This is a genomic window from Phenylobacterium sp. LjRoot97 (assembly GCF_964254345.1).
In the GTDB taxonomy this organism is placed as follows: domain Bacteria; phylum Pseudomonadota; class Alphaproteobacteria; order Caulobacterales; family Caulobacteraceae; genus Phenylobacterium.
Genome location: NZ_CAXUTH020000001.1, coordinates 3,600,750 through 3,653,613, shown reverse-complemented (window position 1 = coordinate 3,653,613; position 52,864 = coordinate 3,600,750). Strand labels below are relative to the sequence as shown.

Genomic DNA, 52,864 nt, shown 5'->3' with positions numbered 1-52,864 from the left:
GGTGATGGTCGAGATGATGGTGGTCTCCTGGCCGCCGTGCTGGGTGGCGGTCGAGGTGAAGACGCCGCCGACCTTGCCGACCAGGGCGCCCTTGGCCCAGAGGCCGCCGGTCTGATCCCAGAACGCGGCCATCTGCGAGGCCATGCGGCCGTAGCGGGTGCCGACGCCGACGATGATCGCGTCGTAATTGGCCAGGTCGTCGACCGTGGCGACCGGCGCTTCCTGGTCGAGCTTGTAGCCCGAGGCCTTGGCCAGCTCGTCCGAGACGGTTTCGGGCACGCGCTTGATGTCGACGGTCGCGCCGGCCTCACGGGCGCCTTCGGCGACGGCCTTGGCCATGGTTTCGATGTGGCCGTAGGTCGAGTGGTAGAGCACGAGGACTTTGGTCATCGGGGTTCCTGGCTTTTGGTATGAGAAAAGGGGCGGCCCGGACGGGGGAGCGTCCGGGCCGGAGTTTGCGTCAGGCGGCGTCGACGAGGACGAGTTCGGAGTCCTCAAGCGCCGTGACGCGGATGGTCGCTTCGTCGCGAATGGCCAGGCCGTCGCGGGCGTTGGCCTTCACGCCGTTGACCTCGATCGAGCCGGTGGCGGGCACGAGGTAGGCGTAGCGGCCTTCGCCGAGCTGGTACTCGGTGGTCTCGCCGGCCTTCAGCGTCGCGCCGGCGACCCGGCCGTCAGCGCGGATCGGCAGAGCGCCTTCGTCGCCGTCGATGCCGCTGGCCAGGGTCACGAACTTTCCCGAGCGGTCGCCCTTGGGGAAGGGCTTGGCGCCCCAGGAGGGCTCGCCGCCGGCCTTGGTCGGCAGGATCCAGATCTGGAACAGCGTCGTGTCTTCGTTCTCGACGTTGTATTCGGCGTGACGGATGCCCGAGCCGGCGCTCATCACCTGCACGTCGCCTGCCTCGGTCCGGCCCTGGTTGCCCAGGCTGTCCTGGTGGGTGATCGCCCCAGTGCGAACGTAGGTGATGATCTCCATGTTCGCGTGCGGATGCGGCGGGAAGCCGGAGTTCGGCGCGATCTTGTCGTCGTTCCAGACGCGCAGGGCGCCCCAGCTCATCCGCTTCGGATCGTGATACTCGGCGAACGAGAAGTGATGCTTGGCGTCGAGCCAGCCGTGGTTGGCGCCGCCGAGGGTGTTGAAGGGTCGAATGTCGATCATCTTCGGTACTCCGGGGGACGGGTCTGCTTGGGCCGTCCGTTCGAGAAAAAGGTAGCGATCCCCAGGATTTTATAAATAGAAACGATGGAAACAGATTGTTTCCAAAAGTGGCATGCCAAAGCTCCCTGACTTCGAAGCCTGGGCGATCTTCGCCCGCGTCGCCGAGATCGGTTCGTTCGCCCGCGCGGCCGACGAGCTCGAGCTCTCCAAGGCCACGGTCTCCAAGGCCGTCTCCCGGCTGGAAGCGCGCCTGGGCGCCAGCCTGTTCCATCGCACCTCGCGGCGGCTGTCGCTGACCGAGAGCGGCCGCAACGCCCTGGAGCGCGCCAACCGCATCCTGGCCGAGGGCGAGGCGGTCGAGGCCGAGACCGCGGCGCAGTCGGTGATCCCGCGCGGCGTGGTGCGGCTGGCCGCGCCGGTGTCGTTCGGCCTGCTGCACATGGCCGACATCCTGCCCGACTTCCTGGCCCGCTATCCGGAGGTGACGCTCGACGTGAACCTGGCCGACCACAAGGTCGACCTGGTGGCCGAGGGCTATGACCTGGCCGTGCGCATCGCCCAGCTGCAGGACTCCTCGCTGCTGGCCCGCAAGCTCTGCGACATGCGGGTGATGCTGGTCGGGGCGCCGCATTACTTCGAGGCGTTCGGCAAGCCGGAGCATCCGCGCGACCTGACCCAGCATCGCTGCTTCACCTATGCGAACGTCGAGACGCCGGACCTGTGGCGGTTCACCAACGCGGCCGGCGAGGAGCAGAGCGTGACGGTGTCGGGCCCGATGCGGGTCAACAGTTCCGAGAGCCTGAGCCCATCGCTGCGGGCGGGGCTGGGGGTGGCGCTGCAGCCGGAGTTCATCTGCTGGCGCGACCTGCAGGACGGGACCCTGGAGACCGCGATGTGCGACTGGCGCCCGCCCAATCCGGCGCTGCATATCGTCAGCCCGCCGGGCCGGCTGCGGCCGGTGCGGGTCAAGGTGCTGATGGACTTCCTGGCCGAGCGGCTGGCGGCGGCCCCCTGGCAGACGGGGCTCTAGGCGCCGGGCGGGAAGGCCTGCGGCTCGCGGTTGAAGCGGCCGAAGGTCGAGAGGCAGCCCTGCCAGATCCCGAGGTGCTGCTTCATCTCGGCGGCGTTGGTGCGGGCGCTGAGCATGGCCCCGTACATGACGTTGGCGCGGCCGTCGTCGGTCAGGTAGCCGCGGCAGGCGACCTGGCTGCGGTTGAAGACGTTGATCTGCGCCAGGGTGGCGCCGCGCCGGTCGAAGGCGGTGGAGAAGGCGACCATCCCGCAGGCCTTGCCGTTCGCATCGCAGTCGACGAACTGCGCCCCGAACTTGCCGCCGGGGGTGGCGACGTCGAGCACGACCACGCCGTTGCCGGCGCCCAGCACGTTGGCCTTGGCGTCCATCGAGGCCAGCAGCCCGACCAGGGCGGCCGGGTCGCGCGCATCGAAGGCGCTGCTCGCCGCGGGCTTGGCCGCGGGCTTGGCGGCCGGCTTGGCCGGTTCGGCGGCGAACGCCGGCGCGGCCATGGCGAGGGCGAGAAAGACGGCGAAGGCGCGCATGCGGGCTTAGCTCCAGCGTGGACGACGAGGGCTAGCGTCTTCCGGCCGTGGGTGACAAGCCGGGGCCTGGGGATTTAAGTGCGACCCATGCGCCGCGTCCTGCCCATCGCCGCCGCCCTGCTGCTGGCCCCGCTTCCGAGCCTGGCGCAGGAGCGTTCGCCCGAGATGCGCCAGACCCTGGCCGAGCTGAGCCGGGTGCTGGGCGAGAGCCACGCGCTGCGCCAGGCCTGCGAAGGCGGCGATGACCAGTACTGGCGCTCGCGGATGAACCGGCTGGTGGAGACCGAGGGCGGCGATCCGGAGGCTGAGAGCCGGCTGAAGGACAATTTCAACGCCGGGTTCGCCGAAGGCCGGCGGCTCTATCGCGGCTGCGACGACAGCACGAGGCGGGCCCAGGAGCTGATGGCGGCGCGCGGGCGCGAGCTGGCGACGACGCTGTCGCATGCGCAGTACCGCAGCGGGGTCGTGCAGCCGACGCCGGAAGAGAGCGTGACGGCGGAGCCTGCGCCGCGTTAGTGTGACCGCCGTTTCTCGGGGAGGTTGTCATGGAATTGACTGCGGTCGTCGTCCTGCTGGTGCTGGCGCTGGTGATCCTGTTCGGGGCCATCAAGATCGTCCCGCAGGGCCGTGAATTCACGGTGGAGCGGTTTGGCCGCTACACGCGCACCCTGGCGCCGGGCATCAGCTTCCTGACCCCGTTCGTCGAGGGGATCGGCCGCAAGGTGAACATGATGGAGCAGGTCCTGGACGTGCCCCAGCAGGAGGTGATCACCAAGGACAACGCCGTGGTGAAGGTCGATGGGATCGTCTTCATCCAGGTGATGGACGCTGCGGCCGCGGCCTATCGGGTCGACAATCTCAACTACGCCATCGCCCAGCTGGCGATGACCAACCTGCGCACCGTGGTCGGCTCCATGGAGCTGGACGAGGTGCTGTCGCAGCGCGACCAGATCAACACCCGCCTGCTGCACGTGATCGACGCCGCCACCGGTCCCTGGGGCGTGAAGGTGGCGCGGATCGAGATCAAGGACCTGATGCCGGGCCCTGACATCACCAACGCCATGGCCCGCCAGATGAAGGCCGAGCGCGAACGCCGCGCGGTGATCACCGAAGCCGACGGCGAGAAGTCGGCTGCGATCGCGAGAGCCGAGGGCGCCAAGCAGGCCGCGATCCTGGAGGCCGAGGGCCGCCGTGAGGCCGCCTATCGCGACGCCGAGGCGCGCGAACGCGAGGCCGAGGCCGAGGCCAAGGCGACGGCGATGGTGTCGGAGGCGATCGCCCGCGGCGACGTCAACGCGATCAACTACTTCGTCGCCCAGAAGTACGTCGAGGCGTTCGCCAAGCTGGCCGAAAGCCCGCAACAGAAGACGGTGATCGTGCCGGCCGAGATGGGCGCCCTGGTCGGCTCGCTGGCCGGGGTCGGCGAGCTGGTGAAGACCATCCGCACCGACGATCCGCCGCGCCGCCCGGCCGCTGCGCCGGCGTCGGCCCCGCCGCGCGCCACGCGCGGCGCGGTCCCGCCGACGGGAGCCTGAACCTATGGGCTCGCTGGCCGAGTTCTACGGCGCGTACGGCTTCTGGCTGTGGGCCGCGGTCGGGGCCGCGGTGCTTGCGATCGAGATCGCCTTCGGCTCCGGCTGGCTGTTGTGGCCGGCCGCCTGCGCGGCGGTGGTCGCGGTGGTCAGCCTGTTCACCCGCAACCCGGTGGTGGAGATCGGCCTGTTCGCGGTGCTGACCATCGTCACCAGCCTGGCCGCGCGGCGGTTCTGGCCGCGCGACCGCACCCCGACCAGGGACATCAACGACAATGTGGCGCGGCTGGTCGGGCACCAGGGCCGGGTCTCGGCGGCCTTCGTGAACGGGGCCGGGCGGGTGCTGATCGACGGCAAGGAATGGGCGGCCGAATCCGAGGACGGCGCGCAGCTGGACCTGGAAGCGATCGTCGAGGTGACCGGCCTCAGCGGCGGCTCGCGGCTCCGGGTGCGGGTCCCGCGCTGACCTCCTCGAGGAAGCGGCGCAGGTTGCGCAGGAAGGGCAGCGCCTGACGGAACTCGCCGTCGGTGAAGCCCTCGCGCAGCAGCTCCATCTTCCACTTCATCTGCTTGAGCACGGCGGCGTGCTGCTCAAGCCCGCCGCGGGTCAGGCGCACGCGCTTCTTGCGCCCGTCGGCGACGTCGCCGAGCACGCTGACCAGGCCCAGCTCGCCCATCTTCTGCAGGATGTTGGTCACCGCGGCCTTGGACAGCAGCATGTCGCGGGCCAGTTCGGCCGGGGTCTGGCCGTCGCCGTTGCGCACAAAGTGCTGCAGCAGTTCGAAATGCGCGTAGGTCATGCCGGCCGGCAGGTGCTGCTGCACCGACTGGCGGATCAGATGCTCGATGACGCCGATCTCGCTGAACACGGCGACGTCCGGACGATCCTGCAGGGTCGGGGCCATGCTTCGGCCTCCTGTTGTTCAAGCCCGAACATGGTTGTCGTTCGGACTTGAACGGTCAAGCCTTGCGAGCTTGCTCCAGACCCTTGCGGGCGAGCGCGTCGGCCCGCTCGTTGAGCTCGTGGCCGGCGTGGCCCTTGACCCAGTTCCAGCTGACGTCCTGGCGCCCGCGCGCCGTATCGAGCCGCCGCCAGAGGTCGTCGTTCTTGACCGGCTTGCCGTCGGCCGTCTTCCAGCCGCGCTTCTTCCAGCCGAAGATCCACTCCGAGATGCCCTTCATGACGTAGGTGCTGTCGGTGTGAAGCTCGACCTTGCAGGGCTTCTTGAGGGCCTCAAGCGCCTGGATGGCGGCCATCAGCTCCATGCGGTTGTTCGTGGTCCCCGGCTCGCCGCCGCAGATCTCCTTGACGTGCGCGCCGGAAATCATCACCGCGCCCCAGCCGCCAGGGCCGGGATTTCCCGAGCAGGCGCCGTCCGTGTAGATCACGACCTGAGGCGTCACGAGGCCTCGCCGAGCAGGACGAGGTCGGGAGCCGAGCGGTGGACCGCCAGCTTGCGCTCGTACTCCAGCGGGTCTTTCGGGCGCACCAGCGCGCCGGCCGGGGTGGCGCGCCAGTCGTGCAGCCGGGTCAGGAAGAAGCGCATGGCCGCGCCGTGCGCCAGCACCGGCAGGGCGGCGCGCTCGGCGGCGCTCAGCGGGCGGTGGGCCTCATAGCCGGCCAGCATGGCGCGGGCGCTGGTGATGTTGAAGCTGCCGTCGGCCTCGAAGCACCAGGCGTTCAGCGCCACGGCGATGTCGTAGGCCAGGAAGTCGTTGCAGGCGAAGTAGAAGTCGATGGTCCCGGCGAACTTGCCGCCCGGATGGAAGAAGACGTTGTCCGGGAAGTAGTCGGCGTGGATCACGCCGCCGGGCAGATCCTGGGGCCAGGCCGCGGCGATGCGCGCCAGGTCGCCGTCGATGACGTCGGCCAGGCCCGGCTTCAGGGCGTCGGCCTGGGCCTTGAGCCCCTCGAACATCGGCGCCCAGGCCGGTTGGCCGAGATCATTGGCGCGGGTCATGGCGAAGCCGTCGGCGGCCAGGTGCAGGCGAGCCAGGCCTTCGCCGGCCTCGCGGCAGTGGGCGGCGCTCGGGCGGCGGACCGACAGGCCCGGCAGGAACGAGAAGATCGCGCAGGGCTTGCCGCGCACGTGCTTCAGCGCCTCGCCGGCCTTGTCGATCATCGGCGTCGCCGAGGGGTAGCCGTGCTGCGCCAGCCAGCGGGTCAGGCCGAGGAAGAACGGCAGCTCGTCCTCGCGCACCCGCTTTTCGTAGACGGTGAGGATGAACTTGCCGGCCTCGGTCTCGAGCAGGAAGTTCGAGTTCTCGACGCCTTCGGCGATGCCCTTGAACGACACGGGGGCGCCGAGGTCGAAGTCGGAGAGGAGGGCGTTCAGCTCCTCGTCGGTGATGTCGGTGTAAACGGCCATGCTGGCGCGGAAGTGCGGGAGCGCGGGCCGCGCGTCAAGCGTCCGCTGTCAGCTTGCGCGGCAGCTTGAAGCTGACCGTCTCGCGCACGGTGTCGACTTCCTCGACCGTGACGTCGAAGGCTTCGCCCAGGCGATCGATCAGGCCCTGGACCAGCAGCTCCGGCGCCGAGGCACCGGCGGTGACGCCGACCGTCGACACGCCGTCGAGCCAGGCCAGGTCCAGGCCGCGGGCGTCGTCGATGAGATAGGCGCCCTTGGCCCCCGAGCGCTTGCCGACCTCGACCAGCCGCACGGAATTGGAGGAGTTGGCCGAGCCGAGCACCAGCAGCACCTCGGCGCGGGCCGAGATCGCCTTCACCGCCTCCTGGCGGTTGGTGGTGGCGTAGCAGATGTCTTCCTTGTGCGGGGCGGCGATGTCCGGGAACCGCTCGCGCAGGGCCGCGACGATCTCGGCGGTGTCGTCGACCGACAGGGTGGTCTGGGTGGCGAAGGCGACATTGGCCGGGTCGATCGGATTGAAGGCGCGGGCGTCCTCGACCGTCTCGATCAACTGCACCACGCCCTCGGGCAGTTGGCCCATGGTGCCGACCACCTCCGGATGGCCGGCGTGGCCGATCAGCACGATCTCCTTGCCGGCGTCGTAGTGGCGCTGGGCCTCGACGTGGACCTTGGAGACCAGCGGGCAGGTGGCGTCGAGATAGAGCATCTGGCGGCCCTTGGCCTCAGCCGGCACCGACTTGGGCACTCCGTGGGCGGAGAACACCACTGGGCGGTCGGTCGGGCACTCCGAGAGCTCCTCGACGAACACCGCGCCGAGATTCTTGAGCCGCTCGACCACGTGGCGGTTGTGGACGATCTCGTGGCGCACATAGACCGGAGCCCCATACTTCTCGATGGCGCGCTCGACGATCTGGATGGCGCGATCGACGCCGGCGCAGAAGCCGCGCGGCGTGGCCAGCAGGACCGTCAGCGGGGGGCGAGGGCGGGGCTCTTGCAACATGGCCGCAAGTTAGGCGTTCAGGGCCGTGTCCGCCAGCCGCGTTGCGGCCTCAATCGATAGCCATTACTAGGGACGATGTACGCACCGCCCCCAGAGGCGGCGCGCCCCTCTGGCTTTTGGACGACCTTGATGCGCCGCTCCCTGATGCTGCTTGCCGCCGGCCTGATTCTGGCCGGGACCACGGTTCCCGAGCTGGCGCTCGCCCAACGCCGCGGCAACGATGAACAGCGCCAGCAGGAAGAGGCCTCCAAGAAGCGCAAGCGCGATTCGGAATGGAGCGACGTCCAGGCCCCGCTGCCGCAACTGCGCAACGCCGGCCCGTGCCCCTATGTGAAGGTGCTCTACGACGCGGCCCGCTATGTCGAGTTCAAGGACGCCCGCGAGGCGTCCTCGGCGGTCGGCTTCTCGGGCGAGATCCAGGGCATCTCGGCCGGCTGCCAGTACAAGGACGAAGAGCCGATCCGCGTGACGATGGAAATCCTCTTCGAGCTGGGCAAGGGCCCGCAGGCCGAAGGGGCGTCGAAGAATTACCGCTACTGGGTGGCGGTGACCCAGCGCGGCCAGTCGGTGATCGCCAAGGAATACTTCGACCTGCCGATCAATTTCCCGGCCGGCCAGGATCGCGTCTACGCCACCGAAACCATCAACCAGATCACCATTCCGCGCGCCACCATGACCACCAGCGGCGCGAACTTCGAAGTGCTGGTCGGTTTCGACGTCACGCCGCAGATGGCGGCCTTCAACCGCGAGGGTAAGCGTTTCCGGCTGAACGCCGGCGCCGCCGTCGCCGGGAACACCAACGAAAACAAATGAGCGACCTGAAAAGGGGCCTGAGCGAAGCGGTCGCCGCCGCCTTCGCCGCGGCGGGACTGCCGGCCGAACTCGGCCGGGTGACTCCGTCTGACCGGCCCGACCTGGCGGACTTCCAATGCAATGGGGCGCTGCCCGCGGCCAAGGTCGCCAAGCGCGACCCGCGTGAGATCGCCGCCGAGGTGGTGGCCAATCTGGCCGGCGATCCGCGCCTGGCCTCGGTCGAGGCCGCGGGCCTCGGCTTCATCAACATGCGCGTCAGCGACAGCGCCCTGTCGGCGCGCGCCGCCGAGATCGCCGCCGACCCGCGCCTGGGCGCGCAGGCGGTGGAGACCGTGCGCAAGGTGATGATCGACTACGGCGGCCCGAACGTGGCCAAGCCGATGCACGTCGGCCACCTGCGCTCGTCGATCATCGGCGAATCGCTGAAGCGCATCTACCGGTTCCGCGGCGACACGGTGCTGGGCGACGCCCACTTCGGCGACTGGGGCTACCAGATGGGCCTGCTGATCGGCGCGGTCACCGACGAGGACGCGCAGATCGCCAAGGTGGTCGAAGATCTCAACGCCAAGGGCGCGGCCAGCGACGCCGACGAGGCCGCCGCCTTCGCCCTGTTCGACGAGAAGGTCAGCTTGGCCGACCTCGACCGGCTCTATCCGCTGGCCGCCGCGCGTGGGAAGACCGAGCCGGACTACCGCGACCGGGCCCGCAAGCTGACCGCCGAACTGCAGGCGCGCCGCGCCGGCTACTTCCTGCTGTGGCGGCACTTCGCGAAGGTGACCAAGGTCGCCCTGGAGCGCGACTTCCACGCCCTGGGCGTCGACTTCGACCTCTGGAAGGGCGAGAGCGACGTCGACGAGCTGATCAAGCCGATGGTCGAGGACCTGGAGGCCAAGGGTCTGCTGGTCGAGGACCAAGGCGCGCGCATCGTGCATGTCGCCGGCCCGAACGAGACCAAGAAGAAGAAGCTTCCGGACGGCTCGGTGGTCGTGGTCCCGAGCCCCGATCCGCTGCTGGTGGTCTCCTCGGAAGGCTCGGCCATGTACGGCACGACCGACCTGGCGACGATTCTCGACCGCAAGCAGACCTTCGGCCCCGACCACGTGCTCTACGCCGTGGACCAGCGCCAGGCCGACCACTTCGAGATCGTGTTCCGTGCCGCCTACCTGGCCGGATACGCCGAGAAGGGCAGCCTGGAGCACGTCGGCTTCGGCACCATGAACGGGACCGACGGCAAGCCGTTCAAGACCCGCGAAGGCGGCGTTCTGAAGCTGAACGACATGATCGTCATGACCCGCGACAAGGCGCGCGAGCGCCTGCACGAGGCGGGCCTGGGCGCCGAGCTCGATCCCGACACCTTCGAGGACACCGCCCACAAGGTGGCCGTCGCGGCCCTGAAGTTCGCCGATCTGCAGAACTTCCGCGGCACGTCCTACGTGTTCGACCTGGACCGCTTCTCGAGCTTCGAAGGCAAGACCGGGCCGTACCTGCTGTACCAGGCGGTGCGGGTGAAGTCGGTGCTGCGCAAGGCGCAGGCCGAGGGCGCCGAGCCGGGGCCGATCGTGGTCGCCGAGCCGGCCGAACGCGACCTGGTGCTGCTGCTCGACGCCTACGACCAGGCGCTGATCGACGCCTACGACAAGAAGGCCCCGAACTTCGTCGCCGAGCACGCCTACAAGCTGGCCCAGGCGTTCTCGAAGTTCTACGCCGCCTGCCCGATCCTCAGCGCCGAACCGGCGGTGAAGGCTTCGCGCCTGGCGCTGGCGCAGACCACCCTGCGCCAGCTCGAGCAGGCGCTGGACCTGCTGGGCATCGCCGCGACCGACCGGATGTAGGACGCCTCGCCTGGGGCGCTCAGCCGTCCCAGGCCTGCACCGTCACCTGGTTGCGGATCCGGCCGTGGTCGAGGTCGAGCATCGCCGTGCAGAACACCTTGGTCCCGTCCGGATAGGCGCAGGATTCGCTGAACGCCATGTGCGTGTCGTCGGCGACGGCCGATTCCAGCCTATGGGTCATCGCCCGGCCGCAGACGTCCTCGTAGTAGCGGGCGATCTGGTCCTTGCCGCGCAGCTCCAGCGGCGCGCTAGGCGTGTGGTCGCGGTCGATGATCTGGATGACCGCATCGTCGACATAGAAGCCGATCAGGGCCGAGGCGTCCCGGCCTTCGAGCGCGTGTTTCAGAGTCTTGGGGGTGATCGAGGGCATGGCGCCGCCTCCGCCAGACGGGTCCCGCGGCCAAGGCGGTCGCTGCTATGCCTGGCGGCGGAAACCTACCACGCGGGGGCCTGTCCCGCGACGCCCGCGCGCAGATCGTCACAAGCGCTCGCCTCGCCGCGCGTGGCGCATTGACTCCCATTCGGCGATCGAAGAGTTATGCGGCGACTCTCGCGGGAGAGATCGGGCCTTTCGGGGTCCGGAGCCGAAGGCGCAACCGCCCCGGAAACGCTCAGGCAAAAGGACCGCGCGAGCTGATGAACGCTGGAAAGTAGCGCCGGGAAACCGACGCTCGCCGAAGGAGCAAGGGACCGCCTGGTCCTGAAATCTCTCAGGCTCAGGGACAGCGGGGGCGCGAACGTCGCGAGGGCTTGGCCCTGACGCGCGCTCGCGATGTCATCAGCCGGAGTCCGCCGTGTCCGAGAACTTGAAGACCACCCCGCTCAACGCCGCGCACATCGCCGCGGGCGCCCGCATGGTGCCGTTCGCCGGCTATTCCATGCCGGTGCAGTACAAGGACGGGGTGCTGAAGGAGCACCTCTGGACCCGCGCGAACGCCGGCCTGTTCGACGTCTCGCACATGGGTCAGGCGCGACTGCGCGGGGTCTCGCCGCTGTCGGCCTTCGAGGAGGTCACGCCCGGCGACTTCATCGGCCTGAAGCCGGGCAAGCAGCGCTACTCGGTGCTGCTGAACAAGAAGGGCGGCATCATCGACGACCTGATGGCCGCGCGTCCCGATGACGACGGCCTGTTCGTCATCGTCAACGGCGCCTGCAAGGACAACGACTTCAAGGTCATCGACGACGAGCTGGCCGGCCAGGTGCGCATCGAGCGCCTGGAGGACCGCGCGCTGCTGGCGCTGCAGGGTCCGAAGGCGGCCGCGGTGCTGGCCGCGCACGCGCCGGACGCGGCGGGCATGGTGTTCATGGACGCCCGGGCGATGACCGCCTTCGGGACCGACGCCATCGTCTCGCGCTCGGGCTACACCGGCGAGGACGGCTACGAGATCTCGATCCCGGCCTCGGAGGCCGAGCGGGTCTGGAACACCCTGCTGGCCGACGAGCGCGTGAAGCCGATCGGCCTGGGCGCGCGCGACAGCCTGCGCCTGGAAGCCGGCCTGCCGCTCTATGGCCACGACGTCGACGAAAGCGTCAGCCCGGTCGAGGCCGACCTGGCGTTCTCGGTCTCCAAGAAGCGCCGCGACGCCCGCGACTTTCCGGGCGCGGCGCGCATCGCCAAGGAACTGGTCGAAGGCGTCAGCCGCAAGCGCGTGGGTTTCGTCGTGCTGGAAGGCGCGCCGGCCCGCGAGGGCGCGGAGATCGCCGACGAGGCCGGAAATGTGATCGGCGTCGTCACGTCGGGCGGGTTCTCGCCGAGCCTGGGCAAGCCGATCGGCATGGGCTTCGTGCCGCCGACCCACGCCGACGTCGGTTCGAAGCTGAAAGTCATCGTTCGGGGCAAGGCTCAGGCCGCAGAGGTCGTCGCCATGCCCTTCGTTCCCCATCGCTACGTTCGCAAGCTCTGAGAGAGGGCCTTCCCAATGCGTTTCACCAAGGATCACGAGTGGGTCGTCGTCGAGGGCGACGTGGCCACCATCGGCATCACCGCCTACGCCGCTGAGCAGCTGGGCGACGTCGTCTTCGTCGAAGTTCCGGAAGCGGGCAAGACCGTGAAGGCTGGCGACAACCTGGCCGTGGTCGAGAGCGTCAAGGCCGCCTCGGACGTCTACGCTCCGGTCTCGGGCGAGGTCGTCGAGGGCAACGCCGCGCTGGGCGACGCGCCGGAAACGGTCAACGACCAGCCGGAAGGCCTGGGCTGGTTCGCCAAGGTCAAGCTGGCGAACCCGGCCGAGGTCGAGGCGCTGATGGACCGCGACGCCTACGAAGCCTTCCTGGGCACGCTGTAATCAACACCGCCGACCCCGGCGAAGTCCGGGGTCCAAGCCGACGCGCCGCTCGCAGGAGCGGGGAGTGACGACACCATGAGATACCTGCCCCTTTCCCCGGCCGACCGCGCGCAGATGCTGGCGACCATCGGCGCCGGGTCGATCGATGACCTGTTCGTCGACGTGCCGCAGGCGGCCCGCAAGGCCGAGCTGTTCGACCTGCCGCTGCACGCGGGCGAGCTGGAGGTCGAGCGCGAGCTGGCCGGCCTGGCGGCGATGAACCGTCCGGCCGGGGCAGGGCCGTTCTTCTGCGGGGCGGGGGCGTACAAGCACCATGTCCCGGCGACCGTGGATCACATCATCCAGCGCTCGGAATTCCTGACCAGCTACACGCCCTACCAGCCGGAAATCGCGCAGGGCACGCTGCAGGTGCTGTTCGAGTTCCAGACCCAGGTCGCGGCCCTGACCGGGCTCGAGGTGGCCAACGCCTCGATGTACGACGGCTCCACGGCCTGCGCCGAGGCGGTGATGATGGCCCAGCGCGTCACCCGCCGGAAAAAGGCGGTGCTGTCGGGCGGCCTGCACCCGCACTATGCGGCGACGACCCAGACCATCGCCCATGCCGAGGGCATGGACATCGTGCGCAAGGCCGCGGCGATCGACGCCGAGGCCGCGGTGCTGGACGCCATCGATGCCGACACCGCCGCGGTGGTCGTGCAAACCCCGAACGTCTTCGGCGTCGTCACCGACGTGACCAAGATCGCGCAGGCGGCGCATGCGGCCGGCGCGCTGCTGATCGTGGTGACGACGGAAGCGGTCTCCTACGGCCTGCTGAAGTCGCCGGGCGAGATGGGCGCCGACATCGCCGTGGCCGAGGGCCAGTCGATCGGCAACGGCCTGAACTTCGGCGGTCCCTATGTCGGCCTCTTCGCGTGTCGCGAAAAGCTGGTCCGCCAGATGCCGGGCCGGCTGTGCGGCGAGACGCTCGACGCCGAGGGGCGCCGCGGCTTCGTGCTGACGCTCTCGACCCGTGAGCAGCACATCCGCCGCGAGAAGGCGACGTCGAACATCTGCACCAACTCGGGGCTCTGCGCCCTGGCCTTCACCATCCACCTGTCGCTGTTGGGCGAAACGGGCCTGCGCCAGCTGGCCGCCCTGAACCACGCCAAGGCGCGCGAGCTGCGTGACGCCCTGGCCGCCGTGCCGGGCGTGACGGTGCTGACCCCGCGGTTCTTCAACGAGTTCGCCATCCGCCTGAACGGCGACGCGGCCGCCGCCGTCGACGCCCTGCTGGCCGACGGCGTCGTCGCCGGCGTGCCGTTCTCGCGGCTCGACCCGGGCGCCGGCATGGACGACGTCCTGCTGGTCGCCGCGACCGAGACCACCACCACCCAGGACATCCAGACCTTCGCCCAGGCGCTCGCCGCGAGGACCGCGTAATGACCATGCAGAACGTTGGACGTCCGACCCGTCCGGAAGGCGCCGCCGAATCGACCGGCCACACCTCGCTGACCGGCGGCCGCGGCCTGCTGCAGGACGAGGCGCTGATCTTCGAACTGGGCGGCTGGGATAAGACCGGCGTCGACCTGGCGCCGGCCGCGCAGGACGCGTCGGACCTGGGCGACCTGGTGCGGGCCGCGCCGATCGGCCTGCCGGGCTTGTCGGAACCCGAGGCGATGCGCCACTACGTGCGCCTCAGCCAAAAGAACCACGCCATCGACTTGGCGCTCTATCCGCTCGGCTCGTGCACGATGAAGCACAACCCGCGCCTGAACGAGAAGATGGCCCGGCTGGCCGGCTTCGCCGACCTGCATCCGCTGGCCCCGCAGGCCACCGTGCAGGGCGCGCTGGCGCTGATGGATCGCCTGGCCCACTGGCTGAAGACCCTGACCGGGATGCCGGCGGTGGCGCTGTCGCCGAAGGCCGGCGCCCACGGCGAGCTCTGCGGCCTGCTGGCCATCAAGGCTGCGCATGAGGCGAACGGGCAGGGGCATCGCCGCACCGTGCTGGTGCCCACCTCGGCCCACGGCACCAACCCGGCCACGGCCGCCTTCGTCGGCTATTCGGTCGTCGAGATCGCCCAGACCGACGACGGCCGCGTCGACACCGCCGACCTCGCGGCCAAGCTGTCGCCCGACGTGGCGGCGATCATGGTCACCAATCCCAACACCTGCGGCCTGTTCGAGCGCGACATCCTGGAGATCTCGCGCCTGACCCACGAGGCCGGGGCCTACTTCTACTGCGACGGCGCCAACTTCAACGCCATCGTCGGCCGGGTGCGCCCGGGCGACCTGGGCGTCGACGCCATGCACATCAACCTGCACAAGACCTTTTCGACGCCGCACGGCGGCGGCGGGCCGGGCGCCGGTCCGGTGGTGCTGTCGGCGGCGCTGGCCGCCCACGCGCCGGCCCCCTGGGTGGTGTCGGGCGAGGACGGCTTCAGGCTGGTCGAGGAGACCATCGAGGAGGCCGCCCAGGGCTTTGGCCGCATGAGCGCCTTCCACGGCCAGATGGGCATGTTCGTCCGCGCCTACGCCTACATGGTCAGCCATGGGACCGACGGCCTGCGGCAGGTGGCCGAGGACGCGGTTCTGAACGCCAACTACATCAAGGCGAGGCTGTCGCCGGTGATGAGCCCGGCCTTCCCAGAGGGGCCGTGCATGCACGAGGCGCTGTTCGACGACGCCTGGCTGGACGGCACCGGGGTGACCACGCTCGACTTCGCCAAGGCGATGATCGACGAGGGCTTCCACCCGATGACCATGTACTTCCCGCTGGTCGTCCACGGGGCGATGCTGATCGAGCCGACCGAAACCGAGCCGAAGCACGAGCTGGACCGGTTCTGCGAGGCGCTGATCGCCCTGGCGCACGCGGCCAAGGCCGGCGACGCCGAGCGCTTCAAGGGCGCGCCCTACCTGGCCCCGCTGCGCCGCCTGGACGAGACCCTGGCCGCCCGCAAGCCGCGTCTGACGTGGCGGTCGGAGGCTCAAGGTGTGTCCCCGGCGCCGCTCGCGGCTGAATAGCCACAAGTGGACGAAATTTAACCGCAGGGTCGCCTTTACGAGTCCTAGATACGTTCTCATATCGGCAGGACGCCCGACCGCTGGTCCTCCCCAGTTCGGCGCGCGGGCTCAATCCAGGTTTTGAACGTGTCACTCGCCATGCCCAGCGTGCGCGGCAATCGCGCCACCGACGACGTCACCCGCGATCTCGCGGGTCGAGTCGTGCGCTTTGGCCTGGTCGTCGTCGGCGGGCTGATCGTGGTCGCCGGCATCCTGATCGCGCCCTTGCCGGGCCCGGGCGGGATCCCGGTGATCGTCGTCGGGCTGATGGTGATCCTGCGGAATTCGTTCAAGGCGCGGCGGCAGTTCGTCCGCCTGCATCACGCGCACCCGCGGGTGATCTCACCCATCCGGCGGCTGCTGCGGCGGGACCCGCAAATCCTGAAGATGTCCTGGCATCAGGCTTTGAAGATCGAGCGTCTTCTGGCGCCGAAGGGCCTTCGCTTCATGGTTCGCAGCCGGCGCCTTTTCAGACGCCGGCGCTAAACCGTTAGTTCCTACTGGAGCTTGGAGCCCAGCTGGCTGATCGCACGGTCGACCAGCGGATCAGTCTTCGCGCCCGAGAGGCGCTTGGTCAGCACCACCTCGGCGGCCTGAGCCGCCAGGTCGGCGGCGGCGGCCTTCACCTCGGCCGCGGCTTGCGCCTCGGCGTTGGCGATCTTGCGCTCGGCGAGTTGCTGACGGCGAGCCAGGCTCTCCTCCAGCTTCGCCTTGGCTTCGGCCTCGTAGCGACGGGCCTCTTCCTGGGCGGCGGCCAGCATGTCCTTGGCTTGCGCCTCGGCTTCGGCGCGCTCGGCCTTCAGTTGGGTCAGCAGGCGCTGGGCTTCCTCGCGGATGCGGGCCGCTTCGTCCAGGTCGCCCTGGATCTTGGCGGTCTTGGCGTCCAGCGCAGCGTTGATGGCCTTCGGGGCCTTGGCCACGAAGATCACGATGCCGAAGAAGATCAGCAGACCGACGCCGACCCAGAACTCCGCGTTGGCGGGATTAAGGAAAGCAGGCATCAGGCGGCTCCTTGAACGCGGGCGGCGAGCGCCGCGTCGATCTCGGCCGCAGTCACCTTCTGACCGGTCAGCTTCTCGACCATGGCCTGGGCCGTCTCGCCAGCGATGCCGCGGACGTTGGACATGGCTTGGTCGCGCAGGCCGCGGATGCGGGCCTCGGCCTCATCCATCTGAGCCTGAAGACGTTCGTCTTCGGCCTTCTGGCTGGTGGCCAGTTCGGCGGCGGCCTTGGCCTTGGCTTCGACGGCGAGGCTGCGCGCGCGAGCACGGGCTTCGTCGATCTCGGCCTGGGCGGCCTTGGCTTGCGCCTCGGCTTCAGCCTGAACGCTGCGGGCTTGGGTCACCGCGTCGGCGATGGTCGCCGCGCGGGTGTCCTGGATCGAGCGGAGCCGCGGAATGAAGACCTTGGCCAGCAGGATGTAGAGGACAGCGAAGATGAGGAAGAGCCAGACGATCTGGCCGCCCCAATGTTCGAATTCGAACTGGGGCAGGCCACCTCCGCTCTCGCCGCCGCCGTGGGCGGCGACTTCCGTCGTGCCGGCCGGAGCGTGAGCCCCGTGATCGGCGGCGACGGCCTCGTGGGATGTGGTCTCGGCGGCCATAAGGCTTAGGCGTCCTTATAAACGCAGGTCAGGGCGCGACGATGACGACGCGCCCCTCGGGACCTGCGGATCTGGCTTTAGGAGAACAGGATGAGCAGGCCGAGCACGAAGGCCAGAATGCCCAGAGCTTCGGTCAGAGCCGCGCCGAGGATGAGGTTGGTGAACTGACCGCCGGCGGCCGACGGGTTGCGCGTGGCGCCCGCCAGGAAGTGGCCGAAGATGGTGCCCACGCCGATGCCGGCGCCGATCATGCCCAGGGTAGCGAGGCCAGCGCCGATGAACTTAGCGGCTTCAGCGTCCATAGTTTTCAGTCCCGTTTGAAAGTTGAAGAGGGTTGTTGAGTGCGACGGCCGATCAGTGGTGATGGCCGAGGTTGACCACGTCGTTGAGATAGACGCAGGCCAGAACCGCGAAGACGAACGCCTGCAGGAAGGCGACCAGGAACTCGAGGGCCGTCAGAGCGACGACGCCGCCCAGCGAGAGAGCCGCCGCCACATAGGCGAGGGAGGCGACGCCGCCGGTGGCGGCCAGAGCGCCCAGCGAGATGATGAAGCCGGCGAAGACCTTCATGGCCACGTGGCCGCCCAGCATGTTGCCGAACAGACGAAGGGCGAGGGTCACCGGACGCAGCAGGAAGGACAGGATCTCGATCGGGGTGACCAGGATCAGCATGTACCAGGGGATGCCCGACGGGACGAACAGCTTGTACATGTTCGCGCCGTTGCGCAGCACGCCGTAGATGATGACGATCAGCATGGTCATCACCGCCAGCGAGGCGGTCACCGCCAGCTGCGAGGTGGCCGTGAAGACCAGGAACATGCCCAGCATGTTCATCATCAGGATGAACATGAACAGGGTCAGGATGTAGGGGAAGAACTTGCGCCCTTCGTGGCCGATGATCCCGGTGACGAGATCGTCGATGTAGCTGAACATCCCCTCGCCGATGACCTGCAACCGGCCCGGCACGACGGCGGCCTTGGCGGTGGTCACGGCGAAGAACAGGATCACCAGGGTGGCGGCCGCCAGCATGGCGACAGTCGAATTGGTGATCGACATATCGATCGCGCCGACGCCCGGCAGAGTGAACGAAGGCAGATCCACGACCTTGTGGATCTCGAACTGATGCATCGGGTCGGCCATGCCGCCTCGAACTCCCTCAATCGTCCTCGTCGTCGGGGGGGAGGTCCTTAACGGGTCCCCACTCCCTCGCCGCTTCGGCGCTCATGCGCTGGGCCGAACGAACGGCCATCCAAATAGAAACCCCGAAGCCCACCAGGACTCCGATGATCATCCCCCAAGGCGCCGTCTTCAGAACGACGTCCGCCCCAGCTCCGAAGCCCAGTCCGACAAAGACACCGCCTATCAGCACGCCCATGAGGCGATAGCCGTAGCCGGCGGCCTTGGAACCGTAGTCGCGCACGACCGGGGTAGTGCGCTGTTCCAGCGCCGCAGCCCTTTCGTCGAGGCGCTTAATGGCCTCGTCGCGCGAATTGTCCGGATGCGGCATGCGTCGGGCGGCCTTTTGGAACCACGACGTCGCCCGCCGCGGCCGGGGCTTCAAGTCGCGCGGAACCTATAGGCGCGGGTGCGGTGCGTCAAGGCTGGGGTTGTGTGATTTAGCGCGTTGTAATTGCTTGGGAAAATGGCGTCGCGACAACTCGTCCACCGCCCGCGGCGCTCGTCTGCCGGGAACTGAGGTTGGCTACGGCGCAGATTCCCTTGAGGAACCTGGGCTTACTGCGCCGCCATGGCCTCGGCCTGGCGCAGATCGACGGAGACCAGCTGCGAGACGCCGCGCTCGGCCATGGTCACCCCGAACAGCCGGTCCATCCGCGCCATGGTCACCGGGTTGTGGGTGATGGTGATGAATCGGGTCTCGGTGCGGCGGCGCATTTCGTCGAGCAGGTTGCAGTAGCGATCGACATTGGCGTCGTCGAGCGGGGCGTCGACCTCGTCGAGCACGCAGATCGGGGCCGGCTGGGCCAGGAACACCCCGAAGATCAGCGCGCAGGCGGTCAGCGCCTGCTCGCCGCCGCTCATCAGGCTCATGGTCGAGAGCCGCTTGCCAGGCGGGCAGGCGTAGATTTCGAGGCCGGCCTCCAGCGGATCGTCGGACTCGACCAGCCGCAGCTCGGCCTGGCCGCCCTGGAACAGCGCCTGGAAGAGCGTCTTGAAGTGCTCGTTGATGACCTCGAACGCGGCCAGCAGCCGCTCGCGGCCCTCGCCGTTCAGTTCATCGATGCCCTGGCGCAGCTTGGCGATGGCGCCGGTCAGGTCGGTGCGCTCGCTCATCATGGTCTCGAGGCGGGCGGCGTGCTCGCCGGCCTCTTCCTCGGCGCGCAGGTTCACCGCCCCGATCGAGTCGCGCTGGCGCTCCAAGGCGTAGAGGTGAGCCTCCATGCCGCCGGCGTCGGTGGGAATGGCGACGGCTTCCTCGGCGAGTTGGCGGCCGAGCTGCTCGGGCTCGACCCGCGCCGTCTCGCGGATCTGGGTGGTGATCTCGGTCAGGCGCTCGATCGCCGCTTCCAGCTTGGCGGCGAGCGAGGCGCGCAGCTCGCGGGCCTCGCCGGCGGCGGCTTCGGCCGCGCGCAGGGCGCGGTCGGCCTCGGTGCGGGCGGCTTCGGCCTGGGCCAAGGCGTCGGAAGACTGAGCGCGGCGGGCCTCGGCGGCGGCCAGTTCGTCCAGCAGCTTGCCGAGCCGCTCCTGGTGCGAGGCGGGCGCCTCCAGCGCTGTGTCGAGATTGGCCTGCACCTTGGCGCGGCCCTCGGCCAGGTCGTCCAGCCGGCGGGCGGCGGTCTTGCCGCGGCGGGTCCAGTCGTCGCTGTCGCGCTTGAGGTTCTCGTGGCGGCGGGCGCGGCCGTCGCGCTCGCGCACTTCCAGCTCGAGGGCCGAGCGCGCGGCCGAGGCGGCCTCGCGGGCCGGCCCGGCCGCGGCGCGGGCGGCGGCCAGGCGCTCGACCAGATCGCCGGCCTCGCCTTGGCTTGAGGTTTCGGCGATCGCCGTGGCCAGGATCTGCTCGGCGTCGGCGAGCTCGGCCTCGAAGCGGCCGATCATGTCGTCGAGCGACTGGGCCTGGGCCTCGCGGCGCGTGGCCTCGCGGTCGAGTTTCTCCAGGACGCCCCGGGCGATCGTGACCTTCTGCTCGGCGGCGGGCGGTTCGCGGCGGGCGTTGCGGACGGCGTCCTCGGCGGCGCGGACCCGGGCCGAGGCGGCGGCCAGGGTCTCCTTGGCGGCGGCGGCGCGCGGCGAGACCGCTTCGATCTCGGTCTCGACCTCGGCCAGCCGGGTCTTCTGCTCCATGCGGATGGCGGCGGGCTTGGGCGCGTCGGCGCGGGCGACGAAGCCGTCCCAGCGCCAGAGGTCGCCTTCCTTGGAGACCAGGCGCGCGCCGGTCGGCAGCGAGCCCTGCAGGCGGTCGCCGTCCTCCCGCGCGACCACCGCGATGTGGGCCAGGCGCGCGGCCAGGGCCTCGGGGGCCTTCACCTTGCCGGCCAGCGGCTCGACGCCGGGCGGCCAGGCGGCGGGCGCAGCCTCGCCGCCGCCCCAGTAGGCCGGGGCCTTGGGATCGAGGGCGGCGTCCAGGTCGTCGCCGAGCGCGGCGGCGACCGCGCGCTCGTAGCCGCGCGCGGGCACGACGGAGTCGAGCGCCGGGGCGAAGCCGGCGCGGCGCTGCTGGGCGACGATCTGGGCCAGGGCGCGGGCTTCGGCGGTCAGCCGGCCGAGGTGTTCATCCTGTTTGCGAGCGGCCTCGCGGGCCTCAGATTCGGCGGCGGCGGCCTTGCCGCGTTCGTCCTCGGCGGTCTCCAGCGCGGCGCGGACGGCGGTCAGGGCGGCCTGGGCGCGTTCCAGCTCGACGCGGGCCTCTTCGATCTGCGGGGTGACGGCGGGCCCCAGTTGGGCGCGTTCGCCCTTGGCCTGGTCGAGGGCGCGGCGGGTGCGCGAGACGCGGTTCTGGGCCTCGTCGACGCGGGCGGCGCCGGCGCGGCGGCGGGCCTCATCGGCGGCGGCCTGGGCGGCCAGCTCCTCGACCGCCTTGTCGGCCGCGATCCGGGCCTCGTCGGCGGCGCGGGCGGCGGCTTCCAGCTCCGGCACGCGTTCGGGAGCGGCGGCGATGGCGGCCTCGAGCGCCTCCAGGTCCTCGACCATGCGCGCCAGGGCGGCCTGGGCGTCGTGGGAGATCTGGGTCTCGCGGGCGCGGTCGCCGTCGATGCGGGTCAGGTCGCCGGTCAGGCGCTCGACCTCGGCGGCGAGGGCCTCGCCCTCGCGCTCCAGCCGGTCCTTGTCGATGGCGAGGCGGTGCAGGATCGCCGCGGCGATGGTCTCGGCCTCGCGCAGCGGCTTGATCGCCTCCTCGGCCTGGGCGGCGCGGGTGGTCGCGGTCGCAGCCTCGCGGGTGTTGGTTTCGACGGCGGCGGCGGCGGCGGCGGCCTCCTCGCGCAGTCGCACGGCGGCGTCGCGGGCTTCGGACCAGCGCGAGAACAGCACCGCGCCCTGCAGAGCGCGGATCTCGGCCGACAGTTTCTTGTAGCGCTCGGCCTGGCGGGCTTCGCGGCGCAGCCGGTTGAGCGCGGTCTCCAGTTCGCGAGAGACGTCGTCGAGGCGGGCGAGATTGGTCTCGGCTGCCCGGAGTCGGAGCTCGGCCTCATGCCGGCGCGAATGCAGGCCCGAGACGCCGGCCGCCTCTTCGAGGATGAGGCGGCGGTTCTGGGGCTTGGCGGCGATCAGCTCGGAGATCTGGCCCTGGCGCACCAGGGCCGGTGAGTTCGAGCCGGTCGAGGCGTCGGCGAACAGCAGCTGGACGTCGCGGGCGCGGACTTCGCGGCCGTTGATTTTGTAGGTCGAGCCGGCGCCCTTATCGATCCGCCGCACGACCTCAAGCACCGGGGCGTCGTTGAAGGCCGGCGGGGCGCGGCGGTCGGCGTTGTCGATGGTCAGGACGACTTCGGCGTGGTTGCGCGAGGCGCGGGCGCCGGAGCCGGCGAAGATCACGTCGTCCATGCCGCCGGCGCGCATCGCCTTGGCGGAATTGGCCCCCATCACCCAGCGCAGGGCTTCCAGCAGGTTCGACTTGCCGCAGCCGTTCGGTCCGACGATGCCCGTGACTCCGGGCTCGATCCGAAACTCAGTCGGATCGACGAAGGACTTGAAGCCGGAGAGTCGGAGCCGCTGGAAGTGCACGGGCCGGGGGCGCCTCCTACCGCTTGGAGGCCGCGGCGACCGCGGCGTCGAGTTCGGTGGCGGTGATCTCGCCTTCCTTCACCTTCTTGCCGTTGAAGACGAAGGTGGGGGTGCCGGTGATGGCGCCGTCCTTGGCGTTCTTGGCCACGCGGGCGTTGAGCGACTCGAGGTTGGCGGTGTCGGAGAGGCAAGCCTCGAACTGAGCTTCGCTGAGGCCGCCGGCCTTGGCGGCGGCGACCAGCACCGCGCGGGCGTCGCCGGTCTTGACCATCTCGTCGTGGCCGCGGAACACCGCGTCGACCACGGTGAAGTAGTTGTCCTTGCCGGCGCAGCGGGCGGTCATGTAGCCGGCGGCGGCCACCTGCGCCGGCGGCGTCAGGATCTCGCGCAGGGTGTAGTGGACCTTGCCGGTGTCGATGTACTTCTTCTTGAAGGCCGGAAAGACCTCATTGTTGAAGACCGCGCAGTGGCTGCAGCTGAGCGAGGCGTACTCGACCAGCTTCACCTTGGCCTTGGGATCGCCCAGCGTCATGTCGTCGGGCAGGGCCGCCGGAGCGGCCAGGGCCGAACCGGCGCACAGCGCAAGCGCCCCGAAGGCGGCGACGGCGATGCGGCGGTTCGGCTGGCGCATGGCTTACTTCGAGGCCTCGGCGACGGCCGCGTCGAGCTCGGCCATGGTCATCTCGCCTTCCTTGACCTTCTTGCCGTTGACGATGAACGACGGCGTGGCCTGGATCTTGTCGACCTTGATGGCCTTTTCGACGCGCTCGTTCAGGGCCTTCAGCGCTGCTTCGTCGGTGATGCAGGCGTTGAACTTCTCTTCGGTCATGCCGGCCGACTGGGCGGTGCGCAGCAGGATCCCGCGCATGTCGCCAGTCGTGAACATCTCCTGCTGGGCATGGAAGATGGCGTCGGTGACCTGGAAGTACTTGTCCTTGCCCGCGCAGCGCGCGGTCAGGAAGCCGGCGGCGGCGACCTCGTTCGGCGGCGTCAGGAATTCCTTGAAGGTGTAATGCACCTTGCCGGTGTCGATGTACTTCTTCTTGAACTCGGGGAAGACCTCGTTGTTGAACTTGCCGCAGTGGCTGCAGGTCAGCGAGGCGTACTCGACGATCTTCACCTTGGCGTTCGGATCGCCCAGGGTCATGTCGGCGGTGTCGACGGACCCGGCGCCGCCGCTCTTGGAGCAGCCGGCCAGCGCGAGCGCGCCCAGGGCCGCAACGACGAGAAGACGACGGTTGAAGTTCGGCATTTGCACCTCTGCGGAAGTCCGAATGAAAGATTAAAGCGCGATTCCCGGCCCGTGGAACGTGGGCGCCGGGGCAAAGTCAACCGGGCTCAGCCGGCTCCTCGCCGCATAACGCCCCGACCCAACCTCAGCAATGCGGCTTTCAGGGGGCCGTCGGGCGCATTCTCCAGCGACTTGGCGAGCTCGGCCTCGCGGGCGGCGTCGAGGGGCGCGGCGCGTTTGCGGGCGCCCTTGGGTTCGATCGAGGCGGCGTTGCGCAGCGGGCCCTGGACGATCCGCAGCTTGTTCACCGCGCCTTCGCCGAGGAACAGGTTCACCCGCGAGACGATCTCGTGCGCCTGATGCTGGATCAGCGCGGCCGAGGCGCCGGCGACGCGGATCTCCAGCGCGCCCGGTCCGCCGCCGCGCGGCTTGGTCAGCTTCACCGGCTCGGTGCGCTTGGCCAGTTCGACGCCGACGATCTCGCGCCAGCGCGCCTGCAGCGCGCCGGGCCCCTGGCCGTACTTGGCGTCCAGTTCCTTGAGCAGCTTGGAGAGACCGCGTCCGGCGACCGGCGGCGGCCGGCGCTGGGGCCGCGTGCGTTTGCGCGCCAGGATCTCGGCGGCTTCGGCGGGAGTGGGCAGGGGGCGGGGCATCGGCCGGCACTCTACAACAAGGCTCCCGTCCGAGGCGAGGATCGGGTAGCTGAGACCTTGTGACGCCCGAGACGCTCCGCGACCGCCTGCTGGACTGGTACGACGCCAACGCCCGCGACCTGCCCTGGCGGGTCGGGCCGGCCGATCATGGCCTGGGCGTGCGCGCCGATCCCTATCGCGTGTGGCTGTCGGAGGTGATGCTCCAGCAGACGACGGTGCCGCACGCGACGCCGTACTTCCTCAAGTTCACACACCGCTGGCCGAGCGTCAGCGACCTGGCGGCGGAGGACGACGGCGAGGTGATGGCCGCCTGGGCGGGGCTTGGCTACTACGCCCGGGCCCGCAACCTGCTGGCTTGCGCCCGCGCCGTGGCCGGCGACCATGGCGGGGTGTTTCCCGACACCGAAGAAGGATTGCGGGGCCTGCCTGGCCTGGGGCCGTACACGGCCGCGGCGGTCGGGGCGATCGCCTTCGACCTGCCGACAAACGTCGTCGACGGCAATGTCGAGCGGGTGATGTCGCGGCTGTTCGCGGTGGAGACGCCGCTGCCGGATGGCAAGGCCGAACTCAAGTCGCTGGCCGCCGCGCTGGTCCGCGACCATCGGCCGGGCGACTGGGCCCAGGCGCTGATGGACCTGGGCGCGACGGTCTGCCGTCCCAAGGGGCCGCTCTGCGACCGCTGCCCGGTCGCCGAATTCTGCGCCGGCCTGGCTGGCGGCGAGCCGGAAACCTATCCGCGCAAGACGCCCAAGGCGGCGCGGCCGCATCGCAACGGCGTCGCCTACATCCTCACCCGGGGGAACGAGGTGGGGCTGGTGCGCCGGCCGCCCAAGGGGCTGCTGGGCGGCATGCTGGCCCTGCCGACCAGCGATTGGCGGTCGGTCGGCTGGAGCGACACGGAGGCGGCGGCGGCCGCGCCGGTCGGCGCGGACTGGCGGGCGGTCGGCGAGGTCGAGCACGTGTTCACGCACTTCAGCCTGACCCTGCGGTTGCTGCGGGCCGAGGGCGACGCCGACGGGCTGATCTGGACGCCGCGCTCGGGGCTGGACGCCCTGCCGAGCGTGTTCCTCAAGGCCGCGCGGACGGGGCTGAGCAACCTGCTCTAGGCCAGGGCGGCGAGGATGAACTCGGCCTTGCCGGCGGTGTAGGCGGCGCGGTCGCTCGGATGTTCGGCGACCAGCCGGGTCTTCAGGTGTTCATAGGCCCGGCGCAGGTCCTCGTCGGCGCGGAGCAGGTCGCGGAACCGCAGCGTGGCGGTCCACTCTGGGCCCTCGTAGACGACGAAGTGGGCCAGATGGGTGCGCGCGACGCCCTTGCCGAAGATGCGGTGGCCCGGCACGCCGCCGTCGCCGGCGTCGTCATAGCCCAGCGCGATCATCGCCGACGCGTGGCGATCGGCCACGGCCAGATCGGCGACGCCGATCAGCAGGTCGATGATCGGCTTGGCGGCGAGCCCGGGCACCGAGGTGCTGCCATAGTGCTCGAGGGCCAGGACGTCAGGGCCGACCGCGGCGCGGATATGGGCGGCCTCCTCCTCGAAGGCCTGTGCCCATTGCGGATGCGGAGCCGCCAGCCGGTTGACGGTCCGATCAAGCCCGAGACCGTAGGTCATCAGGCCTGCGGCATGGCCGAGCGGATCTTGGCGCGCAGCACGTCGATGGGGGCCAGGCCCTTGTCGGACTTGAAGTGCCAGTAGGTCCAGCCGTTGCAGGCCGGGGCCGACTGGACCATGGCGCCGACCTTGTGGATCGAGCCGGAGAGGTCGCCGACCACCAGGCTGCCGTCGGCGCGGACGCGGGCCATGCGTTCGCCCTTCGGGCAGTAGAGCGCGTCGCCGGGGCTGAGCAGGCCAGCTTCCAGCACCTGGCCGAACGGCACGCGCGGCTCGGACTTCTTGGAGCCGGTGACTTCCAGGTCGCCAGGGGCGATGGGGACGATCTTGCTGATCCGGTCCTTGGCCAGTGCGACGTACTTCTCGTCCTGCTCCAGGCCGATGTAGCGGCGGCCCAGGCGCTTGGCGGCCGCGCCGGTGGTGCCGGTGCCGAAGAACGGGTCGAGGATGATGTCGCCGGGCTTGGTCGAGGCCAGGATCACCCGGTGCAGCAGGGCCTCCGGCTTCTGGGTCGGGTGGGCCTTGGCGCCGTTCTCGTCCTTCAGGCGCTCCTCGCCGGTGCATAGCGGGAAGGTCCAGTCCGAGCGCATCTGGACGTCGTCGTTGGCCATCTTCATGGCGTCGTAGTTGAAGGTGTAGCGGCGCGAGCCGCGGCCCTTGGCGGCCCAGATCAGGGTCTCGTGGGCGTTGGTGAACCGGGTGCCCTTGAAGTTCGGCATCGGGTTGGTCTTGCGCCAGACGATGTCGTTCAGCAGCCAGAAGCCGAGGTCCTGCAGGGTCGCGCCGACCCGGAAGATGTTGTGATAGCTGCCGATTACCCAGAGGGCGCCGTCGTCCTTGAGCACGCGGCGGCACTCGGTCAGCCACTCGCGGGTGAACTTGTCGTAGGCCGCGAAGCTCTCGAACTGGTCCCAGTGGTCGTCGACGGCGTCGACCTTGGAGTTGTCGGGACGCAGCAGGTCGCCGCCGAGTTGGAGGTTGTAGGGCGGGTCGGCGAAGACCAGGTCGACCGACTTCTCGGGCAGCTTCTTCAGCTCCTCGATGCAGTCGCCTTGAATAATCGTGTCGGCCTGAACGCCCATAAGGTCACCTCGATGTCCGGAGTCAGAATCCTGAGTCCTCGTGGTGAACGGGCCTTTACCGAACGTGGTTAACGGCCGTTGATCTTGGTTAACCGCTCCAGCGCGCCGAGGCGCCGTGGGCGTGAACAACCGCCAAAGTCCGCTCCTCGCCACCGGGCCACATCGTAAGCCGGACTTCCATGATCGCCATGTTTTCCGGCGGCGGCTCCATGCGCAGCCAGGCGAGTGGGGCGTCTGCGGTGGCCGCGTTCCCAAGCGATTCAATGGCTTGGCGCAGGGCTGCCTGACTTTCCGGGGGCATGTATTGCCAGAACACCGAGTGGTAGATCACCGTCGCCGCGCCTGGCGTGGGCGACGCCGAGCGCGCGGTCCAGTCGACGGCGTCGGCCGTCTCGACGGTGACGTCGTTTGCGAGGGCGACGTCGATCGCCGCGCGAATTCGCTCCAGCCGGTCGAACTGATCGGGCCAGACATAGGCCTGCAGGCGTCGGCGCTGGACCGGATCGTCAAGGTCTACCGGGCGGCGGTCGCAGGCCTGGCGATGAACGACGCGGACCTCGGCGTCCAGCGGCGGCAAGTCGCCGGACCAGTCGGACGGCAGCAGCACCGGGCTGTCCGGGCCCCAGGCGGAGCCTGAAAGATCATAGCGGTAGCGGTCCCAGGAGAGGTTGAGGCCGGCGCTGGCGGCGATCTCGAAGCAGCGCAGCGGCAGGCCGGTCTCCTTGGCCACGGTGAGGAAGCCGCCCAGCAGGCAGGCCGAACGACGCACCTCGTTGGTCTGCGGCTCGTGGTCCATGAAGGCCGCCAGGCGCCCGGCGTGCTCGGTCATGGCGCGGCGCGCCTGCGGCCAGGCCGCAGCTGCGTCGAAAGACTTGCCCGGCTGGGGATAGACAGCGGCGAGGGCGGGATCCTCGCCGCTCAGCACCAGGTCGTGCAGGCCGCCGAGAAGCCGCAGCGGGACGGCCGCGGCCATCAGGGCGCGGAGGTCCTGGCCGGTCCAGGGGGCGAGCAGGGCGGCGGTCGGGCCGCCGGCGTCCAGGTCCTCGGCGGCCAGTTCCAGCAGCTGGGCGTTGAAGGGCGAGCCGAGCGCCTGGCAGGCCTTGGCCTGGAGGCGAAGGGGGGCGGAAGGGGCGCTGTCCATGACCCCGCGATCGACCGGCGGGGGCGGGGCGTCAATCTTGATTCAATGGATCAATCGACGACGTCGACGAGTTCGCCGCGCTCGATCAGGGCCAAGCGGATCGGCTCCCAGCCGCGGCGGTGGATCGGGCAGGGGCCGAGGGTCCGCAGCGCCTCGACATGGACCTGGGCGTGATAGCCCTTGTGGCCGGCGAAGCCGTAGCCGGGATAGAGGCCGTCCATCTCGACCATGAGCCGGTCGCGGGCGGTCTTGGCCAGGATCGAGGCCGCTGCGATCGAGGCGCTGATCGAGTCGCCCTTGACCACGGTCTTGATTTCACAAGGCAATTTGAACTTGTAGTTGCCATCGACAAGCGCGAAGGCGGGCGTGACGGCCAGCGCCTCGACCGCTCGGCGCATGGCCAGCCCTGTGGCGTGGAGGATGTTCAGCTCGGCGATCTCTTCGACGCTGGCGAAGCCGACGCCCCACGCGATCGCCGCCGATTTGATCTCGAGCTCGAGGGCGTCGCGGGCCTTGGCGCTGAGCTTCTTCGAGTCGTTGAGGCCGTCTGGCACGCGCTGCGGATCGAGGATCACGGCGCCGGCGCTGACCGGTCCGGCCCAGGGGCCGCGGCCGGCCTCGTCCACCCCGCAGACGGGGCCGGTCGGACAGGCCAGTTCGAGCATCATGTCGGGCATACTAACGCACCAGCCGTTTGACTTGTTCGTGGCGGTGGCAGCAGGTCAGGTGGTCGTTGACGACGCCCGTGGCCTGCATGAAGGCGTAGACGATCACGGGGCCGACGAACTTGAAACCCTTGGCTTTCAAGGCCTTGGACATCTCCTCGGCGACGCGGGTCTGGGCCGGCACCTGGCCGATCTCGCTCCACTGGTTCTGGACCACGCGGCCGTTGGTGAAGCTCCAGATGAACTGGCTGAAGTCCTCGCCCTTCTCGCGCATGTCGAGATAGATCCGCGCGCTCTGAATGGCGGCGTCGATCTTGGCGTTCGAGCGGACGATGCCGGCGTTGGCCATCAGGGCGGCGCGCTCGGCCTCGCCGAAGCGGGCGACGAGGTCGGGATCGAAGCCGGCGAAGGCCTCGCGGAAGGCGTCGCGCTTTCGCAGGATCGTGATCCAGGCGAGCCCGGCCTGGAAGCCGTCGAGGACGAGCTTCTCCCAGAGGGCGCGCGCGTCGTACTCGGGCACGCCCCACTCGGTGTCGTGGTAGGCCTCGTAGAGCGGGTCGCCGGCCATGCCGCGCCAGCCGCATCGAATCAGATCGCCGGTCATGGGGCGCAGTCTTGGCTTTCGGCAGAGGGGGCTTCAAGCGCTGCCGATAGCGGTCCCATCGGCAGGTTTTCCAGGGCCAGCTTGCAGCAAACCGCCGATAGCGACGCCAGAGCGCGGTTTGTCGCGGAACGTTTCAGTGTCTATCGGCGTCTATCGGCGCGCGGCAGGTTTTTGTCGGTCCTGACGAATGATCGCAACAACAGCGACGGAAACTCCCTCATCTCCCGTTCAGGAGAGTGGAGGCAGTTAGCCGCAGAGCTTCGCCCCCGTCCTCCCCAATGACCTGGAATGCACCTCGTGAGTTCATCGCTTATTCCCCGCCGGATCTCCGCCCGCCTGCTCTGCGGGGTCGCCGCGGCCTCGCTCTGCGCCGGAGGGGCGCTGGCCCAGACCGACGAGCATGACCAGGAGACCGAGGTCGAGGAGCTGGTGGTCGTCGCCGGCCAGCGCACCCTGCCGGGCGCGGTGATCGGCGACATCACTCCGGAGCTGTCGATCTCGCCGCGCGAGATCCGGGCCTATGGCGCGGCCAGCGTCACCGAACTGCTCGACGCGCTGTCGCCGCAGCTGACCAGCGGCCAGGGCTCGGGCGGGCGGCCCGTCGTGCTCATCAACGGCGGCCGGATCACCGGCTTCGCGGAAATCCGCGACCTGCCGACCGAAGCCATCGCGCGGGTCGACATCCTGCCGGAAGAGGTCTCGCTGAAGTACGGCTACCCGGCCGACCAGAAGGTCGTGAACTTCGTGCTGCGCCAGCGCTTCAAGGCGACCCTGGCCGAGGCCTCGGGGTCGAGCCCGACGCAGGACGGCGGCGGCCAGAGCGTCATGGGCCACGGCTCGGTGCTGAACATCCTGCGCGGCCAGCGGCTGATGCTCGATGCGCGGCTCACCGACACCAAGCCGATCTACGAAGGCGACCGCGACATCGTCGGCGGCGAGGGCGACCTGCGCACGCTGAGCTCGGACACCACCGCCCTGTCGCTGAACGGCGTCTATGCGCGGCCGCTCGGCGAGGGCGTCAACGGCACCATCAACGCCGGGCTCGATTTCACCGATAGCCAGGGCAAGCTCGGCCTGTCGCCGTTCTCAGACGACGCGCTGCTGCGCCGCTCGGAAACCATCTCGGGACGGATCGCCGCCGCGGCGGCCGGCGCCTATGCCGGCTGGCAGTGGTCGTACACCGGCGGACTGACCCAGGACGTCGCCAAGTCCTCGACCGACCGCGACTTCAGCGGCGTGCCCTACACCGACCGCACCAAGAGCACGACGACCACGGCGCAGTCCGACATCGTCCTGAACCGCGCGCTGTGGGAGCTGCCCGCCGGCCAGGTCAGCACCACCCTGACGGCGCGGGTCTCAGCCACCCAGTTCGAGAGCGAGGCCGACCGCCTGGGCGTGGCCACCTCCAACACGCTGGATCGCAACATCGGCCAGCTGCAGGCCAACTTCGACGTGCCGCTGCTGCGCTCGGGCGAGGGGCTGGGCGAGCATCTGGGCAAGCTGTCGGCCAATGTGAACGTCGGCTACCAGAACCTGTCCGACTTCGGCGACCTGCAGACGATCGGCGGCGGCCTCAACTGGACGCCGATCAAGCCACTGCGGGTGCTGGCCTCGTTCGCGCGCACCGACCAGGCGCCGACCATGAACCAGCTGGGCGACCCGCTGACGTCGACCCCCGGGGTGCGGGTGTTCGACTTCCGCACCGGCCAGAGCGTGGAGGTGACCCGGGTGAGCGGCGGACTCGAGACCCTCGACTCCAGCCAGCGCGACACCCTCAAGCTCGGCGTCACCTACAAGCCCTGGGACAAGGTGAACCTGAACTTCCAGGCCAACTACGTCTCGACCCGCACCGATGACGCGGTCGCCGCGTTCCCGTCGGCCTCGACCCAGATCGAGGACGCCTTCCCCGACCGCTTCGTGCGCAACGCGGCCGGCGAGCTGACCCTGATCGACGCGCGGCCGGTGAACTTCGCCAAGCAGTCGCGCGACGAGCTGCGCTACGGCTTCACCTATTCGCGCCCGGTCGGCCCGCAGCCGACGCCGGAGCAGCAGGCGGCGATGCGCCAGCGGTTCCAGGCCGCGCAGGCCGAGCGGCAGCGCGCCGAAGGCCAGCAGGGCCAGGCTCAACAAGGACAGCAGGGTCAACAAGGCCAGCAGGGCGAGCAGGGCCAACAAGGGCGACAAACCCAGGGCCAGCAGCGCCAGGGCGAAGGCCCGCCGGACGGTCCGCCGCCCGGCGAGGGCCCGCCGCCCGGCGCCATGGGCGGCGGCGGCGATGGTCCCCGGATGGGCGGCGGCGGCTTCGGGGGGCCCGGCGGCGGCGGCGGCGGCCGCATCGGCGGCTTCGGGCCGGGCGGCCCGCGCAACGGCGTGTTCCAGGTCGGGCTCTATCACACCGTGGCGTTCAAGGACGAAGTCGAGATCCGGCCGGGCGTGCCGACCCTCGACCTGCTGGACGGCGGGGCGCTGGGCTCGGGCGGCGGCTCGCCGCGCCACCAGGTCGACCTGCAGGCGAACTACACTCGCGGCGGCCTGGGCGTGGCGGCGAACGCCAAGTGGCAGAGCGCGACCAAGGTCACCGGCCTGACCGCGGCCGAGGACCTGGAGTTCTCGGACCTGACGACCGTGAACCTGCGGCTGTTCGCCGACCTCGGCATGCAGCCGATCGCGCGCGAGCATCGCTGGCTGCGCGGCATGCGCGCCACGCTGTCGGTCGACAATCTGTTCGACGAGCGCCAGGACGTGAAGACCCCGCAGGGGATCACGCCGATCAGCTACCAGCCGGACCTGCTGGACCCGGTCGGCCGCTCGGTGAAGTTCACCGTGCGCAAGCTGTTCTTCTAAGGCCGAGCGCCCTGTTCCTCCCCCATTCTGATGGGGGAGGGGGACCGGCGAAGCCGGTGGAGGGGGCAAGACTTGGCGCTGTGCTTGCGGCTCGCCCCCTCCACCCCCCTTCGGGCGGTCCCCCTCCCCCGCTGCGCAGGGGAGGAAAGGTAGCGGGCCAGATACGGCGCGATTGGATCGCTTGCTACGCAGGGGCGCGAAAGTCGGTCATGGTGCGGCCCTGCAAGGGAGGCTGCGCATGGCGAGGCTCGTCTTTGGAATGAACCAGTCGCTGGACGGCTATGTCGACTACGACAAGTTCGCGCCCGATCCCGTGCTGTTCGAGCATTTCGTCGAGCAGGCGCGTGAGCAGACCGGGGCGATCTATGGCCGCGGGCTCTATGAGATCATGCGCTACTGGGACGACGACGACGCGGGCTGGAGCGAGGCCGAGCGCGCGTTCGCGGAAGGCTGGCGGGCGCAGCACAAGTGGGTGGTGTCGCGCTCGCTGACGAGCGTCGGGCCCAACGCCACCCTGGTCGGCGAGGATTTCGAGTCGGTGCTGCGCAAGGTGAAGGCCGAGCAGCCCGGCGAGATCGAGGTCGGCGGGCCGGTGCTGGCCAGGAGCCTGGGCGAACTGGGGCTGATCGACGCCTACCGGATCTATCTGCATCCCGTCGTGCTGGGCGGCGGCGATCCCTTTTTCGTCGGGCCGCGGCCGCGGCTGCGCCTGGTCGCCCATGAGCGGATCGGTCCGGACGCGATCCGGCTGACCTACGAGCCGGCCTGAACGGCCCAATCTGCAAAAGGACTTTCGCCGATGACGTTTTTCCTCCCCCATTGATGGGGGAGGGGGACCGGCGCAGCCGGTGGTGGGGGCCGGACTGGGCGCAGAGCTCGCGGCCGCCCCCTCCATCACCCTACGGGCGGTCCCCCTCCCCCGCTACGCAGGGGAGGAAATCATGTCCTTCGAGGGGTTCAAGCTCGAGCGGATGAGCACCGGCGAGGCGGTGCTGCGGTTTCGGCAGGGCGGCTCGGGGCCGCCGCTGCTGTTGCTGCACGGCTATCCGCAGACGCACATGATGTGGGGCCAGATCGCCGGCGAGCTGGCCAAGGACTTCACGGTGGTGGCGCCGGACCTGCGCGGCTACGGCGGCTCATCCAAGCCGCCGACGACGCCCGACCACGAGCCCTATTCGAAACGGGCGATGGCGCGGGACATGGTGGCGCTGATGAAGGTGCTGGGGTTCGATCGGTTCGACGTCGCCGGCCACGACCGCGGCGGACGCACCGCCTACCGCATGGCGCTGGATACGCCGCAGGCGGTCGGCAAGCTCAGCATCCTCGACATCATCCCGACCGCCGACGTCTGGCGGATGGCCGACAAGCGGTTCGCGCTGGGCTACTGGCACTGGAGCTTCCTGGCCCAGGCGCATCCGTTCCCGGAGCACTTCATCGCCGCCGACCCGGTGCATTTCGCGTTCCGCATCGCCCAGGGCGCGACCTATTTCGAGCCGGCCGCCTATGCCGACTATGTCAGCGCCCTGGCCGACCCGGCTGTGATCCACGCCATGTGCGAGGACTACCGGGCCGGCGCGACCTATGACGTCGCCGCCGACGAGGCCGACCGCGGCGTGAAGAAGATCGCCGCCCCGACCCAGGTGCTGTGGGGCGCCAAGGGGGCGGTCGGACACTGGTACGACGTGCTGGAGGTCTGGCGGCCCTGGTGCGAGGACCTGCGCGGTCAGGCGATCGAGGGGGCGGGGCACTTCCTCGCCGAGGAGAAGGCGGCGGAGACGCTGGCGGCGTTGCGGGGGTTTTTCAAGGGGTGAGGACGTTCCTGGCCGTACATCGCGACGGGCTTGTGCTGGGCCTGCTCCTGGCGGGCGTGACGCTGGCGGTCGCCGCCTTCGTGGCGCCGACGGTCACGCTCGGGCCGGGGCGCACGGTCGAGGGCGCGGTCGTCGGGCTGCTGTCGGTCGAGCGCGAGGGCGGGACCCAGCCGGGACTGCTGGTGCAGGCCGGCGAGCGGCGGGTCCGCCTAGCCATGAGCCGCGGGCACGGCTGCGTGGTCGGCGACCGCATCGCGCTGGTCGAGCATGCGACGCTGCTGGGGCGGCGGTATGCGGCGGGGACGGGCGGGTGTTCGACTCCAACCTTGTCCGAAGCCAAGCGGCCCGCTGGGGCAAGCTAGGGTCCTCCACATGCAAGGGCGTCGGGAAGCCGGCGCCCTTTGCATGCGGCAGACGGAGACGTCAGGCGGCCTGCGCCGCCGGCCTGCGCCGCCGAACGGCGCCGCCGATGACGCCGAAGCCGACGATCATCATCGCCCAGGTCGCCGGCTCGGGGACGGCGCTCGTCGGGGAGAAGGTGGCCAAGGTGTAGCCCTCCTGCGACCAGGCGAATCCGTTCGGGACCCCATAGCCGTCGGCAGGCAGCCATCCCCCGGCGATTTCAACGTAGAAGCCCCTTTCATCGAAGGCATGGGGAACCAGCACGCCAGCAAAGCTCTCGTACGGGAAAAACGCCTGGAACTCGGAGCTGGCGAGGATGGCGGCAAGCGCCTCGACGGCTTGCGCGCGCGTGTTGAAGGTCAGGGTTCCGTCGAAGGCGTCGCCGGTGAACGTGACGTCGTACTTCGCGCCGCCAATCGAAAGGTTGTGCAGGGTGACGCCGTCCAGAAGCGTAGCTGCGTGCGCCGAGGTCGAGGCGACCGCCACCATCATTGCGGCGAACGCGCCCGCGACCTTCGACTTCAATCCAAGCATAGTTTCCCCCTGGTGGCCGTGATCGGCGCGTGCGGCCGTGTCCATGTCCACGTCAGTGGACCAGCATTGGCCGGGGCCGAACCGCGAAAAGGCTGGGGGCGTCTCAGTGGGACGGCCAATTCCCGCGATCTGTCTCATTCCGCGGAAAATAGTTGGCCGGGGCCGGAAAGCTGGGCCATTCGATTCCGATGGACAGAGTCATGAATGCGTCCGGAGGCGAGCTCGTGCTCGGCCAGCCCATCCCGCGCGTTCGCCACGCGCTCCTGCCGGGCGAGACGCGGCTGGATTTTGCGCACCGCCTTGCGCCGTCCGTGGCGTTCGCCTTTTCCGTCGACCCCGCCCGGATGGCGGACCAGCCGGACTTCGACTTCTCCGCCGACGCCCTCGTGCTGCCGGAAGCGGTCGTCACGCGTGCGAAGCTGCGTGGTCAGATGGTGCTGACGCGAGACGACGCGCTCGTCACCGCCACCGGCGCGGACCAGCTGTTCGTCTATGTGATCGAGGACGGCGCGCTCGACGTGCAGCCGACGCGGTCCGGCCGGCGGCTGCGCGCCGGAGACATCCTCGTCCTCGACCTGGCGCATGCGGCCAAGGTGATGGAGACCGACTTTGCGGGGATCATGATGGTCATGGCGCGCGGGGCGCTGCCCGAGCCCTTGCGCCACCTCGATCTGCACTGCGCGGAAATCCGCGGCGACCACCCGCTGGCCCGCGTGATCTCCAGCACGCTGGCCTGCCTCTGCGAGGACGCGCCGGAAATGACCCAGGCGCAGGGCTCGCTGGTGTTGCGTGCGGCGATAGAGATGCTGGGCATGGCGCTGACCGACGTCAGGCGCGCCCGGCTCGCGCCACGGGCGCTGAAGGCGCTGGCCGAGGCGCTGGTCGACGACCACCTGAGCGAACCGGCCTTGTCGCCGGCCTGGATCGCGGCGCGGCTCGACGTTTCGCGCGCCACCCTCTACCGCGCCTTCGCCCCGTACGGCGGCGTCACCCGCTTCATCAACGAGCGGCGGCTGCAGAACGCCTGGATTCTGCTGACGTCGGACGACCATCTCGCGCTCGGCGAGATCGCCGCGCGCTGCGGCTATGCCGGCCGGACGCGGCTGTTCCAGGCCTTCAACGAGCGCTTCGCCATGCCGCCTGACGCCGTGCTCTCGGCCAGCGAGGACGACCGCGCCAGGCTCCGGGAGCACGCCGCGCGCGCGATGATGGATGTGTGGGACCAGCGCACCGGCAGGACGATCGTTGGCTGAGCCGGGGAACTAGTCGGCCTCAAGCCAGTCCGGCTTTTCGGCGCGGGCGGGTTGGCCGTCGGCGGTGAGGGCGCCTTCGAGGCGGTCGAGGCGGACGAGGGCGATGGCCCGGGTTCCGTGGCCGGAGAGCACCTCGCCGGCGCGGCGCTCGCCGTCCAGCAGCAGTTCGGATCCGGCGGCGGGCGGGGCGGCGTCGAAGGCGAGGGGCAGCATGCGGTTCTTGATCTGGCCGCGGCGCTTCATGCGCGAGGTGGTCTCCTGGCCGATGAAGCAGCCCTTGTGGAAGTCGATGCCGTGCAGCAGGTCGAAATTGGCCTCGATCGGATAGGTCTTTTCGACGCCCCAGTCGGCCGGGCCGGGCACGCCGAGCGCCAGGCGATGCGCGTCGTAGGCGATTTCGTCGGCGTTCGGCGTCGCCTCGACGCCGTAGCCGCGCCAGCCGAGGGCGGGCAGCCGCGGGTCGCGCGACCAGCCGGGGCCGGGGTCGGCGCCCCAGGCGGCGAGCACCGGGGTCTCGTCGGCGGCGATCTGAACCTTGGCGCGCAGCCGGTACATGGTCAGGCGCAGGATCAGCGCCTCGCGGCTGGTCCGCTCGACGTCGATGAAGGCGCCGTCATCCCGCCCGACCACGAACAAATCGAACAAAAGCCGGCCCTGGGGGTTCAGGAGAGCGCCGAACCGCGCTTCGCCCGGGGCGAGCGTCTCGACGTCCTGGGTGATGAGGCCTTGCAGGAAACTGCGCCAATCCTCGCCCGAGACGGCGATCAGGGCACGGCTGGACAGGGCTGCGATCGGGGGCTGCGTCGACATGAGAGAGGAGTTAGGGCCTGCGCGGGTGGAGCGCCAGCGTCAGGAGCCCTATAGAAGGACGATGGCGCACGGGTCCTTCCCGATTCTGTTCATCACCGCGACCCGGATCGGCGACGCGGTGCTGTCGTCCGGCCTGATCAAACGCCTGCTGGACGAGGTTCCGAACGCGCGCTTCACGATCGTCGCCGGCAAGGCGGCCGCGCCGCTGTTCGCCGAAATCCCCAGTCTCGACCGGCTCATCGTGCTGGAGAAGGCCAAGAACGGCGGCCACTGGTTCAAGCTGTGGCGCGAGGTGCGCCATCGCAAGTGGGGGCTGATCGTCGACCTGCGCGGTTCGGCGATCTCGCAGTTCCTGCGCCGCGAGCGGCGGGCGGTCTACAAGCGCGGAACCGGCGGCGGGACGCACAAGGTGATCGAGGCCGCGCGGCTGCTGAAGATCGAGGACGAGCCGCCCTCGCCCTACCTGTTCACCTCGGCGGCGACCGAGGCCTATGCCGACGAACTGACCGCCGGACACCTGCCGATCCTGGCCATGGCCCCGGCCGCCAACTGGGTCGGCAAGACCTGGCCGGCCGAACGCTTCGCGCAGGTGGCGATCCAACTGCTGGGCGGGCCGCTGGCCGGCGGGCGGCTGATGCTGCTGGGCGGGCCCGGCGACCAGCAGGCGGTCAGCGCGCTGCGCAACGTCGTGCCGCGCGAGCGGACCATCGACCTGGCCGGCAAGGTCGAGCTGCTGGCCAGCTACGCCTGCCTGAAGCGCGCGCGGCTGTTCATCGGCAACGACAGCGGCCTGATGCACATGGCCGCCGCGGCCGGGACCCCGACCATCGGCCTGTTCGGGCCCTCGGACGACAAGCTCTATGGGCCGTGGGGCGAAAACACCCGGATCGTGCGCGGCATTCGCAGCCTCGACCAGATCCGCGAGGTTGACCCGGCGCTCTCGCAGGCGCTCTGTCACATGATGGACCTGCCGGTGGATTGGGTGACCAACGCCGCTAAGGACCTGCTCGCCCAAACCAGTTCCAAAGCCAGTTAAGCCCAGAGACGAAACATGCCCGAGACCTTCGACCTCATCGTGAGGGGCGGCGAGGTGGTGAACCATGCCGGCCGCGGCCTGGCCGATGTCGGCGTGCGCGCGGGCAAGATCGTCGAGATCGGCGACCTGTCCCAAGCCAGCGCGGGCGAAGTGTTCGACGCCAAGGGGCAGACGGTGCTGCCGGGGGTGATCGACACCCAGGTGCACTTCCGCGAGCCGGGCCTGGAGTGGAAGGAAGACCTGGAGACCGGATCGCGCGCCGCGGCCATGGGCGGCGTCGTCGCCGTGTTCGAGATGCCGAACACCGAGCCGACCACCACCGATCCCGACGCCCTGGCCGACAAGCTGCACCGCGCCGCCGGCCGCATGCACACCGACCACGCCTTCTATGTCGGCGGCACCCACGAGAACGCGCAGTTCCTCGGCGAGCTGGAGCGTCTGCCCGGCTGCTGCGGGATCAAGGTGTTCATGGGCGCCTCGACCGGCAGCCTGCTGGTGCAGGACGACGAGGGCATCGAGCAGGTGCTGCGCCATGTGAACCGCCGCGCCGCGTTCCACTCGGAGGACGAATACCGGTTGGCCGAGCGCCGGCCGCTGGCCCGCACCGGCGACTGGACCAGCCACGAGGAGGTGCGCGACGCCGCCTCGGCGCTGGAATCGACCCACCGGCTGGTGCGGATCGCCAAGGCGCTGGGCAAGCGCATCCACGTGCTGCACGTGACCACCCGCGAGGAGATCGAGTTCCTGGCGCTGCACAAGGACGTGGCCAGCGTCGAGGTGACGCCGCAGCACCTGACCCTGACCGCGCCGGAAGCCTATGAGCGGCTGAAGGGCTACGCCCAGATGAACCCGCCGATCCGCAACGCCTATCACCAGGCCGGGCTGTGGCACGGCGTCGCCGCCGGCATCGCCGACGTGCTGGGCTCGGACCACGCGCCGCACACCAAGGACGAGAAGGCGCGCCCCTATCCGGCCTCGCCGTCGGGCATGCCCGGCGTGCAGACCCTGGTGCCGGTGATGCTGACCCACGTGAACGAGGGCCGGCTGAGCCTGGAGCGCTTCGTCGATCTGACCAGCCATGGCGCCAACCGGGTGTTCGGCATGGCCGACAAGGGCCGGCTGGCGGTCGGCTACGACGCCGACATCACCGTGGTCGACATGAAGGCCCGCCGCACGATCAAGCACGAGGACATGTCGACCCGCGTCGGCTGGACCCCGTTCGACGGCTTCGAGGCCAAGGGCTGGCCGACGGCGACGATCATCCGCGGTACGGTGGTGATGCGCGACGACGAGCTGGTCGCGCCGAGCATCGGTCAGCCGGTGCGCTTCGCCGAGACCCTGGGGGGCTAGTTTCCCCTAGGGAGGGAAGCCACGAGCGCCCGGTTCGGGTCTCGGCAATACTTTCGCGACATACTACCGACAGTGGGAAGTAACCGGCGCACTCGCGCGCCGCAGGCTCGTCGCGGGGGAGTAGATGTCGCGATCGAACGCCGCCGAGTCGGGCGGCCCGAGTCTGACGCTCGTGCAACGGCTGGATGCACGGGACTTCCGCTCGCTCGGCCTGCGTCATGGCTTCCTGAACCTTGTCACCCTTGGGCTTTACGGATTTTGGGCGCGCAGCGAGACGCGCCGGCGGCTGTGGGCGGCCACCGACATGAACGGCGAGCCGCTGGACTATGGCGGGCTCGGGATCGAGCTGCTGATCGGCGCCCTGGCCAAGCTGGCGGTCGTCGCCGCGGCGTTGGCCGCGGCGGTGGCGGCGGTGCAGGGGCTGGGCGTCTGGGGCGCGCCGGTGGCGCTGGCCGCGGCGGCGAGCGTGGCGCTGTTCCTGGGCTTCTGCCGTTTCGTCGGCTTCGTCTATCTGGCGACGCGCACCGAGTGGCGCGGGCAGGTGTTCGAGATCGACGGCTCGTCGTCGGCCTTTGCGCTGGGCGAGCTGCGCGACGCGGCGATCAGCGTGCTGACGCTCGGCTGGTGGCGGCCGCACGCCGACCGGCGGCGCGACGCGGTGCTCTGGAGCGGGCTGCATCATCCGCATCGGCCGGCGGCCTTCGACGCGGCCGCCGCAGCGCGCCGGCCGCTCTACAGCGCCTTTGCGATCGGCTGGTTCGCCAGCGTGATGGTCGCGCTGTTCGCAGCCGGGGTGCTGCTGGGCCTGGCGGCGGGGTTCTTTCCGATGCCGGCGGCCGGGACCGCGCCGAGCCTGCTTGAGCTCCTGGCGCTGGGCGCTCTGAGCCTGGCGATGTGGCTGGCCCTGGCGGCCGCCTGGGCGCCGTACCGGGCGGCGCGACGCGCCGCGACGGCGGCGGGCCTGGGACTGGCGCTGCCGCTCGGCTGGCGGGCGTGGACGGCGCTGCAGGCGAGCAACGCCGCGCTGCGCCTCGGCTCGCTGGGCGGGCTGGCTTCCTTTGCGGCGGCCCGCGAGAGCGCGTTCGTGTTCTCGCAGCTGGAGGAGGCGCGGCGGCTGTCGAAACGGCAGCGGGCCGCGCGGCAGTCGGGCGAGGTGAAGTTCACGCCGCTCGAGGTGAAAGCCGGCTCCTAGCCGAGGGGCGATTTGCTTTGATGGGATGACATCCCCGGCGCTCGCCCGCTAAGGCTATGCGCATCATGGACGCTAGAATCCGCCCCACAGACGCCCCGTTCCGCGACGCGCGCTATGCGCGGCCCCAGCTGGATATCGAGGAGAGGGGCGGCGGCGAGCTGATCCTCACCAATCCGACGCCGTTCTCGGGCGACTTCACGACCATGACCCAGGCGCTGGACCGCTGGGCCGTCGAGGCCCCGGCGCGGACCTGGCTGGCCGAGCGCTCGGGCGAGGGCTGGCGGCGGACCTCGTTCGGCGAGGCGCGCGAGCAGGTGCGGGCGATCGCCGGGGGCCTGCGCGAACTGGGCGTGGTCGGGACGGCGCCGCTGCTGATCCTGGCGCGCAACGGCGTCGACCATGGTCTGGTCGGCTACGCGGCGATGAGCCAGGGCATGCCGATCGCCCCGGTCTCGCCGCAGTACGGCCTGCCGGGCGCGAACCTGACGCGGCTGGCCCATGCCGTCGAGGTGCTGAAGCCCGCTGCGGTCTACACCGAGGACGCGGCGCTGTTCTCCGAGGCGCTGGAAGCGCCGTTCCTGGCCGGGCTACCGGTGATCGCCGGCAAGAACGCGCGGCCGGGCGACGTGCCGCTGGACCGGCTGCTGGGCGCGGCCGGCGTCAACGCCACCGCCAGGCCCGACGACCACGCCAAGTACCTGCTGACCTCCGGGTCGACGGGGCTGCCGAAGGCGGTGATCTGCCTGCATCGCGGCATCGCGCTGAACTCGGCCCAGATCGCGGCCTGCTTCGCCGACGACGAGCCGCCGGTGATGGTCAATTCGGCGCCCTGGAGCCACAGCCTGGGGGCCAACTCGATCCTGCACATGGCGCTGCACCGCGGCGGCACGCTGCACATCGACGCCGGCCAGCCGGTGGCGGGGCGGTTCGCCGAGACGGTGCGGAACCTGACCGAGGTGGCGACCACCTATCACAACATGGTCCCGGCCGGCTGGATGCTGCTGGTCGGCGAGCTTGAGCGCGACGAGGCGCTGGCCAGGACCTTCTTCGAGCAGGTGCGGGTGCTGCAGTACGGCGGCGCGGCCCTGGGCCAGGACACCTGCGACCGCATCCAGGCCGTCGCCGTGGCCACGGTCGGCGAGAAGATCAGCTTCGCCTCGGGTTACGGCGCGACCGAAACCGGGCCGACGGCGTGCAACGTCCATTGGCGCAACGACCGCATGGGACTGATCGGCCTGCCGGTGCCGGGCACGGCGGTCAAGCTGACCCCGGCGGCGGGCAAGCTGGAGTTCCGGGTGAAGGGACCGCAGGTCTCGCCCGGCTATCTGGGCCGGCCGGAACTGTCGGCGCAGAGCTACGACGCCGACGGCTTCTACCTGCTGGGCGACGCGGCGCGGTTCGTCGACGAGGCCGACGCGCGGGCGGGCCTGGCCTTCGACGGGCGCATCTCGGAGAACTTCAAGCTGGCCAGCGGCACCTTCGTCACGGTCGGCGACCTGCGGGTCAAGGCGGTCTCGGCGGTGGGCGACGCGATCACCGACGCGGTGGTCTGCGGCGAGGGCAAGGAAGCCGTCGGCCTGCTGTTCTATCCGAACCCGAACATGGACCGCGCGGCGATCGCCGCGGCGGTGCGCGCCGGGATCGAGCGCTTCAACGCCGGAGCCAAGGGATCGGGCGGCAAGGTCGCACGCGCTCTGGTGCTCGATACGCCACCCGACGCCAACGCCGGGGAGATCACCGACAAGGGCTATATCGCCCAGCCTGTCGCCCGCACGCTGCGGGCGGGCGAGGCCGAACGACTGTTTTCCGATGCTGCAGAAGTGATGGTGTTTTGACGATGAACGGCGCCGACGCCCTGATTACCACCCTCGTCGAGAACGAGGTCACCGCCTGCTTCGCCAATCCCGGCACCAGCGAGATGCAGTTCGTCGCGGCGCTGGACCGCGAGCCGCGGATGCGGCCGGTGCTGTGCCTGTTCGAGGGTGTGGCGACGGGCGCGGCCGACGGCTATGGCCGCATCGCCGAGACCCCGGCCTGCACGCTGCTGCACCTGGGCCCTGGCTACGGCAACGGCCTGGCGAACCTGCACAATGCGCGCCGCGCGTTCACGCCGATCGTCAACGTGATCGGCGACCACGCCACCTATCACCGCCAGTACGACGCGCCGCTGAACTCGGACATCCCGACCATCGTCGGCCCCAACTCGCTGTGGGTGAAGTCGGCCGACAGCCCCGACAGCGTCGCCGAGCTGACCGCCGAGGCGGTGACCGCCAGCTACGGCGCGCCGGGCGGCCCGGTCAGCCTGATCCTGCCGGCCGACTCGGCCTGGCTGGAAACCACCAAGGGCGCGATCAAGGCGCCTGTCCCGACCCGCGCGCCGCCGGCCAGCGGCGTGGTCGAGGAGGTCGCCAAGAAGGTCCGCGCCGCCGCCAAGCCGGTGGTGCTGCTGGGCGGGCAGGGGACCAGCGCCAAGGCCCTGGAGCAGGCCGCGCGCCTGCAGGCGGCCGGCGTGCGGGTGATGGCCGACACCTTCGTCGCGCGCCAGCCGCGCGGGGCCGGCGTCTTCCAGCCGGCGCGGATGCAGTACTTCGGCGAGGCGGCGCTGGCCGACCTGGAAGGCACGGACCTGATGGTGTTCGTCGGCACCGTGACCCCGGTGGCGTTCTTCGCCTATCCGGACCGGCCGAGCGTGCTGGTCCCGGAAGGCTGCGAGACCACGACCCTGGCGCAGCGCTCGGAAGACGCGGTCGCCGGCCTCGCGGCCCTGGCCGACGCCCTGGGCGCGCCGGCGAGCGGCCCGGCCCAGCCCTACAAGGTGGCCGATGCGGCGCCGAGCGGCCCGCTGACCCCGCAGACGGCCGGCGTGTCGGTGGCCCGCCACCTGCCGGAAGGCGCGATCATCTGCGACGACTCGGTGACCTCGGGCGGCGGCATCGCGGTGCCCTGCGCGACCGCCAAGGCGCATGACGTGCTGGCCCTGACCGGCGGCGCGATCGGCATCGGCGGCCCGCTGGCGATCGGGGCGGCGACCGCCGCGCCGGATCGCAAGGTGGTCTCGCTGAACGGCGACGGCTCGGCGATGTATACGGTGCAGAGCCTCTGGACGATGGCGCGCGAGAACCAGGACGTGACGGTGGTGGTGTTCGCCAATCACTCGTACCGCATCCTCAACATCGAGATGGGCCGGACCGGCTCGGGCAATCCGGGCCCGTCGGCCAGCAAGCTGCTCGACCTGGGCGATCCGAAGATCGACTGGGTGTCGCTGGCCAAGGGCCTGGGCGTGCCGGCGGTGCGCTGCGAGACGGCCGAAGAGTTCGACGCGGCGTTCGCCAAGGCCATGGCCGAGCCAGGCCCGAAGTTCATCGAAGCGGCGATCTAGGGCGCTTTTGGATGCTCCCCTTCTGGGGGAGCTGTCAGCCGGATGGCTGACTGAGGGGGACCTTGTCTCAACCTGTTTGAGAGCAGTCCCCCTCCGTCTCGGCGCTGTGCGCCGAACCACCTCCCCCAGAAGGGGGAGGAACTTTGTGAAGGAACACCGGCGGCGGCCGTCGGTTGGGGAGGACATCCCCAACCCCATGAGGCCGCCATGCACGCCCAGCAGATCATTCCGACGCATCCTCAGGCCGGCGGGCTGGCCAATGCGGCGCTGATCGCCTGCATCGAGGAATGCTACGACTGCGCCCAGACCTGCACGGCCTGCGCCGACGCCTGCCTGGGCGAGGAAATGGTCGCCAAGCTGACCCAGTGCATCCGCTCATGCCTGGACTGCGCCGACGTCTGCGCGGCGACCGGGGCGCTGGCGACGCGGCGCACGGGATCGAACCAGATGCTGGTCGGCCAGATGATCGAGCTGTGCGAGGCGGCCTGCCGGCTGTGCGCGGAGGAGTGCGAACGGCACGCCGCCCACATGGAGCACTGCCGGATCTGCGGTGAAGCATGCCGCATGTGCGAACAGGCCTGCGCCCAGGCTCGGCAGGAGAACTTCGCCACCCAGCACTGAGCAGGGCCGGAACCAAGTTCCAGATAACGCCGTTCCGGAATTGGGCTGCGCGCGGTTGCGGGAGTGGAACATGGTTGAAGTTCGTTCGAGCACCGGCGTGCTGCTGACGAAGTACCTGCTGGGGCTGATCCTGACCGTCATCGGGTTGGCGATCTTGCTCTACGGCGTCTTCAACAGCGCCATGTTCACGATCCTGCTGGGCCTGGTCATCGCCGCGGCGGGGATCTGGCTGGTGGTGCGCAAGATCGTGGCGCGCAATCGGCCGCCCGCCTGAGGCAGTTCACGTTTTTCATCACAATCGGAAATATTGCGCCGCACCATTGATTTTGTGTGCGCCGCAACATAGATAGCCTTCAGCATATGGAGGCGATCATGCTGTTTGCCGATTACGAGAACATCGAAGGCCAACTGGCTTTCTATCAAACGGTCAACGCGTTCGTGACCAAGGCGCTGGCGCATCTGCGCGGCAATGCGGAACACCTGCTTTCGCACGCCTAAGGCGAACCTGACCCAATGAGAAAGGCCCGCGGAGCGATCCGCGGGCCTTTTCGTTTGGGCGATCCTTTTGTGTCCGGCGGGATGACAGGGGCGGGCGGGCCTGACAGAGCTGGGGCATGAAGACGCTCGTCGATCCGCACCAGGCGCTGAGCCAGAGCCTGGCCGAAATCCGCACCCGCTTCAAGGTTCCGGCCGCCTTCCCGCCGGAGGTGCTGGCCGCCGCCGAGGCCGCGGCGCAGCGGACGCCGACCGCCCATGTCGACCGCACCGAGCGGCGGTTCGTGACGCTGGATCCGGCCGCCTCGACCGATCTGGACCAGGCGTTCGCGATCGAAGCGCGCGGCGGCGACCTGATCCTGCACTACGCGATCGCCGACGTCGGATGGTTCGTCCATGACGGCGACCCACTGGACGTCGAGGCCTGGAAGCGGGGCGCGACGCTCTATCTGCCCGACGGCAAGGCCAGCCTCTATCCGCGCGCGCTGAGCGAGGGCGCCGCGAGCCTGCTGCCGAGCGGGCCGCGGCCGGCGGTGGTGTTCACGGTCAAGGTGGCCGGCGACGGCGAGCCGACGCTGGAGGGCGCCGAGCGGGCGCTGATCCGCAGCGTCGCCAAGCTGGCCTACGAGACCGTGACGCCGGAGGAGCTGCCGGCCGGGTTCGCCGAACTGGCGGCGCGGATCGACGCGGCCGAGGCGCGGCGCGGGGCGGTGCGGGTCGACCCGCCCGAGCAGGAGGTGGCCTCTGTGGACGGGCGGCTGCAACTGCGGTTCCGGCCGCGCACCCGGGCCGAGGAGCAGAATGCGGCGCTGTCGCTGGCGACCAACCTGGCGATCGCCAAGGTCATGCAGGCGCGCAAGACCGGCCTGTTCCGGGTGATGCCCGAGCCCGACACGCGGTCGGTGGGGCGGCTGCGGCAGACGGCGCGGGCCTTCGGGCTCAGCTGGCCGCAGATGGAAAGCCTGGCGCAGTTCGAGGTCCGGCTGGACCCGCGCGATCCCAAGCAGGCGGCGTTCATGCTGGCCGTGCGGCGAGCCGGGGCGCCGGCGTCCTATGTGCCGTTCTCGGAGGACGAGCCGCCCTGGCACGCGGCGATGGCGGCGGCCTACGCGCACGCGACCGCGCCGCTGCGGCGGCTGGCCGACCGCTATGTGGTCGAGACCGTGCTGGCGATCGCCAACGGCGGCCCGCCGCCGGCCGCGGCGGTCGAGGCGTTCGCCAAGCTGCCCAAGGTGATGGCGCGGGCCGACGCCCAGGCGGGCCAGATCGACCGGGCGGTGATCGACCTGGCCGAGGCGGTCATGCTGCAGGATCAGGTCGGCGAGAGCTTCGATGCGGTGGTCACCGACATCGACGAGCGCGGGGCGCGGATGCAGCTGTGCGAGCTGCCGGTGGTGGCGCGGGTGACGGCGCACAAGGTCGAGGTCGGCGAGCGGCTGGTCGTGCGGCTGGAAAACGCCGACCCCAAGACCGGCGCGACGCAGTTCCAGCGCATCGCCTGAGGCGCAAAGAAAAAGGCCCGGGGTCGCCCCCGGGCCTTTCGCCTTTGGCTTGGCTGGTCGGGCTTAGACGTTGCCCGGCAGCTTGCAGTCCTTGGTGAAGGCGCAGCCGGTGGTGGTCAGCGGGGTGAGGTCCGCGCTGTACTCCATGACGTAGCCCTTCAGACCGTCGGCGCAGGCGACTTCCATGTAGGTCGTGCCCTTGGCGGTCTTGCCGATGACGCGGGCGTTGGAGACCGCGCAGTCGGCCTTGCCCATCTTCTTCAGGTCGGCGGTGACCGAGCCGTAGCTGTTGGCGTCGAGCTTGGTGAACGAGCAGCGATAGCCGGCGATCGGCGCGCGGGCGCAGTCGTAGACGATCGGCTTGTCGTTCGGGCCGCCGAACACGCCGACGGCGCCGTCCGGACGGTTCGAGCAGGCCATCTCGACGATGTCCTTGTTGTTGGCGCTCGGGAACGGCGCGTACTTGGAGACGTCGCAGTTGAAGCCCGCGGCCTTGGCCAGCTTGGTGTAGAGGCCGTTCTGCTCGGTGACCGCTTCCTTGGTGTCGGTCAGGGTGCAGCCGCCCATGACGCCCTGCGCCTTGGCGCAGTCGTAGGTCTGGGTCAGCTTGCCGGCGTCGACACGGTAGAGGTAGCCCTTGCCGTCGGCGCAGGCGGCTTCGAAGAACGACGAGCCGGTCTGGGACATGCCCAGGTACTTCTTGTCCTTCACGGTGCAGCCGTTGTTGGCCTGGGCCGCGATGGCGTCGATCACGCCCAGACGCTCTTCCTTGCTGCGCAGGGTGCAGGAGATGTTCGACTGGCCGCCGTCATAGAGCATGCAGTCGGTGGCCTCGACCGGCTTGGCCGCATCGATCGGCGCGCTGGTCTTCAGCACGTAGCCCTGGGCCGAGCCCTGGCAGGCGACTTCGAGATAGGTGGCGGTGGCGCTTTGGCCGATGCCGCGGGCGGCTTCCGGGGTGCACTGCACCTTGCCGGCGGCGAGCACGCCGGCCAGGTCGGCCTTGGGATCGGCGTTGCCCGGCAGCTTACAGGCCAGGTTCGACGGCTTGCCGTCCAGACCCGGGGTGCCCGCTTCGATACAGGTGAACGAGGTGGTCGCGCCGCCCGTGACCGACGACAGCACGAAGCCGACGCCCTGGTCGCAGTCGATCTCGTAGTAGGTGGTGGTCGTCTTGGCTTTCTTGTCTTCGGTCTTGCCGACGAACAGGGCGTCGGTGACGTTGCAGGAAATGCCCGCGGCTTTGGCGAGGGCCGGAGCCTCGGCCATCCCCTGAGCGCGCGCCTTATCCGAGATCTCAGCGGCTTTCTTGCCTTGCGAGACGGCCGCCGGCGCCAGGGCCAGCAAGGCCAAGGTGGCGGCCAGCCCCGTGATGAATGGCCTCATGGTTCAAAAACTCCTGGGTGGTTCCCTATTGCGCGGACATAAGCCCCCACAGCGCCAGTGGGTCAAGTTTGTCGTGAATGACGTCTGAACGGCGCTGAAGGTTGCGTTTGCCCTGATCAGATGTGCGTTCAAAATAGGGCGACAGCGAGAAGGGGACGGCAGTGCGCGACGGCTTCGAAGAGACCCAGGAACAGGCGGCGCGGGCGCGGCTGAGCTATCCGTTCGCCGAGGGCCCGGCGCTGGGCGAGGCGGTCGACGTCGCCCCTGGGGTCAAGTGGCTGCGGATGCCGCTGGGCGGCTCGCTGGCCTTCATCAACGTCTGGGCGATCGAGGACGGCGAAGGCTGGGCGATCGTCGACACCGGCATGGGCGGATCGGACACCCAGCAGACCTGGCGCAAGGCGTTCGCCGGCGTGCTGGGCGGCAAGCCGGTGACGCGGGTGTTCGTCACCCACATGCATCCCGACCACATCGGCATGGCCGGCTGGCTGACCCGCAAGTTCCAGTGCCGGCTGTGGATCAGCCGGCTGGAGTTCCTGATGTGCCGCTCGCTGGCGGCCGACACCGGCCGCGAAGCGCCGGCCGACGCCCTGGAGTTCTACCGCGCGGCCGGCTGGGACGACGACGCCCTGGAGGATTACCGCGCCCGGTTCGGCGGCTTCGGCAAGGGCCTGCACGCGCTGCCGGATGCCTATCGGCGGCTCTGCGACGGCGACGTGGTGGAGATCGGCGGGCGGCCCTGGGAGGTGGTGGTCGGATCCGGCCATAGCCCCGAGCACGTCTGCCTGTGGCAGAAGGACCTGAAGCTGTTCATCAGCGGCGATCAGGTGCTGCCGAAGATCTCGTCGAACGTCTCGGTGTTCCCGACCGAGCCGGACGGCGACCCGCTGACCGAGTGGCTGACGACGCTGGCGGCGATCAAGGACCGGGTCGACAACGACGTGCTGGTGCTGCCCGCGCACAACGAGCCGTTCCATGGCCTGCACGCGCGGATCGACCACCTGATCGGCGGGCACGAGCGCGGGCTGGCGCGGCTGCGCAAGCTGATCGCCGAGCCGAAGCGGGCGGTCGACGTGTTCCCGGTGCTGTTCCGCCGCAAGATCGACCAGTGGGTGCTGGGCATGGCGACCGGCGAGAGCCTGGCGCACCTCAACTGCCTGATGAGCCGCGGCGAGGCGACGGCGGAGCCAGACGAGGCCGGGGTGATCTGGTACCGGGCGGCTTAGGGGCAGTAAATCGCCAGGACGTTCTCCTCTCCCCGCGGGGAAGAGGGAACGCCGGTGCTCCGACACCGAAAAACGTTGGCGGGAGCGCTCCGCGCCGCGTTAGCATACGGCGTAAGTTTAGGAGCGCATTTCAATGGCCGACCATATTCTGATCGAGAAGTCCGGCGGGGTCCTGACCCTGACCATGAACCGTCCGGACAAGAAGAACGCCCTGACCCGGGACATGTACCAGGCGCTGGGCGACGCCATCGATCAGGCTGAGTTCGACAAGGACGTGCGCTGCGTCCTGATCCAGGCCAACGGCGACATGTTCACCGCCGGCAACGACATCAGCGACTTCGCGGCGGTCAACGCCGGCGAGTCCTCGGCCAACGAGGCGCGGCGCGGCGGCAATCCGCTGCTGGCGGCGCTGGCGCGGGCCAAGACCCCGCTGATCGCGGCGGTGAACGGCCGCGCGGTCGGGGTCGGCACCACCATGCTGCTGCACTGCGACCTGGTCTACGTGTCGGAAAACACGCTGCTGACCACGCCGTTCGTGAACCTGGCGCTGGTGCCGGAAGCGGCCTCCAGCATCACCCTGCCGAGCCGCATCGGCCATGCGCGGGCGTTCGCGATGTTCGTGCTGGGCGAGGCGGTCGACGCCAAGAAGGCGGTCGACTGGGGCATCGCCAACGAGGTCGTGCCGCTGGACCAGCTGCGCGCCAAGGCCCGCGCCGCGGCCGAGGCCGTCGCCGCCCGCCCGCCGGCCGCGGTGGTGATCACCAAGGCGCTGATGCGCGACGAGACCGGCCTGGCCCAGCGCATGGACGAGGAGGGCGCGCACTTCGCCGCCCAGCTGAAGTCCGCCGAAGCCAAGGAGGCGTTCGCCGCCTTCGCCGAGAAGCGCGCCCCCGACTTCAGCAAGGTGTCCTGACCCATGATCCGCTCCCGCTTCGGCGCCTTCACCCCCGCCCGCGTGGTGGCCGGCGACCATGATCTCTCCGGCCGCAACGTCGTCGTCACCGGCGGGGCCAGCGGCATCGGCTACGAGACCGCCAAGGCGCTGGCCGCGGCGGGGGCGGACGTCATGCTGGCGGTGCGCGACCGCTCGGCCGGCGAGAAGGCGGCGGTGGCGATCAACGAGGCGATCGGGGCCGACAAGGTGGTGGCCGGGACGCTGGACCTGGCCAGCCTGTCGAGCGTCGGCTCGTTCGTCGACGCGTGGGGCGACCAGCCGCTGGACATCCTGATCAACAACGCCGGGGTGATGGCCACGCCGCTGCTGCGGACCGCCGAGGACCTGGAGCTGCAGATCGGCACCAACCACTTCGGCCATTTCGTGCTGGCGGTGGGGCTGACCCGGGCGCTGCTGAACGCCTCGGACGAGGACCGGCTGGCGCGGATCGTGGCGCTGTCCTCGATCGGCCACCGGCGCAGCGACATCAACTGGGACGACCCCAACTACCTCTCGCGGCCCTACGACAAGTGGGAGGCCTACGGTCAGTCGAAGACCGCCAACTCGCTGTTCGCGGTCGGCTACAACGCCCGCTTCGAGGAGCACGGGATCACCGCAAACGCGGTCATGCCGGGCGGGATCATGACCCCGCTGCAGCGCTATCTGCCCAAGGAGGAGATGGTGGCGATGGGCTGGATGGACGAGGAAGGCAACGTCCGCGAAGGCTTCAAGACCCCCGAGCAAGGCGCCTCGACCAGCGTCTGGGCCGCGGTCGGCGAGGAGCTGGAAGGGATCGGCGGGCTCTATCTCGAGGACTGCGCCGAGGCGCCGCCCTGGAGCAAGGACAACCCGATGAAGGGCGTGATGCCCTACGCCATCGATCCGGAAGCGGCCGACCGGCTGTGGGCGCTGTCGGAAGAAATCACCGGAGTGACGATATGAGCCTGAACGGCAAGACGCTCTTCATCACCGGCGCCAGCCGCGGCATCGGCCTGGCTATCGCGCTGCGGGCGGCGCGGGACGGGGCGAACATCGCCATCGCCGCCAAGACCGCCGAGCCGCACAAGCACCTGCCGGGCACGATCTATTCGGCCGCCGAGGAGATCGAGAAAGCCGGCGGCAAGGCGCTGCCGCTGGTCGTCGATGTGCGCGAGGAGGCCAGCGTCTACGAGGCGGTCGAGAAGACCGTGGCGGCGTTCGGCGGGATCGACATCTGCGTCAACAACGCCTCGGCCATCCAGCTGACCCCGACGCTGGCCACCGAGATGAAGCGCTACGACCTGATGAACCAGGTCAATGCGCGCGGCACGTACCTGACCTCGAAGGCCTGCATCCCGCACCTGAAGAAGGCGGCCAACCCGCATGTGCTGATGCTGTCGCCGCCGCTGGACATGAGCCCGAAGTGGTTCCAGGGGCACGTCGCCTACAGCATGGCCAAGTTCGGCATGAGCATGTGTGTGCTGGGCATGGCCGAGGAGTTCCGCGAGGACGGGATCGCGTTCAACGCGCTGTGGCCGCGCACCGGCATCGCCACCGCGGCGATCCAGTTCGCCCTGGCCGGCGAGGAGGGCATGAAGTCCTGCCGCACGCCGGAGATCATGGCCGACGCCGCGCACGCGATCTTCGAGAAGCCGAGCCGGGAATTCACCGGCAACTTCCTGATCGACGACAGCTTCCTCTACGACGAGGGCGTGCGGGACTTCGACAAGTACCGGGTCGATCCGACCGCGCGGCTGATGCCGGACTTCTTCGTGCCCGAGAGCAGCAAGCCGCCGCCTGGCGTGGTGGTGGGGTAAGGGGCGCGAAAATCCGCTCATCCCGGCGAAGGCCGGGACCCAAGCTGCATTTGCCTACGCGGCAGCGCTTGTGGTGTGACGGAGCCCGCTTGGGTCCCGGCCTTCGCCGGGATGAGCGGTGGATAGCTCAGCGCTTCTTCCCCGCCTTCGCGCGCATCGCGGCGTCGAGGGCCCGGGCGGTCCAGGCGGTCATTTCGTCGGGGTCTTCGAGGGCTTCGAGGGGGAGCGTCCAGTAGTTCATCGCCTTGTCGCCGCCGAACGGCTTGAAGGGCTCGCAGCCGGCGGCCTCGAAGTCGGGGACGGTGAGCGCGTCCGCCTTGAAGTAGAGCACGTCGTCGGCGATGAGGGCGAAGAACAGCTCGTGCCGCGAGACGCCGACGCCGCCGAACATCCGGCGATGGGTGATCCCGCCGAGGGGATGCAGCTGCTCGAGCACATAGTCGAGGAAGTCGGGAGAGACGGGCATGGGCCAGGAGAAGACCGCCGCGGCGGCCAAGGTGCAAGTGCGGCCGGCGACCCCGGCGGACGCGGGCCTGATCTACGGCTTCATCCGCGGCCTGGCCGAGTACGAGAAGCTGCTGCACGAGGTCGAGGCGACGCAGGCCGACGTCGAGGCGGCGCTGTTCAGCGAGCATCCGCGGGCGTTCTGCGACATCGCCGAGGCGGACGGCGCGCCGGTCGGCTTTGCGCTGTGGTTCTACAACTACTCGACCTTCCGCGGTCGGCACGGGATCTATCTGGAAGACCTGTTCGTGGTTCCGGAGGCGCGGGGCCTGGGGGCCGGCAAGGCGCTGCTGCGGCGGCTGGCCCAGCGCTGCCAGGACGAGGGCCTGGCGCGGCTGGAGTGGTCGGTGCTGGACTGGAACGCGCCGTCGATCGCGTTCTACGATTCGCTGGGGGCCAGCGCGCAGAGCGAGTGGATCGTGCGCCGGTTGA

At 69.8% G+C, this 52,864-nt stretch carries 56 protein-coding genes, 1 pseudogene and 1 riboswitch (2 of these 58 only partly in view); of the genes and pseudogenes, 31 read left to right on the top strand and 26 right to left on the bottom strand.

What is annotated here, in order from left to right:
* Positions 1 to 390: the 5' portion of an NAD(P)H:quinone oxidoreductase gene (wrbA, locus tag ACSQ2H_RS18055; protein WP_436062764.1), read on the bottom strand. Its footprint begins 210 nt before the window's first position; 390 of the gene's 600 nt are visible here — the first part of the coding sequence; the start codon lies at positions 388 to 390; its stop codon lies beyond the left edge, outside the window.
* Between the two features lie 70 nt (positions 391 to 460).
* The gene (locus ACSQ2H_RS18050; RefSeq protein WP_436062763.1) at positions 461 to 1,159 is read right to left on the bottom strand and encodes a pirin family protein; all 699 of its coding nucleotides are present in this window, start codon (positions 1,157 to 1,159) and stop codon (positions 461 to 463) included.
* A 112-nt stretch (positions 1,160 to 1,271) separates the two neighbouring features.
* Here ACSQ2H_RS18050 and ACSQ2H_RS18045 point away from each other — a divergent pair, with 112 nt between their 5' ends.
* Positions 1,272 to 2,189 (top strand): LysR family transcriptional regulator, encoded by a 918-nt coding sequence (locus tag ACSQ2H_RS18045; protein ID WP_436062762.1) that lies wholly within the window; start codon positions 1,272 to 1,274, stop codon positions 2,187 to 2,189.
* On the opposite strand, the gene ACSQ2H_RS18040 is transcribed toward ACSQ2H_RS18045, so the two are convergent.
* Positions 2,186 to 2,716, bottom strand: coding sequence for a hypothetical protein (locus tag ACSQ2H_RS18040; RefSeq protein WP_436062761.1), 531 nt, complete (start codon positions 2,714 to 2,716; stop codon positions 2,186 to 2,188). The genes ACSQ2H_RS18045 and ACSQ2H_RS18040 overlap by 4 nt on opposite strands.
* Before the next feature lie 87 nt (positions 2,717 to 2,803).
* Between ACSQ2H_RS18040 and ACSQ2H_RS18035 the strand changes: the two genes are divergently transcribed.
* From ACSQ2H_RS18035 to ACSQ2H_RS18025, 3 genes are read left to right on the top strand one after another with little or no spacing between them, the layout of a single operon-like run.
* On the top strand, positions 2,804 to 3,232 hold the full coding sequence (locus ACSQ2H_RS18035) for a TIGR02301 family protein (RefSeq protein ID WP_436062760.1): 429 nt from the start codon (positions 2,804 to 2,806) through the stop codon (positions 3,230 to 3,232).
* Between the two features lie 29 nt (positions 3,233 to 3,261).
* Positions 3,262 to 4,251, top strand: coding sequence for an SPFH domain-containing protein (locus ACSQ2H_RS18030; RefSeq protein ID WP_436062759.1), 990 nt, complete (start codon positions 3,262 to 3,264; stop codon positions 4,249 to 4,251).
* Positions 4,252 to 4,255: 4 nt separating this feature from the next.
* Positions 4,256 to 4,714: an NfeD family protein gene (locus ACSQ2H_RS18025; protein ID WP_436062758.1), complete on the top strand. Its 459-nt coding sequence runs from the start codon at positions 4,256 to 4,258 to the stop codon at positions 4,712 to 4,714.
* On the opposite strand, the gene ACSQ2H_RS18020 is transcribed toward ACSQ2H_RS18025, so the two are convergent.
* The 4 genes from ACSQ2H_RS18020 to ispH are packed head-to-tail and all read right to left on the bottom strand — an operon-like array spanning position 4,674 to position 7,617.
* Positions 4,674 to 5,153 carry a MarR family winged helix-turn-helix transcriptional regulator gene (locus tag ACSQ2H_RS18020; RefSeq protein ID WP_436062757.1) on the bottom strand — a complete coding sequence of 160 codons (480 nt, stop codon included), beginning with the start codon at positions 5,151 to 5,153 and terminating at the stop codon, positions 4,674 to 4,676. The two genes, ACSQ2H_RS18025 and ACSQ2H_RS18020, sit on opposite strands and share 41 nt — an antisense overlap.
* Before the next feature lie 55 nt (positions 5,154 to 5,208).
* The gene (gene rnhA, locus ACSQ2H_RS18015; RefSeq protein ID WP_436062756.1) at positions 5,209 to 5,652 is read right to left on the bottom strand and encodes a ribonuclease HI; all 444 of its coding nucleotides are present in this window, start codon (positions 5,650 to 5,652) and stop codon (positions 5,209 to 5,211) included.
* The gene (gene thrB / locus ACSQ2H_RS18010) at positions 5,649 to 6,617 is read right to left on the bottom strand and encodes a homoserine kinase (protein WP_436062755.1); all 969 of its coding nucleotides are present in this window, start codon (positions 6,615 to 6,617) and stop codon (positions 5,649 to 5,651) included. The genes rnhA and thrB overlap by 4 nt, the downstream gene beginning before the upstream one ends.
* 34 nt (positions 6,618 to 6,651) lie before the next feature.
* Positions 6,652 to 7,617 carry a 4-hydroxy-3-methylbut-2-enyl diphosphate reductase gene (gene ispH, locus ACSQ2H_RS18005; RefSeq protein WP_436062754.1) on the bottom strand — a complete coding sequence of 322 codons (966 nt, stop codon included), beginning with the start codon at positions 7,615 to 7,617 and terminating at the stop codon, positions 6,652 to 6,654.
* Between the two features lie 129 nt (positions 7,618 to 7,746).
* On the opposite strand from ispH, the gene ACSQ2H_RS18000 reads away from it, so the two are divergent.
* Together ACSQ2H_RS18000 and argS are read left to right on the top strand one after the other, a co-directional pair.
* Complete coding sequence (locus ACSQ2H_RS18000; RefSeq protein ID WP_436062753.1) at positions 7,747 to 8,430, top strand: Tat pathway signal sequence domain protein; 684 nt, start codon at positions 7,747 to 7,749, stop codon at positions 8,428 to 8,430.
* Positions 8,427 to 10,262, top strand: a complete 1,836-nt coding sequence (gene argS / locus ACSQ2H_RS17995) for an arginine--tRNA ligase (protein ID WP_436062752.1) — start codon at positions 8,427 to 8,429, stop codon at positions 10,260 to 10,262. Before ACSQ2H_RS18000 ends, argS begins: the two co-directional genes overlap by 4 nt.
* Before the next feature lie 19 nt (positions 10,263 to 10,281).
* Here the strand turns inward: argS and ACSQ2H_RS17990 are convergent, their stop codons facing one another.
* Entirely contained in the window at positions 10,282 to 10,632 is a 351-nt protein-coding gene (locus ACSQ2H_RS17990) for a nuclear transport factor 2 family protein (protein WP_436062751.1), read from the bottom strand.
* A gap of 173 nt (positions 10,633 to 10,805) precedes the next feature.
* Positions 10,806 to 10,899, top strand: a riboswitch (glycine riboswitch).
* A gap of 157 nt (positions 10,900 to 11,056) precedes the next feature.
* Here ACSQ2H_RS17990 and gcvT point away from each other — a divergent pair.
* The 5 genes from gcvT (at position 11,057) to ACSQ2H_RS17965 (ending at position 16,074) form a co-directional block, all read left to right on the top strand.
* The gene (gene gcvT, locus ACSQ2H_RS17985) at positions 11,057 to 12,166 is read left to right on the top strand and encodes a glycine cleavage system aminomethyltransferase GcvT (protein ID WP_436062750.1); all 1,110 of its coding nucleotides are present in this window, start codon (positions 11,057 to 11,059) and stop codon (positions 12,164 to 12,166) included.
* A 15-nt stretch (positions 12,167 to 12,181) separates the two neighbouring features.
* Positions 12,182 to 12,547: a glycine cleavage system protein GcvH gene (gcvH, locus tag ACSQ2H_RS17980; protein ID WP_183772044.1), complete on the top strand. Its 366-nt coding sequence runs from the start codon at positions 12,182 to 12,184 to the stop codon at positions 12,545 to 12,547.
* Between the two features lie 75 nt (positions 12,548 to 12,622).
* Positions 12,623 to 13,966 (top strand): aminomethyl-transferring glycine dehydrogenase subunit GcvPA, encoded by a 1,344-nt coding sequence (gcvPA, locus tag ACSQ2H_RS17975; protein ID WP_436062749.1) that lies wholly within the window; start codon positions 12,623 to 12,625, stop codon positions 13,964 to 13,966.
* Positions 13,966 to 15,549, top strand: a complete 1,584-nt coding sequence (gene gcvPB / locus ACSQ2H_RS17970; protein WP_436062748.1) for an aminomethyl-transferring glycine dehydrogenase subunit GcvPB — start codon at positions 13,966 to 13,968, stop codon at positions 15,547 to 15,549. Before gcvPA ends, gcvPB begins: the two co-directional genes overlap by 1 nt.
* A gap of 126 nt (positions 15,550 to 15,675) precedes the next feature.
* A complete protein-coding gene (locus tag ACSQ2H_RS17965; protein ID WP_436062747.1) occupies positions 15,676 to 16,074 on the top strand; it encodes a PGPGW domain-containing protein in 399 nt (132 codons plus the stop codon).
* 11 nt (positions 16,075 to 16,085) lie between these two features.
* Here the strand turns inward: ACSQ2H_RS17965 and ACSQ2H_RS17960 are convergent, their stop codons facing one another.
* The 9 genes from ACSQ2H_RS17960 to ACSQ2H_RS17920 form a co-directional block, all read right to left on the bottom strand.
* Positions 16,086 to 16,589: a F0F1 ATP synthase subunit B gene (locus tag ACSQ2H_RS17960; protein WP_436062746.1), complete on the bottom strand. Its 504-nt coding sequence runs from the start codon at positions 16,587 to 16,589 to the stop codon at positions 16,086 to 16,088.
* Entirely contained in the window at positions 16,589 to 17,191 is a 603-nt protein-coding gene (locus tag ACSQ2H_RS17955) for a F0F1 ATP synthase subunit B family protein (RefSeq protein WP_436062745.1), read from the bottom strand. Before ACSQ2H_RS17955 ends, ACSQ2H_RS17960 begins: the two co-directional genes overlap by 1 nt.
* A gap of 77 nt (positions 17,192 to 17,268) precedes the next feature.
* Positions 17,269 to 17,493 carry a F0F1 ATP synthase subunit C gene (locus ACSQ2H_RS17950; protein ID WP_183772054.1) on the bottom strand — a complete coding sequence of 75 codons (225 nt, stop codon included), beginning with the start codon at positions 17,491 to 17,493 and terminating at the stop codon, positions 17,269 to 17,271.
* Positions 17,494 to 17,545: 52 nt separating this feature from the next.
* On the bottom strand, positions 17,546 to 18,331 hold the full coding sequence (locus ACSQ2H_RS17945; RefSeq protein ID WP_183772056.1) for a F0F1 ATP synthase subunit A: 786 nt from the start codon (positions 18,329 to 18,331) through the stop codon (positions 17,546 to 17,548).
* A 16-nt stretch (positions 18,332 to 18,347) separates the two neighbouring features.
* The gene (locus ACSQ2H_RS17940) at positions 18,348 to 18,698 is read right to left on the bottom strand and encodes an AtpZ/AtpI family protein (RefSeq protein WP_436062744.1); all 351 of its coding nucleotides are present in this window, start codon (positions 18,696 to 18,698) and stop codon (positions 18,348 to 18,350) included.
* A gap of 227 nt (positions 18,699 to 18,925) precedes the next feature.
* The gene (locus tag ACSQ2H_RS17935) at positions 18,926 to 22,369 is read right to left on the bottom strand and encodes an AAA family ATPase (protein WP_436062743.1); all 3,444 of its coding nucleotides are present in this window, start codon (positions 22,367 to 22,369) and stop codon (positions 18,926 to 18,928) included.
* 16 nt (positions 22,370 to 22,385) lie between these two features.
* Positions 22,386 to 23,000 (bottom strand): thioredoxin domain-containing protein, encoded by a 615-nt coding sequence (locus ACSQ2H_RS17930; RefSeq protein WP_436062742.1) that lies wholly within the window; start codon positions 22,998 to 23,000, stop codon positions 22,386 to 22,388.
* 3 nt (positions 23,001 to 23,003) lie between these two features.
* Entirely contained in the window at positions 23,004 to 23,621 is a 618-nt protein-coding gene (locus ACSQ2H_RS17925; RefSeq protein ID WP_436062741.1) for a DsbA family protein, read from the bottom strand.
* Positions 23,622 to 23,707: 86 nt separating this feature from the next.
* Positions 23,708 to 24,253 (bottom strand): DUF721 domain-containing protein, encoded by a 546-nt coding sequence (locus ACSQ2H_RS17920; RefSeq protein WP_436062740.1) that lies wholly within the window; start codon positions 24,251 to 24,253, stop codon positions 23,708 to 23,710.
* Between the two features lie 59 nt (positions 24,254 to 24,312).
* Between ACSQ2H_RS17920 and mutY the strand changes: the two genes are divergently transcribed.
* Positions 24,313 to 25,359 (top strand): A/G-specific adenine glycosylase, encoded by a 1,047-nt coding sequence (mutY, locus tag ACSQ2H_RS17915; RefSeq protein WP_436062739.1) that lies wholly within the window; start codon positions 24,313 to 24,315, stop codon positions 25,357 to 25,359.
* Here the strand turns inward: mutY and ACSQ2H_RS17910 are convergent.
* From ACSQ2H_RS17910 to ACSQ2H_RS17890, 5 genes are all read right to left on the bottom strand, one after another.
* Positions 25,356 to 25,865, bottom strand: a complete 510-nt coding sequence (locus tag ACSQ2H_RS17910) for a GrpB family protein (RefSeq protein WP_436062738.1) — start codon at positions 25,863 to 25,865, stop codon at positions 25,356 to 25,358. The genes mutY and ACSQ2H_RS17910 overlap by 4 nt on opposite strands.
* Entirely contained in the window at positions 25,865 to 26,947 is a 1,083-nt protein-coding gene (locus ACSQ2H_RS17905; RefSeq protein WP_436062737.1) for a site-specific DNA-methyltransferase, read from the bottom strand. Before ACSQ2H_RS17905 ends, ACSQ2H_RS17910 begins: the two co-directional genes overlap by 1 nt.
* Positions 26,948 to 27,035: 88 nt before the next feature.
* Positions 27,036 to 28,088, bottom strand: a complete 1,053-nt coding sequence (locus tag ACSQ2H_RS17900; protein ID WP_436062736.1) for a DUF2332 domain-containing protein — start codon at positions 28,086 to 28,088, stop codon at positions 27,036 to 27,038.
* A 50-nt stretch (positions 28,089 to 28,138) separates the two neighbouring features.
* The gene (locus ACSQ2H_RS17895) at positions 28,139 to 28,765 is read right to left on the bottom strand and encodes a ribonuclease HII (RefSeq protein WP_436062735.1); all 627 of its coding nucleotides are present in this window, start codon (positions 28,763 to 28,765) and stop codon (positions 28,139 to 28,141) included.
* A 1-nt stretch (position 28,766) separates the two neighbouring features.
* Entirely contained in the window at positions 28,767 to 29,357 is a 591-nt protein-coding gene (locus ACSQ2H_RS17890; RefSeq protein ID WP_436062734.1) for a DNA-3-methyladenine glycosylase I, read from the bottom strand.
* A gap of 297 nt (positions 29,358 to 29,654) precedes the next feature.
* On the opposite strand from ACSQ2H_RS17890, the gene ACSQ2H_RS17885 reads away from it, so the two are divergent.
* The 4 genes from ACSQ2H_RS17885 (at position 29,655) to ACSQ2H_RS17870 (ending at position 34,374) form a co-directional block, all read left to right on the top strand.
* A complete protein-coding gene (locus ACSQ2H_RS17885; protein WP_436062733.1) occupies positions 29,655 to 32,201 on the top strand; it encodes a hypothetical protein in 2,547 nt (848 codons plus the stop codon).
* A gap of 238 nt (positions 32,202 to 32,439) precedes the next feature.
* Positions 32,440 to 32,970 (top strand): dihydrofolate reductase family protein, encoded by a 531-nt coding sequence (locus tag ACSQ2H_RS17880; RefSeq protein WP_436062732.1) that lies wholly within the window; start codon positions 32,440 to 32,442, stop codon positions 32,968 to 32,970.
* Between the two features lie 172 nt (positions 32,971 to 33,142).
* The gene (locus ACSQ2H_RS17875) at positions 33,143 to 34,012 is read left to right on the top strand and encodes an alpha/beta fold hydrolase (protein WP_436062731.1); all 870 of its coding nucleotides are present in this window, start codon (positions 33,143 to 33,145) and stop codon (positions 34,010 to 34,012) included.
* Positions 34,009 to 34,374, top strand: coding sequence for a hypothetical protein (locus ACSQ2H_RS17870; protein ID WP_436062730.1), 366 nt, complete (start codon positions 34,009 to 34,011; stop codon positions 34,372 to 34,374). Before ACSQ2H_RS17875 ends, ACSQ2H_RS17870 begins: the two co-directional genes overlap by 4 nt.
* A gap of 61 nt (positions 34,375 to 34,435) precedes the next feature.
* Here the strand turns inward: ACSQ2H_RS17870 and ACSQ2H_RS17865 are convergent.
* A pseudogene (locus tag ACSQ2H_RS17865) lies at positions 34,436 to 34,540 on the bottom strand (PEPxxWA-CTERM sorting domain-containing protein); the annotation flags it as partial.
* 560 nt (positions 34,541 to 35,100) lie between these two features.
* Here ACSQ2H_RS17865 and ACSQ2H_RS17860 point away from each other — a divergent pair.
* The gene (locus tag ACSQ2H_RS17860; RefSeq protein WP_436062729.1) at positions 35,101 to 36,201 is read left to right on the top strand and encodes a helix-turn-helix domain-containing protein; all 1,101 of its coding nucleotides are present in this window, start codon (positions 35,101 to 35,103) and stop codon (positions 36,199 to 36,201) included.
* Positions 36,202 to 36,210: 9 nt separating this feature from the next.
* On the opposite strand, the gene ygfZ is transcribed toward ACSQ2H_RS17860, so the two are convergent.
* Positions 36,211 to 37,011 carry a CAF17-like 4Fe-4S cluster assembly/insertion protein YgfZ gene (gene ygfZ / locus ACSQ2H_RS17855; RefSeq protein ID WP_436062728.1) on the bottom strand — a complete coding sequence of 267 codons (801 nt, stop codon included), beginning with the start codon at positions 37,009 to 37,011 and terminating at the stop codon, positions 36,211 to 36,213.
* Between the two features lie 61 nt (positions 37,012 to 37,072).
* Between ygfZ and ACSQ2H_RS17850 the strand changes: the two genes are divergently transcribed.
* From ACSQ2H_RS17850 to ACSQ2H_RS17810, 9 genes are all read left to right on the top strand, one after another.
* Entirely contained in the window at positions 37,073 to 38,047 is a 975-nt protein-coding gene (locus ACSQ2H_RS17850) for a glycosyltransferase family 9 protein (RefSeq protein ID WP_436062727.1), read from the top strand.
* Between the two features lie 15 nt (positions 38,048 to 38,062).
* On the top strand, positions 38,063 to 39,397 hold the full coding sequence (locus ACSQ2H_RS17845; RefSeq protein WP_436062726.1) for a dihydroorotase: 1,335 nt from the start codon (positions 38,063 to 38,065) through the stop codon (positions 39,395 to 39,397).
* A 124-nt stretch (positions 39,398 to 39,521) separates the two neighbouring features.
* A complete protein-coding gene (locus ACSQ2H_RS17840; RefSeq protein WP_436062725.1) occupies positions 39,522 to 40,589 on the top strand; it encodes a DUF898 family protein in 1,068 nt (355 codons plus the stop codon).
* 65 nt (positions 40,590 to 40,654) lie between these two features.
* Positions 40,655 to 42,424 carry a feruloyl-CoA synthase gene (locus tag ACSQ2H_RS17835; protein WP_436062724.1) on the top strand — a complete coding sequence of 590 codons (1,770 nt, stop codon included), beginning with the start codon at positions 40,655 to 40,657 and terminating at the stop codon, positions 42,422 to 42,424.
* A 2-nt stretch (positions 42,425 to 42,426) separates the two neighbouring features.
* The gene (locus ACSQ2H_RS17830) at positions 42,427 to 43,968 is read left to right on the top strand and encodes an acetolactate synthase large subunit (RefSeq protein WP_436062723.1); all 1,542 of its coding nucleotides are present in this window, start codon (positions 42,427 to 42,429) and stop codon (positions 43,966 to 43,968) included.
* 207 nt (positions 43,969 to 44,175) lie between these two features.
* Positions 44,176 to 44,589: a four-helix bundle copper-binding protein gene (locus ACSQ2H_RS17825; protein WP_436062722.1), complete on the top strand. Its 414-nt coding sequence runs from the start codon at positions 44,176 to 44,178 to the stop codon at positions 44,587 to 44,589.
* 70 nt (positions 44,590 to 44,659) lie between these two features.
* Positions 44,660 to 44,863 carry a hypothetical protein gene (locus ACSQ2H_RS17820; protein ID WP_436062721.1) on the top strand — a complete coding sequence of 68 codons (204 nt, stop codon included), beginning with the start codon at positions 44,660 to 44,662 and terminating at the stop codon, positions 44,861 to 44,863.
* Positions 44,864 to 44,961: 98 nt separating this feature from the next.
* On the top strand, positions 44,962 to 45,087 hold the full coding sequence (locus ACSQ2H_RS17815; protein ID WP_293406465.1) for a hypothetical protein: 126 nt from the start codon (positions 44,962 to 44,964) through the stop codon (positions 45,085 to 45,087).
* Positions 45,088 to 45,203: 116 nt separating this feature from the next.
* Positions 45,204 to 46,586, top strand: a complete 1,383-nt coding sequence (locus ACSQ2H_RS17810; protein ID WP_436062720.1) for an RNB domain-containing ribonuclease — start codon at positions 45,204 to 45,206, stop codon at positions 46,584 to 46,586.
* A gap of 63 nt (positions 46,587 to 46,649) precedes the next feature.
* Here ACSQ2H_RS17810 and ACSQ2H_RS17805 read toward each other — a convergent pair whose 3' ends face one another.
* On the bottom strand, positions 46,650 to 47,972 hold the full coding sequence (locus ACSQ2H_RS17805; protein ID WP_436062719.1) for a hypothetical protein: 1,323 nt from the start codon (positions 47,970 to 47,972) through the stop codon (positions 46,650 to 46,652).
* 161 nt (positions 47,973 to 48,133) lie between these two features.
* On the opposite strand from ACSQ2H_RS17805, the gene ACSQ2H_RS17800 reads away from it, so the two are divergent.
* The 4 genes from ACSQ2H_RS17800 (at position 48,134) to ACSQ2H_RS17785 (ending at position 51,928) form a co-directional block, all read left to right on the top strand.
* Positions 48,134 to 49,198 (top strand): MBL fold metallo-hydrolase, encoded by a 1,065-nt coding sequence (locus tag ACSQ2H_RS17800; RefSeq protein ID WP_436062718.1) that lies wholly within the window; start codon positions 48,134 to 48,136, stop codon positions 49,196 to 49,198.
* Between the two features lie 133 nt (positions 49,199 to 49,331).
* A complete protein-coding gene (locus tag ACSQ2H_RS17795; RefSeq protein ID WP_436062717.1) occupies positions 49,332 to 50,111 on the top strand; it encodes an enoyl-CoA hydratase-related protein in 780 nt (259 codons plus the stop codon).
* Between the two features lie 3 nt (positions 50,112 to 50,114).
* Entirely contained in the window at positions 50,115 to 51,074 is a 960-nt protein-coding gene (locus tag ACSQ2H_RS17790) for an oxidoreductase (RefSeq protein WP_436062716.1), read from the top strand.
* Entirely contained in the window at positions 51,071 to 51,928 is an 858-nt protein-coding gene (locus ACSQ2H_RS17785; RefSeq protein WP_436062715.1) for an SDR family oxidoreductase, read from the top strand. Before ACSQ2H_RS17790 ends, ACSQ2H_RS17785 begins: the two co-directional genes overlap by 4 nt.
* A gap of 127 nt (positions 51,929 to 52,055) precedes the next feature.
* Here ACSQ2H_RS17785 and ACSQ2H_RS17780 read toward each other — a convergent pair whose 3' ends face one another.
* A complete protein-coding gene (locus tag ACSQ2H_RS17780; RefSeq protein WP_436062714.1) occupies positions 52,056 to 52,394 on the bottom strand; it encodes a TfoX/Sxy family protein in 339 nt (112 codons plus the stop codon).
* On the opposite strand from ACSQ2H_RS17780, the gene ACSQ2H_RS17775 reads away from it, so the two are divergent.
* Positions 52,393 to 52,864 carry the 5' portion of an N-acetyltransferase family protein gene (locus tag ACSQ2H_RS17775; RefSeq protein ID WP_436062713.1) on the top strand. It continues 35 nt past the right edge of the window, so the window shows 472 of its 507 coding nt (coding positions 1-472); the start codon lies at positions 52,393 to 52,395; its stop codon lies off the right edge, out of view. The two genes, ACSQ2H_RS17780 and ACSQ2H_RS17775, sit on opposite strands and share 2 nt — an antisense overlap.

What these genes read in the sequence shown, in the direction of transcription:
- ACSQ2H_RS18050 (WP_436062763.1), bottom strand. Translation starts at nt 1,159, where the DNA reads ATGATCGACATTCGACCCTTCAACACCCTCGGCGGCGCCAACCACGGC.
- ACSQ2H_RS18045 (WP_436062762.1), top strand. Translation starts at nt 1,272, where the DNA reads ATGCCAAAGCTCCCTGACTTCGAAGCCTGGGCGATCTTCGCCCGCGTC.
- ACSQ2H_RS18040 (WP_436062761.1), bottom strand. Translation starts at nt 2,716, where the DNA reads ATGCGCGCCTTCGCCGTCTTTCTCGCCCTCGCCATGGCCGCGCCGGCG.
- ACSQ2H_RS18035 (WP_436062760.1), top strand. Translation starts at nt 2,804, where the DNA reads ATGCGCCGCGTCCTGCCCATCGCCGCCGCCCTGCTGCTGGCCCCGCTT.
- ACSQ2H_RS18030 (WP_436062759.1), top strand. Translation starts at nt 3,262, where the DNA reads ATGGAATTGACTGCGGTCGTCGTCCTGCTGGTGCTGGCGCTGGTGATC.
- ACSQ2H_RS18025 (WP_436062758.1), top strand. Translation starts at nt 4,256, where the DNA reads ATGGGCTCGCTGGCCGAGTTCTACGGCGCGTACGGCTTCTGGCTGTGG.
- ACSQ2H_RS18020 (WP_436062757.1), bottom strand. Translation starts at nt 5,153, where the DNA reads ATGGCCCCGACCCTGCAGGATCGTCCGGACGTCGCCGTGTTCAGCGAG.
- thrB (WP_436062755.1), bottom strand. Translation starts at nt 6,617, where the DNA reads ATGGCCGTTTACACCGACATCACCGACGAGGAGCTGAACGCCCTCCTC.
- ispH (WP_436062754.1), bottom strand. Translation starts at nt 7,617, where the DNA reads ATGTTGCAAGAGCCCCGCCCTCGCCCCCCGCTGACGGTCCTGCTGGCC.
- ACSQ2H_RS18000 (WP_436062753.1), top strand. Translation starts at nt 7,747, where the DNA reads ATGCGCCGCTCCCTGATGCTGCTTGCCGCCGGCCTGATTCTGGCCGGG.
- argS (WP_436062752.1), top strand. Translation starts at nt 8,427, where the DNA reads ATGAGCGACCTGAAAAGGGGCCTGAGCGAAGCGGTCGCCGCCGCCTTC.
- ACSQ2H_RS17990 (WP_436062751.1), bottom strand. Translation starts at nt 10,632, where the DNA reads ATGCCCTCGATCACCCCCAAGACTCTGAAACACGCGCTCGAAGGCCGG.
- gcvH (WP_183772044.1), top strand. Translation starts at nt 12,182, where the DNA reads ATGCGTTTCACCAAGGATCACGAGTGGGTCGTCGTCGAGGGCGACGTG.
- gcvPA (WP_436062749.1), top strand. Translation starts at nt 12,623, where the DNA reads ATGAGATACCTGCCCCTTTCCCCGGCCGACCGCGCGCAGATGCTGGCG.
- gcvPB (WP_436062748.1), top strand. Translation starts at nt 13,966, where the DNA reads ATGACCATGCAGAACGTTGGACGTCCGACCCGTCCGGAAGGCGCCGCC.
- ACSQ2H_RS17960 (WP_436062746.1), bottom strand. Translation starts at nt 16,589, where the DNA reads ATGCCTGCTTTCCTTAATCCCGCCAACGCGGAGTTCTGGGTCGGCGTC.
- ACSQ2H_RS17955 (WP_436062745.1), bottom strand. Translation starts at nt 17,191, where the DNA reads ATGGCCGCCGAGACCACATCCCACGAGGCCGTCGCCGCCGATCACGGG.
- ACSQ2H_RS17950 (WP_183772054.1), bottom strand. Translation starts at nt 17,493, where the DNA reads ATGGACGCTGAAGCCGCTAAGTTCATCGGCGCTGGCCTCGCTACCCTG.
- ACSQ2H_RS17945 (WP_183772056.1), bottom strand. Translation starts at nt 18,331, where the DNA reads ATGGCCGACCCGATGCATCAGTTCGAGATCCACAAGGTCGTGGATCTG.
- ACSQ2H_RS17940 (WP_436062744.1), bottom strand. Translation starts at nt 18,698, where the DNA reads ATGCCGCATCCGGACAATTCGCGCGACGAGGCCATTAAGCGCCTCGAC.
- ACSQ2H_RS17930 (WP_436062742.1), bottom strand. Translation starts at nt 23,000, where the DNA reads ATGCGCCAGCCGAACCGCCGCATCGCCGTCGCCGCCTTCGGGGCGCTT.
- ACSQ2H_RS17925 (WP_436062741.1), bottom strand. Translation starts at nt 23,621, where the DNA reads ATGCCGAACTTCAACCGTCGTCTTCTCGTCGTTGCGGCCCTGGGCGCG.
- ACSQ2H_RS17920 (WP_436062740.1), bottom strand. Translation starts at nt 24,253, where the DNA reads ATGCCCCGCCCCCTGCCCACTCCCGCCGAAGCCGCCGAGATCCTGGCG.
- ACSQ2H_RS17910 (WP_436062738.1), bottom strand. Translation starts at nt 25,865, where the DNA reads ATGACCTACGGTCTCGGGCTTGATCGGACCGTCAACCGGCTGGCGGCT.
- ACSQ2H_RS17905 (WP_436062737.1), bottom strand. Translation starts at nt 26,947, where the DNA reads ATGGGCGTTCAGGCCGACACGATTATTCAAGGCGACTGCATCGAGGAG.
- ACSQ2H_RS17900 (WP_436062736.1), bottom strand. Translation starts at nt 28,088, where the DNA reads ATGGACAGCGCCCCTTCCGCCCCCCTTCGCCTCCAGGCCAAGGCCTGC.
- ACSQ2H_RS17895 (WP_436062735.1), bottom strand. Translation starts at nt 28,765, where the DNA reads ATGCCCGACATGATGCTCGAACTGGCCTGTCCGACCGGCCCCGTCTGC.
- ACSQ2H_RS17890 (WP_436062734.1), bottom strand. Translation starts at nt 29,357, where the DNA reads ATGACCGGCGATCTGATTCGATGCGGCTGGCGCGGCATGGCCGGCGAC.
- ACSQ2H_RS17880 (WP_436062732.1), top strand. Translation starts at nt 32,440, where the DNA reads ATGGCGAGGCTCGTCTTTGGAATGAACCAGTCGCTGGACGGCTATGTC.
- ACSQ2H_RS17875 (WP_436062731.1), top strand. Translation starts at nt 33,143, where the DNA reads ATGTCCTTCGAGGGGTTCAAGCTCGAGCGGATGAGCACCGGCGAGGCG.
- ygfZ (WP_436062728.1), bottom strand. Translation starts at nt 37,011, where the DNA reads ATGTCGACGCAGCCCCCGATCGCAGCCCTGTCCAGCCGTGCCCTGATC.
- ACSQ2H_RS17850 (WP_436062727.1), top strand. Translation starts at nt 37,073, where the DNA reads ATGGCGCACGGGTCCTTCCCGATTCTGTTCATCACCGCGACCCGGATC.
- ACSQ2H_RS17845 (WP_436062726.1), top strand. Translation starts at nt 38,063, where the DNA reads ATGCCCGAGACCTTCGACCTCATCGTGAGGGGCGGCGAGGTGGTGAAC.
- ACSQ2H_RS17840 (WP_436062725.1), top strand. Translation starts at nt 39,522, where the DNA reads ATGTCGCGATCGAACGCCGCCGAGTCGGGCGGCCCGAGTCTGACGCTC.
- ACSQ2H_RS17835 (WP_436062724.1), top strand. Translation starts at nt 40,655, where the DNA reads ATGGACGCTAGAATCCGCCCCACAGACGCCCCGTTCCGCGACGCGCGC.
- ACSQ2H_RS17830 (WP_436062723.1), top strand. Translation starts at nt 42,427, where the DNA reads ATGAACGGCGCCGACGCCCTGATTACCACCCTCGTCGAGAACGAGGTC.
- ACSQ2H_RS17825 (WP_436062722.1), top strand. Translation starts at nt 44,176, where the DNA reads ATGCACGCCCAGCAGATCATTCCGACGCATCCTCAGGCCGGCGGGCTG.
- ACSQ2H_RS17820 (WP_436062721.1), top strand. Translation starts at nt 44,660, where the DNA reads ATGGTTGAAGTTCGTTCGAGCACCGGCGTGCTGCTGACGAAGTACCTG.
- ACSQ2H_RS17815 (WP_293406465.1), top strand. Translation starts at nt 44,962, where the DNA reads ATGCTGTTTGCCGATTACGAGAACATCGAAGGCCAACTGGCTTTCTAT.
- ACSQ2H_RS17810 (WP_436062720.1), top strand. Translation starts at nt 45,204, where the DNA reads ATGAAGACGCTCGTCGATCCGCACCAGGCGCTGAGCCAGAGCCTGGCC.
- ACSQ2H_RS17805 (WP_436062719.1), bottom strand. Translation starts at nt 47,972, where the DNA reads ATGAGGCCATTCATCACGGGGCTGGCCGCCACCTTGGCCTTGCTGGCC.
- ACSQ2H_RS17795 (WP_436062717.1), top strand. Translation starts at nt 49,332, where the DNA reads ATGGCCGACCATATTCTGATCGAGAAGTCCGGCGGGGTCCTGACCCTG.
- ACSQ2H_RS17790 (WP_436062716.1), top strand. Translation starts at nt 50,115, where the DNA reads ATGATCCGCTCCCGCTTCGGCGCCTTCACCCCCGCCCGCGTGGTGGCC.
- ACSQ2H_RS17785 (WP_436062715.1), top strand. Translation starts at nt 51,071, where the DNA reads ATGAGCCTGAACGGCAAGACGCTCTTCATCACCGGCGCCAGCCGCGGC.
- ACSQ2H_RS17780 (WP_436062714.1), bottom strand. Translation starts at nt 52,394, where the DNA reads ATGCCCGTCTCTCCCGACTTCCTCGACTATGTGCTCGAGCAGCTGCAT.